The organism is Coriobacteriaceae bacterium (assembly GCA_025993015.1).
In the GTDB taxonomy this organism is placed as follows: domain Bacteria; phylum Actinomycetota; class Coriobacteriia; order Coriobacteriales; family Coriobacteriaceae; genus Collinsella.
In genome coordinates, this window is record DAJPFV010000001.1 from 2,129,208 (window position 1) to 2,186,878 (window position 57,671).

Consider the following 57,671-nt stretch of genomic DNA (forward strand, 5'->3'; position numbering starts at 1 on the left):
AGGTCAAGCGTGGCCCCGCGGCCAACATCGCCTTTGATGCCGACGGTAACGCTACCAAGGCCGCCCAGGGCTTCGCCCGCAAGTGCGGTGTGGCTGCCGAGGATCTGGTCCGTCGCGAGGACGCCGACGGCCGTGAGTACGTCTTTGCCGAGAAGAACATTCCTTCCGCCCCGGCCACCCCGATCCTGACGGCCCTGTGCGAGAAGACCATCGCCGGCCTGCAATGGCCCAACTACCGCTCTCAGCGCTGGGGCCACGAGCACGCCACGTTTGTACGTCCGGTCCGCTGGATCTGCTGCCTTTTGGGCGAGGACGTCGTGCCCGTGTCGTTTGCCGACGTGACGAGCGGCAACACCACGCGCGGCCATCGCGTCCTGGGCCCCGGTGACCATGTGGTCGCCAGCCCCGCTGTTTACGAGCAGGTGCTCGAGGACGCCGGCGTGCTCTCTGCCGAGCGCCGTCGCGAGGCCATCCTTGCCGGAATCGCCGAGGTCGAGGCTGCGCGCCCTGGCTGCCACGTCGATACGCCCAAGAAGGTCTTCGAGGAGGTCATCAACCTCTGCGAGTGGCCGACGGTGCTCGTCGGTACCTTCGATGAGGAGTTCCTCAAGGTCCCGCACGAGATCATCTGCGAGTCTATGCTCACCAACCAGCGCTACTTCCCGATTTATGACGGCGAGGGCAAGCTGACGCGTGAGTTCGTGATTGTCTCCAACAGCAAGCCCGAGAACGCCGAGCGCGTGATCGACGGCAACGAGCGCGTTGTGCGCGCCCGCCTGGATGACGCCAAGTTCTTCTACGAGGAGGATCTGAAGATCTCCCTCGACGAGTTCCGCGAGCGTCTGGCCAAGGTCGCCTTCCAGGAGAAGCTCGGCAGCGTGCTCGCCAAGTCCGAGCGTATTGAGCAGCTCGCGCTCGCTATTGCCCGCGAGGCTCACCTGGGTGCCCACCTGGCCGCCGATGCCGGCCGCGCCGCTCACCTGTGCAAGGCCGACCTGGTGTCCAACGCCGTCGTCGAGTTCACGAGCCAGCAGGGCGTGATGGGCGGTTACTACGCCATCGCGATGGGGGAGAACGACGAGGTCGCCCACGCCATTCGCGATCACTATCGTCCCCGCTTCGCCGGCGACGAGCTGCCCGAGGGTACCGCTGGCTGCATCGTGGCCTGCGCCGACAAGCTCGATACCATTGCCGGTATTTTTGCCATCGGCGAGCCCCCGACCGGCTCTTCCGACCCGTACGCGCTGCGTCGTGCCGCCATCGGCATCATCAACATCCTGCGCGACCGTCTGCCGATCGACCCCACGTCGCTCATCGACTTTGCGCTCGAGCTCTATAGCGAGCAGGGCATTGAGTTTGACGCCGCCGAGGTCGCCCAGCAGGTCCGTGACTTCTTCCACGGCCGTCTGGTGAGCATGGCTCGCGATGAGAAGATCCCGGCCGACACCGTTGCCGCCGTTTCCGCGGTGCACATCATTGCCCCGTCGGTCTTCTTCGCCCGCTGCGCCGCCCTCGACGAGGCCCGCAAGAACGACGCCGAGACCTTCGACAACCTGGCGACTGCCTACGCCCGCGCCGCGCATATCTCCAAGCCCGAGCTGGGCGTGGAGTACGACCGCGCCCTGATGGGCGAGGTCGAGCTTGCGCTTGCCGACGCCTCCGAGGCCGCTCAGACCGCCGTCGACGCCGCCCTTGCTGCCGAGGATTACCCTGCCGCGTTTGCCGCTCTGGCCGCCCTGCGCGCGCCCATCGATCGTTTCTTCGACGAGGTTATGGTCATGGACAAGGACGAGCAGCTCCGCGATAATCGCCTTAAGCTGCTCAACCGCTTCGAGGCCGTTTTCTCCGGCATCGCCAACATTGGTGAGCTTGCCCGCAAAAAGTAAGCTAGCCTGCGCATAAGCGCAAAAGGAGCCCCGCATGGATTGCCCGGTCACCGCTCGTCCCACCGTTATCGTTATCTCCGACTCGCTCGGTGATACCGCTTGTGAGGTGGTGCTTGCGGCCTCCGGGCAATTTGATGAAGGGGCTTTTCGTGTTTTACGTCTGTCTAAGGTGACCTCGGTGGAGCAGGTCAAGTCGTTTGTGGGCCCGCGAGTCGATGCCGACCATCGCGATATCGCCGTGTTCCATACCATCGTCGATCCGGCGCTTCGTGCTCGCGTGCTCGACTACTTGGGCATGCTGCACATTCGCTCGGTCGACCTGATCGGCCCGACGCTTGCCGTGCTGTCGTCGCTCATCGGTGTGCCTCCCAAGGGCGTTGCGGGTGTGATTCACAAGACCGACGATCGCTATTTCCATCGTATCGAGGCTATGGAGTATTTCGTTGAGCACGATGACGGGCGCGGCTGCGATGATCTGTCGGATGCCGATATCGTGCTGCTGGGTGTATCCCGCACGTCCAAGACGCCGCTGTCGATGTATTTGGCCTATCAGGGCTACAAGGTCGCCAACGTTCCGTTGGCACACGGTATGGAGCCGCCCAAGTCGATTTACGAGGTCGATCCGTTGCGGTTGTTCGGTCTGATTTCGACCGTCGATGTGATTTCCGAGATTCGCGATAGCCGCCTGGGCGACGACTATGCCCGCGCCGTCGCCGGCTCTTATGCCGAGCCCGAGAGCGTGCGCGGCGAGCTCGAGGAGGCTCGTGCCCTCATGAAACGTCTGGGTTGCTTTGTGGTGCGCACCGACGGCAAGGCGATCGAGGAGAGTGCTTCCGAAATCATCGCTCACCTCGAGGAGATTCAAGAGGCAAGAGCCCGCCGTGCCGCCCGCCGCGCCCAACAAAAGTAGCTAATTTGGGACGGGGCTTTTTTAGCTACCCCGGCTGAGGTCGCGAGCTCTTTGGCCGATTGCCTGCGGGGGCAGCTAAAAAAGCCCCGTCCCAAATTAGCTACTTATGATAAAGCGATTTAGCAGTATTTCTTGCATCTGACCTGCAATTACACTGTAGTGGTATCTTCATAAGGTAACCACCTTTACCTACCGTTTACCGCTAGTTTTAGCACGTTTACCAAACCGCGTATCCTCTGCTCAAGCCCGTTCAAATCCCGCCGTATAGTTCCCTCACGGCCCGCATCCGGCGGGTCGATTCGTCACCACGGTCGCGCGCGAGAGCGCGTGGAAGGGGAAGTATCGTGAGCGATTGCAAGAGGGTTTACCGTTTTGGAACCGATGCCCAGGGCACATGTGTCACCGAGGGCGATAAGTCCATGAACTTCGTGCTTGGCGGCAAAGGCGCTAACCTTGCCGAGATGAGTCGTATCGGCCTGCCGGTTCCCGGTGGCTTTACCATTACCTGCCAGACCTGCGTTGAGTACTCCGGTGCCGGCAACGTGTGGCCCGTGGGTGCGCTCGACGAGATCGTTGCTGCCGAGGCCGACCTCGAGGCCCGTTGCGGCAAGAAGCTCGGCGACGCTCGTGACCCGCTGCTCGTCTCGGTGCGCTCGGGCGCTCCGTTCTCCATGCCCGGCATGATGGACACGGTCCTCAACCTGGGCCTCAACGACGATTCCGTTCAGGGCCTTATCGCCCAGACGCAAAACCCGCGCTTTGCCTGGGATAGCTATCGTCGCTTTATCCAGATGTTCTCCAACGTCGTCATGGGTGTCGATGCCGACTTGTTCGAGAATGCCCTGACCCAGGCTCGCCTGGTCGCCGGCGTTCGCGTCGATTCTGAGCTTTCGGCCGAGGACCTGCAGGAGCTCGTCGAGACGTTCAAGGGCATTTTCTCCGACAACGTCGAGGCCGCTCTGTACCCCGAGCTCGAGGTCGCTGACGGCAAGCCCGTCTTCCCGCACGATCCGGAGCTCCAGCTGCGCCTTGCCATCCAGGCCGTCTTTGGCAGCTGGATGAACGAGCGCGCCTGCATCTACCGCAAGCAGCACGGCATTTCCGACGACCTTGGCACCGCCGTCAACGTTCAGGCTATGGCCTTTGGCAATAAGGGCGAGACCTCGGCGACCGGCGTCGCCTTTACGCGCAACCCGGCCGACGGCACCAAGGAGTTCTACGGTGACTTTCTGGTCAACGCCCAGGGCGAGGACGTCGTTGCCGGCATCCGCAACACCGAGCCCATCGCCGACCTCAAGACCACTCCGGGCCTCGAGTCCGCAGGTGAGGAGCTTGAACGTGTCTTCCTGACGCTCGAGGATCACTACCGCGACATGTGCGACATCGAGTTCACCATCGAGCAGGGTAAGCTCTGGATGCTCCAGACCCGCGTGGGCAAGCGTACCGCAACCGCCGCTCTGCGCATTGCTATTGAGATGGTCGAGGAAGGCCTCATTACCCGTGAGGAGGCCGTGAGCCGCATCGATCCCGCGCAGCTCGACCAGCTCCTGCACCCGCAGTTCGATTCCTCCAAGAAGTACGAGGCGCTCGCATGCGGCCTTAACGCCAGTCCCGGTGCCGCCGTGGGCGAGGTCGTGTTCTCGAGCGATGACGCCGTTGCGCGTTCTGCCGAGGGCCATAAGGTCATTCTGGTCCGCTGGGAGACCAACCCCGATGACCTGAAGAGTATGGTCGCCGCCGAGGGTATCTTGACGAGCCATGGTGGCAAGACGAGCCACGCCGCCGTTATTGCCCGTGGCATGGGTACCCCCTGCGTCTGCGGCGTCGAACGCTTCCATATCGACGCCGCCGAGAAGGTCGTGCGTATCGAGGGCAGCGATCGCGTGCTGCACGAGGGCGACATCATCTCCATCGACGGCACCCAGGGTATCGTTGTCGATGGCGCTGTCGATTTGGTCTCCGCCGAGCTCACCGGCGACCTGGACACCCTCCTGTCCTGGGCTGATGAGATCCGCCTGGACGAGACCGACGGTCACGCCAACCACGTGCGCGTCAACGCCGACAACCCCGAGGATGCCGAGCTCGCGCTTGAGTTTGGCGCCGAGGCCATCGGTCTGTGCCGTACCGAGCACATGTTCCTGGGCGATCGCAAGAACATTATCCAGAGCTTCATCCTGTCCGACGACGAGGCTGTGAAGCAGCAGGCCCTGGCCGATCTGCTCAAGGTTCAGACTGAGGACTTCCTGTCCATGTTCAAGACCATGTCTGGTCGTGAGGTGGTCGTTCGCCTGCTCGATCCGCCGCTTCATGAGTTCCTGGATAATCCTCGCGAGCTCGAGGTCGCCATCACCAAGAAGGAAGCCGCCGGTGCCAGCGAGGAAGAGCTTGCCGCCCTGCGTGCCCGCCTGCGCCGTATCGACGGCATGGTCGAGTCCAACCCGATGCTCGGCCTGCGCGGCGTGCGTCTGTCCGTCGTCTTCGGTGACCTGCCGCTCATGCAGGTCCGTGCCGTGGCAACGGCTGCCGCCCGCCTTATCAAGGAAGGCGTCGACCCGCGTCCCGAGATTATGGTCCCGCTCGTTTCCATTACGGCCGAGCACGTTCAGACCCGCGAGGTCATAGAGCGCGTGATCGCCGAGGTCTCCGCCGAGGAGGGCGTCGAGCTCAACATTCCAGTGGGCACGATGCTCGAGCTGCCGCGCGCCTGCATGGTCGCTGACGAGATTGCACAGCACGCCGACTTCTTCTGCTTTGGCACCAACGACCTCACGCAGACGACTTTCGGTTTCTCGCGTGACGACGCCGAGGCCAAGTTCATTCCGCTGTACATGCACAAGAAGATCTTGAAGGATAACCCCTTCGAGACCATCGACTCGGCGGTGCTGGAGCTCGTGCGCATGGCCGTCGAGAAGGGCCGTGCCACCAACCCCGGCATGCACTTTGGCGTGTGCGGTGAGCACGGCGGCGACCCTAAGTCCATCAAGGCCCTGTTTAACGCGGCCGACGTGGACTATGTGTCCTGCTCGCCCTATCGCGTGCCCCTCGCGCGCCTGGCTGCCGCTCAGGCCAAGCTCGAGGCGAAGCGCTCCGCGTAACGTTTTGGGTTTAGACGCCTAGCGTAGCCCCCTTCATGCCGCCCGTCTCATTCGTGAGGCGGGCGGTTATCATGTGCGGGTTTTGTCTTTTTGTCTGCGTAAAAAATTGTTCTTGCAGCAGAAACCCGCGCGTGTATACTCGAATACGTTTGTTCAACTACGTGCCGGCCAAGGTGGTACGGCACCTCTAGAAGAGTAAGGAATTGCACATGGATTACATCCGCGCAATCGAGCGTCAGCAGATCCGCGAGGACATTCCTCAGGTTCGCGTCGCCGACAACGTCAAGGTTCACTACCGCATTAAGGAAGGCGACCGCGAGCGCATCCAGGTCTTCCAGGGCGACGTCATCCGCATGGCCGGCGCCGGTGCCCGCGAGACCTTCACCGTCCGCAAGATGTCCTTCGGTGTCGGTGTTGAGCGTACCTTCCCGCTTCACAGCCCCAAGATCGCCAAGCTCGAGGTCGTTCGTCACGGTCGCGTCCGTCGCGCCAAGCTGTACTACCTCCGCGACAAGGTGGGCAAGGCTGCTCGCATCCCCGAGAAGCGCTAAGAAGATCGCAGCGTCTGTCCACTCGTTTGGACACAAGGGCCACCTTCGGGTGGCCCTTCTTTTTATCTGATTTGCATGCAAGGAGGGCCTGGTATGGCCAATATGACGAGCTCGGTTTCGGCATCGCAGGTTGCCGGAGAGCTGGCGAGCGCAACGTTTGAGGAGATCCCCGCCCTCGTGGAGCATTATCGCGAGGACCCGCGCCAGCAGGTGATCAAGGCTTGTGAACGCGCCCTCAAACGCCATGCCAAAGAGCTTGCCGAGCGCGAGCGCGTCAATGACATGTATGAGCTTATGCATGAGCTTGGCGGCGATGGGGTGGTCGTTGGTGTCGACGAGGTGGGTCGCGGATCGGTGGCCGGTCCTTTGACGGTATGCGCCGTCTGTCTTCCTATGGAGCCGCGCGTCTGGGGTATCAACGATTCCAAAAAGCTCACGCCCGCGCGCCGCGAGTTGCTCTCGGTGAAGATTGCCGAGGTGGCGACGGCGATCGGTTTTTGCCATATCGCGCCTGCGGATATCGACGATATGGGCATGGCCCGCGCCATCCGCGCTGCCGTTGCGGGCGCCGTGGCCGATACGGGGCTCGAGCCCGATTGCGTGCTTATGGACGGTAACCCCTTGGGCGCCGTTCCCAACGAGCGCGACGTGGTGAAGGGCGATGCCAAAATCGCCTGTATCGCCGCGGCGTCCATCATGGCCAAGGTCACGCGTGACGAGATGATGGTCGAGTACGACGCCGAGTATCCCGAGTACCATCTGGCCGAGTCGAAGGGCTATGCGAGCCCCGAGCACATCGAGGCCATTCGCAAACATGGACTTTGTCCGCTGCACCGCGTGAGCTTTTGCGGAAACTTTCTGCAGACTGAGCGCCTTTTCTAGGCCAATTGTGGAGACATGGACCTCTGGGGTTTTATAAACCTGCTGGTAGCGGGCCGTATGCAACACCATTGTTGCGTACGGCCCGTTTTTTGACGGCATTTGGTCAGCTTTTGGTTTGCTTCCGGTACTTACCCGCATGAAAGGTGCCCTCATCATCGGGGCAATGCAGTGTGCGGGAAAGGAGACCCCATGAGTGCCGCAAGCAAAAAGAGCAAGACGCAGCAGCTCAAGGAGCGTTGGGAAAACGGCGAGCTCGACTCCGGGGCGATGACGCCCGAGTTTATCAAGGGACTCAGTCCCCGCGAGCTAGGCATGCTGGGCGAGCTGATCACCATCGACTACTTTAACGAGCGCGGCTACACCTTGCTGGAGCAGGGCTATCGTTGCACCGAGGGCGAGGCCGATCTGGTGCTGCTCGATGAGCTCGACGATGTCGTGGTGATGGCCGAGGTCAAGACCAGACGCGTTTCGCTGGATTGCACCACGCGGGTCTTTCCCGAGGAGGCCGTGGACGCCCAAAAGCAACGCCGCTACCGCCGCATCGCAAGTTGCTATCTCATGGAGCATTATCCGCTCAAGGCGATTCGCTTCGATGCTGTGGGTGTCACCATCCGCGGCGGGCATATCGCCGAGATCGAGCATCAGTACAACGCGTTCGATTGGCAGGTGTCGTGATGGCGTTCGAGACGTTTGCCGTTCACGCGGCCTGCATCCGCGGCGTCGAGGCGATTCACGTCACGGTCGAGGTCTCGCTTGCCGGTGGCGTTCCGGGCATCCAGATGCTCGGCATTCCGAGTATGGAGGTGATGGAGTCACGCGGTCGTATTCGCTGCGCGATGCGCTCCGCCGGGTTCGAGATCCCGCGCTCGGGCATTACCGTTAACCTGGCACCCGGCGATATCCGCAAGACCGGTAGCGGCTTTGACCTGCCCATCGCCATCGCGGTTCTAGCGGCCGATGAGCAGATTCCCCGTGACAACCTCGATCGCTGCCTTATCGCAGGTGAGCTTGGTCTGGACGGTACGGTGCTTCCCGTCAAGGGCGAGGTGGCGTTTCAGCTATTGGCTCGCGACATGGGGCTGTCTTTTATCGCCGGCAGGTCCGACCAGCATGTGCCACTCGCGGGCGTAGATTGCGGCTTTATCGACCATCTGTCTCAGCTTGCTCACGGCATGGGCGATGCCGCACGACACTACTTGGATTCCGAGGGTGTCGAGGCGACCTTTGAGCCCGAGCTCGACTATGCAGACGTGCTGGGGCAGGAAGTCGCTAAACGCGGCATGGCGCTTGCGGCGGCAGGAGAACTCGGCTTGCTCATGATCGGGTCTCCGGGATCGGGCAAGACGATGCTCGCACGCCGTATGACCGGCATCCTGCCCGAGCTTTCCGTTGAGGATCAGCAGGAGGCACTGTGCATCCATTCGGTTTTGGGTGAGAACATTGATGGCTTGTTGGCGGGGCACCGCCCCTTCCGCAGTCCCCACCACAGTATTTCGACCGCAGGCCTTATCGGCGGCGGGCGCCCGGTGCACCCGGGTGAGATCAGCCTTGCTCATGGCGGCGTGCTCTTTTTGGACGAGCTTGCCGAGTTTCCCACTGGCGTGCTGCAGACGCTGCGTCAGCCCATCGAGCGCGGCTACGTGAGGATCGTACGCGTCGACGGGGCTTTTACCTTCCCGTCGCGCTTTCAGCTGCTGGCTGCGAGCAATCCCTGCCCCTGCGGCTTTTTGGGCGATCGCGAGGTGCCGTGTCGCTGCTCGGCGGCGATGGTCGAGCGCTATCGGTCTAAACTGCGCGGTCCTTTGGCCGACCGTATCGACATGATGATCGATGTGACCCGTCCCGACCCTCAAGTGATTATCGAGGGTGCGGAGGGCATGTCGTCGGCCGAGTTACGTGACTACGTTGTGCGCGGTCGCGCCTTTCGCGCTTGGCGCGAATCCCGCATGGACGATGCGGATGCCGAGGCCGAGGATGACGAGACTCGGTCCATTGACGGCGTCGTTTCGACCTTTGAGCTCGATGATGCGGCGGAGAAGTGTGTGCTCGGCCTGTCGAAGCGCACGCATCTCACAGGGCGTGGCATCGTGCGCCTTGTTCGCATTGCGCGCACGATCGCAGATGTCGCCGAGAGCGAGCAGGTGACGCAGGACCACGTGCTCGAGGCGGCGATGTACCAGGGAAGGAGGGACCAATGATGGCTGAGGGGACCTTCGAGCTGCATCCAGGTGACGCGTTGTATCCCGAGGCCGTTTTGGAGCTTTCTGATGTACCTCAGACGCTCTATGTGCGCGGCAACCCCGAGGCGCTTTCGACGCCCGCGCTCTCCATCATCGGTGCGCGAAAGGCCTCGCCGTATGGTCTTGCCGTGGCAGAGCTTGCGGCGAAGGTGGCGGTTGAGGCGGGAGTGACGGTAGTTTCGGGCGGTGCGGTCGGTTGTGACCAGGCCTCGGGTTGGGCTGCGGTCAACGCCGGCGGCAAACACGTCGTGGTGCTGGGGACGGGCGCCGACGTGGTCTATCCGCGCTCGAGCGCGGGGCTTATTACGCGCACGCTCGATACGGGCGGCGCGGTCGTGTCGATCTCTCCGTGGGGCATGGGTCCGCGCAAGTTTGCCTTTCCGCGTCGCAATCGCGTGATCGCGGCCCTGTCGCAAGCCCTCTTTGTTTCCGAGGCGGGTATGCCTTCCGGGACGTTTTCTACAGCCGAGGCTGCTATGGATTTGGGGCGCGAACTTCTTGCCGTGCCGGGGTCGATCCTATCGCCCGAGTCGCGTGGCACGAATTACCTCATTGCGAACGGTGCCTGCTGCATTGTCGACGAGGAGTCCATCGAGATGGCTATCTCTCGCATATACGGCACCCTGCGCTACTCGCGCCCCGATGCTCCCGGCATTGCCGACCTGAATCCAACACAGCAGACCGTGATGCATGCGCTCATCGCCTCTCCGCTCAAGGTCGACGACATCGCGGCGCTCGTCTCACTCGATGCTGTCGGCGTACTCAAACTCTTGGGTTCGCTTGAACTCGAGGGCCTTATCGAGCGCATGATGGATGGAAGGTATGCGCCCTCCAAGTTTGCCCTTCACGCCCAGACGCCCTTCGGTCACAATGGAAAACGTGTCAATTAGAAAGGTGTTTGCAGATGCAGTTCGATCAGGTGACGGTTATCGGTGGCGGTCTGGCGGGTTCGGAATGCGCGATCCAGCTGGCAGACCGCGGGTTTGCCGTAAAGCTGTGCGAGATGCGCCCCCAGGTGAGCTCCCCGGCTCACCATACCGATCACCTGGCAGAGCTCGTCTGCTCCAATTCGTTTAAGTCGACCCGTCCGGATTCCGCGGCTGGTTTGTTGAAGGCCGAGCTTGAGCGCATGGGTTCAGTCCTGCTCGACTGCGCCCATCGCGCTGCTGTTCCCGCTGGTGGCGCCCTGGCGGTCGACCGTGTTACATTCTCCGAGCTCGTCGAGGCTGAGGTTGCCGCCCGCCCCAATATCGAGGTCGTTCACGGCGAGGTCACCCAGATCCCCGAGGGCCACGTGGTCATTGCCGCGGGCCCGCTGTGTTCACCGGCGCTGAGCGAAGAGGTCATGAAGCTCGTCGGTGGCGACGCCCTTGCGTTCTTCGATGCCGCGGCGCCGATCGTCGATGCCTCCACGCTCGATATGGACGTGCTGTTTTCGCAGTCGCGCTACGAGGAGCAGGGGAGCGGCGACTATCTCAACGCTCCGCTCAACAAGGAGGAGTACGAGGCCTTTATCGAGGCGCTCACCACGGCCGACCGCGTGTTGCTCAAGGACTTTGAGGGCGGCGATCTGTTCCAGGCCTGCCAGCCCGCCGAGGAGGTCGCGCGCACCGGCAAGGACGCCATTCGCTTTGGCGCCATGAAGCCCGTCGGCCTCACCGACCCGCGTACCGGACGTCGCCCTTGGGCGGCGATTCAGCTGCGTGCCGAGAACAAGGAGAAGACCGCCTATAACCTGGTGGGCTTCCAGACCAACCTGACCTTTGGCGAGCAGAAGCGCGTCTTCCATATGGTGCCGGGCCTGGAGAACGCTGAGTTCTTCCGCTACGGTGTCATGCACCGCAATACCTTTGTCGACGCCCCGCACGTGCTCGATGGCACCTTTGCCGTGCCCGGTACCGGCGTGCGCCTGGCCGGTCAGATCACCGGCACCGAGGGGTACATGGAAGCCGTGGCGACCGGTCTGCTCGCGGCGCTCAACACCTATGCAGAGGCTATCGGCGCCGATTCCGTCGAGTTGCCCCGCGTGGGCGCCCTGGGTGCGCTCGTGGGCTATGCGACCGATCCTGCCACCGTGGGCTATCAGCCCATGCATGTCAACTTTGGCCTGGTGCCGCCGCTCGAGGACGGTAAGCGCCGCAGCAAGCGCGACCGCTATCAGGCCTATGCGGACCGTGCGCTCGAGGCCCTCGATGCCTACTTGGCCACGCGTTCCGACTTGTTTGGAGGCGACCGGTCATAGCCTTTGACCTGTACGACACCGTCGACTCTTTTATCGCCTATATCGCACGCGTTGAGGGGCTTTCTCCCAACACGGTGACGGCCTATGGCTCGAGACTGGAGCGCTTTGCTGCCTGGTGCGAGCGCGAGGATATTGATGCTTTCGCTGCCGACGTGCGCACCATTCGTCGCTATCTTGCTGAGCTTTCGCGTGAGCAGGTGGCTCCCCGAACGCTTGCGGCGCACCTGTCGGCTATCCGATCTCTCTATCGCTGGATGGCTGCCGAGGGGATTGTCGAGGGCGATGCGGTCTCGGCGATCGCGTCGCCCAAGCTGCCGCGTGACCTGCCGGGCGTCCTTACGACCCAGCAGGTCGAGGCGCTGCTCAAGACGCCTGATACCTCAACACCCGCGGGACTGCGCGATGCGGCGATGCTCGAGTTGCTCTATGCCTCGGGTGCCCGCATCTCAGAGCTTGCGGCGCTCAATGTGGAATCCATCTCATGGTCCGAGCGCACGCTGCGCCTGTGGGGCAAGGGGAGCAAGGAGCGTATCGTCCCTCTGTATCGTCGTGCGCTCGATGTGACGCGTCTCTATATTGAAGAGGGGAGGCCGGAGTTGCTCGCTCGGGCAAAGCGCCGCGACCTCGCTACCGGGCCGCATCCGCTGCTTATATCGGCGCGCGGCAATCGCATGAGCGCCGCGATGCTCCGGCGGCGGTTCCATGCGCTGGCGACGCTCGCCGGCATTCCGGCTGACATCGCCCCGCATGCGATGCGCCATACCTTTGCGACCGACTTGCTCGAGGGCGGTGCGGACCTGCGCTCGGTTCAAGAGCTGCTAGGTCATGCGAGCCTGTCCACGACGCAGATCTACACGCATCTCACACCCGATCGGCTTAAACGTGCCGTGGCTCAAGCCCATCCCCGCGGCGAATAGTGGCTGGGACGTCCCGCGCCGCACTCAGGTGTGTGGTTTTGATTGCGGGTTGGCAGGAAGAGGCATTCCTGCTATCATTTATCGGGTTGCTTCACGGCAACATGTTTTTATCACGCACGCGCGGCTACTTCATACCGTGGTGCCCGGGCTTTGGTAGCACATGTCCGGGTTGGTTTTGGAGGATGACCCCGCGCGGAGGCAAACCACAGGAGGTTTAACATGGCTACCAAGATTAATATCCGCACCCTGCTCGAGGCCGGCTGCCACTTCGGTCACCAGACCCGTCGCTGGAACCCCAAGATGAAGCCGTTCATCTTCGGTGAGCGCAACGGCATCTACATCCTCGACCTCAAGCAGACCATCCTCGACGCCGACCAGGCCTACACCTTCGTCAAGAACGTCGCCAAGGGTGGCAACGTGCTGTTCGTCGGCACCAAGAAGCAGGCTCAGGAGGCCGTCAAGAACGCCGCTGAGCGCGCCAACATGCCTTACATCAACCAGCGTTGGCTCGGCGGTATGCTGACCAACTTCGTCACCATCCGCTCCCGCATCAACCGCATGGAGGAGCTCGAGGCCATGGTCGAGGACGGCCGCATGGCAGTGCTCCCCAAGAAGGAGCAGGCTGTTCTGGGCAAGGAGCTCACCAAGCTCCAGACCAACCTCGGTGGCGCCCGCGACATGAAGGGTCTGCCCCAGGCTCTCTTCGTTATCGACACCAAGCGCGAGGAGAACGCTATCAAGGAGGCTCAGCGCCTGAACATCCCCGTCGTCGCTCTGATCGACACCAACTCCGATCCCGACGAGGTCGAGTACGGCATCCCCTGCAACGATGACGCTATCTCCGCTGTCACCCTTATGTGCGAGCTCATGGCTGACGCCTGCCTCGCTGGCTCCGGCAAGGAGCAGGTCTCCGAGGCCGAGATGGCCGCTGAGCCCAAGGCCGAGTAAATCAGTCTTAGTTAATTCTTTTTCATCTCTTTGAAAGGAACCACAATGGCCCAGATTACCGCCGCTATGGTCAAGCAGCTCCGCGAGATGACCGACTCCCCGATGATGGAGTGCAAGAAGGCTCTCGTCGAGGCTGACGGCGACATGGACGCCGCTGTCGACGTTCTGCGCAAGAATGGCCTCGCCAAGGCTGCCAAGAAGGCTGGCCGTGAGACCAACGAGGGCGCTGTCGCCGCGTTCGTCTCCGAGGACGGCAAGACCGGCGCGCTGCTCGAGCTCTCCTGCGAGACCGACTTCGTCGGCTCCAACGCCAAGTTCACTGGCTTTGCTTCCAAGGTCGCTGAGGTTGTCGCTACCACCGAGCCTGCTGACGTCGACGCTCTGCTCGAGAAGCCGATGGGCGAGGAGACCGTTTCCTCCGAGCTCACCGAGATGATTCACATCATGGGCGAGAACATGAAGATCTCCCGTTTCGCCGCCCGCAAGGCTGAGAACGGCGCTCTCGCTTCTTACATCCACATGGGTGGTAAGATCGGCGTTCTCGTTGAGTTCGCTTTCGAGAAGGCCGAGACCGCTCAGGCTGAGTCCTTCAAGACCTTTGCTCACGACGTTGCCCTTCAGGTTGCCGCCGTCGCCCCGATCTGCGCTACCCGCGATCAGGTTCCGGCTGAGACCGTCGAGCACGAGAAGCAGATCTACATGGCTCAGGCTGCCGAGTCCGGCAAGCCCGAGGCTATCCAGGAGAAGATGGCTGTTGGCCGTCTTGAGAAGTTCTACAAGCAGTCCGTGCTCACCGAGCAGGAGTTCATCAAGGACAGCTCCCTCACCATCAAGAAGTACGCTGAGCAGGTCTCCAAGGAGCTCGGTGACACCATTACCGTCGTTGCCTTTGACCGTCTGGTCCGTGGCGAGTAAATAAGCTCTTGTAGCTGGTAATGAGCAGGCTGTGGGTTTTACTCACAGCCTGCTTTTTCATGGCTCCCCGTTAAGCCTTTGATATTATGTTATGAGTCTAATTAAAGGAGGATCGCTTTGTCCGACAACCGATATAAACGCGTGCTTCTGAAGCTCTCCGGTGAAGCGCTGATGGGCGATGGCAACTACGGCATCGACCCCAAGGTTACCGATCATCTTGCCAAGCAGGTCAAGGAGCTGCTCGCCGTTGGTCATGAGGTCGGCGTCGTTGTCGGCGGCGGCAATATTTTCCGCGGCATGGCCGGCGCCGCCGGTGGTATGGACCGCGCCCAGGCCGATTACATGGGCATGCTCGCTACCGTTATGAACGCGCTTGCCCTGCAGGATGCCTTCGAGCACAACGATGTTCCCTGCCGCGTGATGAGCGCTATCCAGATGAATGAGATCTGCGAGCCCTATATTCGCCGTCGCGCCATCAACCACCTTTCCAAGGGCAACGTCGTTATCTTTGCCGCCGGATCGGGTAATCCGTACTTTACGACTGACACCGCCGCGGCCCTTCGCGCCTGCGAGATCGGTGCCGAGATTCTCATTAAAGCCACCAAGGTTGATGGCATCTACGACAAGGATCCCTTCAAGTGCGCCGACGCCGTCCGCTTTGACAAGATCACCTATCATGAGGTGCTCGTTCGCGGCCTGCAGGTTATGGATTCCACGGCTACGGCTCTTTGCCAGGACAACCGTATGCCCATTTTGGTCCTCAACATCGATGGCGAGGACACCGTCAAGCGCGCGCTCGCGGGTGAGCCCGTCGGCACGCTCGTCTATCAGGAGGATTAAGCATGGCAGAGAACATCACCGCCCACATGGACAAGTCACTCGAGTCCCTCAAGCATAACTTCTCCAAGGTCCGCACGGGCCGCGCTAACGCCAACATCCTGTCTGACATCACCGTTGACTACTACGGTGTTGCCACGCCCGTCACGCAGGTTGCCGCCGTTAAGACCCCCGAGGCCCACATGCTGCTTATCGAGCCGTGGGATAAGGCGCTCATCAATGCCATTGTCAAGGCCATTAGTGCCTCCGACCTGGGCATTACCCCCAACTCCGATGGTACTGTCGTGCGTCTGCCGTTCCCGGCTCCCACCGAGGAGCGTCGTCGCGAGCTCGTTAAGGAGTGCCGCGAGTACGCCGAGCAGGCTAAGGTCTCCATCCGCAACATCCGCCGCGACTTTAACAACAAGCTCGAGCGCGACGAGGAGCTCACCGAGGACGATGTCCGTCGCGAGCAGGCCAAGGTCCAGAAGCATACCGACGAGTATGTCGCCAAGGTCGAGGAGCTTCTGAAGGAAAAAGAAGCCGAGGTCATGGAGATCTAAGGTGCAATACGACGAGCATAAACTGGTCGAGTACTTTGCCGACGCCCCTGCGGGCGTCGGTTTTTCCGACCTTGACCTCAATAACATCCCGCACCATATTTCGTGCATCATGGACGGCAACGGCCGTTGGGCCACGGCGCGCGGTCTTGCCCGCACCGAAGGCCACAAGGCCGGCATCGTCTCGCTGCGTGAGATCATTACCGCCTGCGTGCGCCTGGGCGTCGACGTGCTTTCGGCCTATGCGTTTTCGACCGAAAACTGGAATCGCCCGCAGCACGAAGTCAACGTTCTGATGCACCTGTTTGCCAAGACGTTTATCGATGAGCTGCCGCTGCTTAAGCGCGAGAACGTTCGCGTTGTCTTTTTGGGCGATATTTCCGCGCTGCCCAAGAAGACCCGCGACGTCTTTGAGCGCGGCCTTGCCGAGTGCGCCGACCATACCGGTATGACGCTGGCGCTGGCCGTTAACTATGGTGCCCGTGCTGAGATCACCCGCGCTGTCCGCCAGATCGCACTTGATGCGGCTGCCGGCAAGATCGATCCCGCCGCGGTTGACGACAATATGGTGGCTTCGCACCTGTACACCGCTGGGCTGCCCGATCCGGAGCTTGTGATTCGCACCTCCGGCGAGCTTCGTCTTTCGAACTATCTGCTGTGGCAGGTTGCTTATTCCGAGTTCTATGTCACCGATACCTATTGGCCCGACTTTGATCGTTGGGGCCTTGTCGACGCCATTTTGGCCTACCAGGGTCGCGACCGTAGGTTTGGTGGACTGAGCATGACCGAGGAGGCTTAATCGTGTCCGAACGTCCCAAGGCATCCGCTCCCAAGGCGCCTACTTCCGCGACGCCCGCGCGTAAGGTTGCCACTGCAGGGGCGCCTGCAGCGAAGGGCAGCTCCGGTTCGTGGCTGGCGGGCTTTATCACCCGTGCCGCCGCCGGTATCGTCTATGCCGTTGTCTTTATCCTGTGCCTCGTTTTGGGTATTGTGCCCACGGCCATCTTCGTGTCCGTCATGAGCGGCCTGTGCTGCTACGAGTTCTTCCGCATGACGAGGCTCGACGGCAAGGTTGCCAACGAGCGCCTTGGAATCGCTGCCGCCGTGCTCTTTCCGCTCTCGGCTCTGGGCGATTCGCTGCTGTTGAACGCTCTGCTGTTCGCTTTGATGCTTGCGGTTGGTATCTGGTATGTCTGGTCTCCGCGCACTCGCATCTCTGACGTTGCCGTTACGCTCATGGGCCCTATCTACACTGGCTTTATGCTGTCGGCTATCGTGCTGCTGCGCGATGCCGTGCCCGGTTTTGCCGGCGCACTGCTTTCGGTGGGCGTTTGCGCGTCCCTTTGGGTCTCCGACTCGTTTGCCTATATCGTGGGCAGCCGTATCGGCAAGCATAAGATGGTTCCCAAGATCTCGCCCAAAAAGAGCTGGGAAGGCTTTGTCGGCGGCATTTTGGGCTCTGTCTTGATCTGGCTCATCCTGTGGGCAACGCACTTCTATAAGCTGAGCCTGCCCTATGCACTGCTGTGCGGCGTGGTCGTCTCCATCCTGGGCGTTATCGGCGACCTCATCGAGTCGCGTATCAAGCGCGGTGTGGGAGTTAAAGATTCCGGCAATCTCATACCGGGCCACGGCGGCATGCTCGACCGCAGCGATTCGCTCATCTTTGGCTGCATTACCGCGCAGCTGCTGCTGATGATCGGAGGCGTGCTGTAATGGCTTATCAGACCACCTACGGTCCCGATGGGCGTCTTCGTGTTGCCATTCTGGGCTGTACGGGTTCTATCGGCACTCAGGCGCTCGACGTGTGCCGTCAGCATGCCGATCGCCTGCAGGTGACGGCGCTGTCCGTAAACTCCAGCACCCCCGAGCTCGTTGCCGCTGCCCGTGAGTTCTCGGTTCCGGCGGTTGCCTTGGCGGACGCCTCCCATGGCGCCGACGCTGTACTGCAGGAACTGCCCGAGGGCACGGAGCTCGGCGTTGGCGCGCAGGCGGTTTGCGAGCTCGCGCGTCGCGACGATGTCGACTGCGTGCTCGTCGCTATTGTTGGTGCCGCCGGTCTCGAGGCGAGCCATGCGGCCTTGACCTCAAATAAGCGCCTTGCCCTTGCCAACAAGGAGTCCCTCGTCGTCGGTGGCGACTTGCTTATGCCGTTGGCGCAACCGGGCCAGCTTATTCCAGTCGACTCTGAGCACTCCGCCATCTACCAGTGCTATCTAGGCGAGAACCCGCGCGAGGCTCACTGCATTTGGCTTACCTGCTCGGGCGGCCCGTTCTTTGGCCGCACGCGTGACGAGCTCAATCGCGTGACGCGCGCCGATGCCCTGGCGCATCCTACGTGGGCTATGGGTGCCAAGATCACGATTGACTCCGCCACCCTCATGAACAAAGGTCTGGAGCGTATCGAGGCCATGCATCTGTTTGGCTGCGATCTCGATTTCATTAACGTGGTCGTGCAGCGCCAGTCCAAGATTCACTCCATGGTCGAGTTTGCCGACGGCTCTGTGATAGCGCATCTCGGTGCCTCCGACATGCGCATTCCCATCCAGTTTGCCTTCTCGTATCCCGAGCGTTGGGATACGCCGGCTCCGCGTATCGATTTCCGCGAGTTGGGGCAGCTTACCTTTGACGCGGCCGATATGGATACCTTCCGCTGCCTTGCACTGGCCGAACGTGCCGGCAAGACGGGCGGCACCATGCCGTGCGTGCTCAATGCCGCCAACGAGGTCGCCGTCGATGCCTTCCTACATGATGGCTGCAGCTTTACCGATATCGACCGCATTGTGGAATCCTGCATGGATGCTCACGATGCGCAGACGGTCGATTCGTTTGAACAGCTTCGCGACATCGATGCGTGGGCGCGTGAAAAGGCCGCGCAGGTGCTCGCCGCAACCCGTTCTTAACCCATAAGGATTGCTTTTTCGTTTTATGGATACTGTTCTGAGCGTTCTCTCATCGGTCTTTTGGGGCCTGCTGATGCTTTCCGTCCTCGTGTTTTTGCACGAGGGCGGCCACTTTTTGGCGGCGCGTGCCTGCGGTGTCCGCGTGACTGAGTTCTTTTTGGGCCTGCCGTGTCGCTTTGATATCCACCACACATCGCGTCGCATCGGCACCAAGTTTGGCGTGACGCCGCTGCTGCTGGGTGGCTATGCTGCCATCTGTGGCATGGATCCGACCGATGTCTCGTGTGCCGATCGCGTACTCGCGGCCATCTATCGCCATGGCCGTGTGACGGTGGCCGATCTTGCCGTCGAGCTCGAGCTGTCCGAGGAGGATGTTCTCGAGGCTTGTGCTTTGCTGTTGGGCTGGGGCTCCATCGCCCCCTGGTATGAAGAAGGGGAAAAGCCTTCGCCCAGTTACTATCCCACCAAGTACCAGACCCTGCCGCGCGATGCTGCAGGATATACCACCTTTGACGGTCGCAAGTTCGATCGAGAGCATGCGACTGCCGAGGGCGATGTATGGGAACTGCCGTGCGGCGAGGCCGAATTCCTTGCACGTGAGCGCTCGCACACCTATTTGGGCCAGGGCTTTGTTAAACGTGCCTTTATGCTGCTTGCGGGCATTATCGTCAATATCCTGACGGGCTTTTTGCTCCTTATGAGCATCTATTCCATCGCAGGTGTCACGGTGCCGGTGGATACCAATGTGATTGGCCAGGTTGACGAAGGCTCGATTGCCGCCGCGGCGGGAATCGAGGGCGGCGACGCGATCCTTTCGGTCGACGGAGTATCGTGCTCTACCTGGATGGACGTTTACGATGCCATTGGCAAGGCTGCCGGTAAGGACGATATCGCCATCGAGTACGAGCGTGACGGCAAGCGGCATTCGACCACGGTTGCACTCAAAGAGGACGAGCGCCTAGGTGTGTATGCCTCTACGCAGGTGGTCCGTTTAGACCCCATCACGTCGGCTCGTCTGTCCTTCTCCTATGTCGTGCAGACAGCGGAGGGTGTGATGCGTCTGCTCCAGCCGCAGCATACGATGGAGATTCTCGATCAGTCCTCTTCGATCGTGGGTATTAGCGTTATGTCCTCGCAGGCTGCTGCTGCCGGCCCTGCCACGTTCCTTTCGTTTGCCGCCCTCATTTCGTTCTCGCTTGGCTTTATGAACCTGCTGCCTATCCCACCGCTCGATGGCGGCAAGCTGGTCATCGAGATCATTCAAAAGATTGCTGGCCGCGAGCTTCCGCTCAAGGTCCAGACGATTGTGAGCTATGTGGGCATCGCGCTCTTTGCGCTGCTGTTTGTCTATATGCTTCGTTCCGACGTCCTTCGATTTATTCTGTAGGGGAGTGGTTGGATTGTCTTTATCCCATCCTTTGCCTCGCGAGCTGACGCGTCCCGTGCATGTGGGCTGCGTGCAGATCGGTGGCGGCGCGCCGGTGGTGGTCCAGTCCATGACTTGCACCGATACCGCTGATGCCCAGGCAACGCTTGCGCAAGTGCGTGCTTTGGCGCAGGCTGGCTGCGATATCGTGCGCGTGAGTGTGCCCACCGAGGCCGCGCTTGAGGGTTTCCGCACCATCTGTGCCGAGTCTCCAGTGCCGATTGTCGCCGATATCCACTTTAACCATAAGCTCGCCATTGGTGCCGTTGAGGCCGGTGCCGCTAAGCTGCGCATCAATCCCGGCAATATCGGCGATTGGGCCAAGGTTGACGCGGTGATCGATGCTGCGGGTGCCGCGGGCTGCGCGATTCGTATCGGCGTCAATGCCGGTTCGCTTGAGCAGGATATCGCCGAGCGTGACGACCTCACGCAGCCCGAAAAGCTCGTGATGTCGAGCGAGCGTTTTGTCAAACATTTTGAAGACCGCGGCTTTACGAACATTGTGCTTTCGGCCAAGGCCCATAGCGTGCAAACGACGCTCGATACCTATCGAGCCCTGTCGCGTGAGATTCCCCACGTTCCGCTTCACTTGGGCGTAACCGAGGCGGGTACCAAGCTGCAGGGCACCATTAAGAGCTCGGTGGGCCTTGGTATCCTGCTGTCTGAGGGTATTGGCGACACCATGCGCGTCTCGCTTACGGCCGATCCGGTTGAGGAGCCGCCGGTCGCCTGGGGAATTTTGCAATCGCTGGGCCTGCGTCGCCGTGGTCCCGAGATTGTCTCGTGCCCCACGTGCGCCCGCTGCCAGGTTAACCTGATCGCAATCGCTGAGGAAGTAACCGAGCGACTTAAGAACTATGCCGCGCCGCTTTCGATTGCCGTCATGGGATGTGCCGTTAATGGCCCCGGTGAGGCTTCTGATGCCGACCTGGGCGTTGCTTGCGGACGTGGTCAGGCCCTGCTCTTTTCGCATGGCCAGATCATTGGTAAAGTAGCTGAGGATCAAATTGTCGACGCGCTTATGGCCGAGGTCGACAAGCTTATTGAGGAGAAATAAATGACTCGAGCAATGTATATGTCTAAGCTCTATGCGCCGACGCTTAAAGAGGATCCGGCGGACGCTGAGCTCGCCAGCCACCGTCTGCTGCTCCGTGCCGGCATGATCCGTAAGGAGGCCGCCGGTCTATATTCCTACCTGCCGCTTGCTTGGCGCTCGATTCGCAAGATCGAGAACATCGTGCGCGACGAGATGGACGCCGCCGGCGCCCAGGAGCTTATGATGCCTATCATGGTCGATGCCGAGTTGTGGCGTGAGTCCGGCCGCATCGACGCCTATGGCAAGGAGCTTGTGCGCTTTGACGACCGTCACGGTCGCGAGTTCGTCCTGGGCCCCACGCACGAGGAGACCGTCACGGCCCTGGTGCGCAATGAGCTGCGCTCCTACAAGCAGCTACCCGTTAACCTCTACCACATCCAGGATAAGTTCCGCGACGAGTTCCGCCCCCGCTTTGGCCTGATGCGCGGTCGCGAGTTCATCATGAAGGACGCCTACAGCTTCTCCGCCACGCAGGAGAGCCTGCAGGAGGAGTATGACAAGATGAAGCAGGCCTACGCTAACATCTGCGAGCGCTGCTATATCAAGGCCCTGCCCGTTGTTGCCGACTCCGGTGAGATCGGTGGCGATACCTCCGTCGAGTACATGGCTTTGGCCGACGCCGGCGAGGCTTCGCTCGTCTACTGCGACGATTGCGGCTTTGCTGCCGATGACGAGGCGGCAAGCACCAAGGTCGTCGTGACCGAGGGTCCTGGTGACGGTACGCTCACCAAGGTTGAGACTCCGGGCATGGGCACCATTGAGGCAGTTGCTAAGTTCTTTGGGTTCCCCGAGAACGGCACTCGCAAGTCGCTGGCACTCATCGACGCCGAGGGCAAGCCTGTCGTGGCCATCGTTCCGGGCGATCATGAACTCAACGACTGCAAGGCCGAGCATGTTTTTGGCAAGGGCTATCGCATGATGACCGACGATGAGCTTCAGGCGAACGGCCTGCACAAGGGCTTTATCGGACCGGTCAACCTGCCCGAGGGCATCCGTCTGGTGTGCGACGAGAGCCTGCGCGAGTCCAAGCAGTGGGCCTGCGGTGCCAACGAAGTCGATTATCACTTTACCGGTGCCTGCCCCGAGCGCGACTTTACCGTCGACGAGTGGGCCGACCTGGTCACCGTCGTTGCCGGCGATCCCTGCCCGCACTGCGGCAAGCCGCTCTCTGCTGCTCGCGGCATCGAGGTTTCTCAGGTCTTCCAGCTGGGCACCAAGTATTCCGAGGCCATGGGTGCCACCTTTATGGACGAGGACGGCAAGGAGAAGCCGCTGATCATGGGCTGCTACGGCGTTGGTGTGTCCCGCTCGCTCGCTGCCGTCGTGGAGCAGCACAACGACGAGCACGGCATCGTCTGGCCGGTCTCCGTTGCCCCGTACGAGGTTGCGGTGATTCCGCTCGACCCCAAGAAGGAGGAGTGCGCTTCCGTCTGCGAGCAGATCGTTGATGGCCTGTGCGCCGAGGGTATCGAGGTCGTCGTCGACGATCGCGATGAGCGTCCCGGCTTTAAGTTTGCCGACAACGACCTTATGGGCTTCCCGTATCAGGTGGTGCTCGGCAAGCGTGGCCTTAAGAACGGCACCGTCGAGCTCAAGGACCGTGCCACGGGCGAGCGCGAGGACGTGGCGATCGACGAGGTCGTCACCAAGGTTGCCGAGCTTGTGAAGGCGGCACGCCGTTAATCGGCGATTTCGCTTGTAGTTCGATATACGGGACGGCCCCTGCATTTCTCCAGATCGGGGAGATGCAGGGGCCGTCCTTTTATCTTGTCGGCACGCTCAAGTGCTAAAAGGAAACCCCGCAGCCCATGCGAGCTGCGGGGTTTTCCTTTGTGCCTCCGATGCGAAATGAATCGCTCAGATATTACTGATAATCGACGACGTCGATCCAGTTCTTCAGGAACTCATCGTTCACGTTGCGCTTACGAGCGAGCTCGGAAGCGGCGACGATGCTCGTCCACTGACGCACGACCTGCATGGGCATGTCGGCGCGGTCGCAGTAGAGCTCCAGGTAGGCCTCGGCCTGGTCTTTGCTGTTGAGAGCAAAGAGCAGGTAGGTGGTGGCAACGTCGGCAGCAGGGGAGCCCTGGGTGGCGTGTGCCCAGTCGCACACATAGAGCTGGCCGTCGTCGCCGACGATGACGTTGGAGGGGTTGAAGTCGCCGTGGCAGACCTTGAACTCCTTGGTCATGCCGTCCAGACGCTCCTGAAGGTTGTAGCGCGTGGTGGCATTGAGCTGATCAAGGCTGTCGATCATGCGGGCGAACTTGTCGCGCTGACGGTTGAGCAGCGGGGAGGTGTAGCCGTGGATCTCGATCTGGAGGTCGACGAACATCTCGAGGTACTCACCAAAGCGCTGGGGCTCGGCAGTCATCTTCTCGGCAAGGGTGGTGCCCGGAACCTTCTCGGTCACGAGCGCCCAGCCGTTGGCGTTCTCGAGCTGGGAAACCTCGAGAGCCTTGGGGCTGCGGATGCCGCACTCATTGATGCGGGCAAGATTCAAAGCCTCGTTGAACACGTCGGAGACAGGCTTGGTCTCGTTAAAGACCTTGACGATCTTGTCGCCCAGGTCGTAAACGACCTTGTTGCCACGGCGGACGAGCTCGGTCTTGGAATCGGGTAGCAGCATGGTTGCATCCTTTCAACGATGCGATAGAAGCGACGGCGGGGGTGTGTGAAACACCCGTGCACCCCCGCCGTTAAAAACCGTGCTAAAACTAGCAGACGGCGTAGTCCTGGGGCTCGCGGCCGTAGTAGGCGTCCAGGTAGAGCTCCTTGATCTCGCTCATGAGCGGGTAGCGCGGGTTAGCGCCGGTGCACTGGTCGTTGAATGCCTGCTCGGTCATCTCGTCGAGGGTGTCGAGGAAGTACTGCTCGTCAACACCGTAGTCGGCGATGGTCTTCTTGACGCCGATGAAGTCCTTGAGCTCCTCGAGCTTCGTGATGAAGTTCTCGAAGACCTCCTTGTCGTCCTTGCCCTCGATGCCGCAGTACTTGGCCATCTCGGCGTAGTTGTGCAGCGCGTTGGGGTAAGGATACTGGGAGAACGTGCCCATCTTGACGGGAGCCTCGGCGGCGTTGTAGCGCATGACGCGGGTCAGGATGACGGCGTTAGCGATGCCGTGGGGCAGGTGATGGAAAGCGCCGAGCTTGTGAGCCATGGAGTGGTTGAGGCCCAGGAAGGCGTTGGCGAAGGCCATACCGGCCATGCAGGAGGCGTTGTGCATCTCCTCGCGGGCGTGCGGGTCCTTGGCGCCGTTCGTGAAGCTAGAGGGCAGGTTCTCGAAGACGAGCTTGGCAGCGCGCTCGGAGAGGCCCTTAGTGTAGTCGGAAGCCATGATGGAGACGTAGGACTCGATGGCGTGGGTCATGACGTCGATGCCGGAGGCAGCGGTCAGGCCGCGCGGGGCGGTCATGCAGTTGTCGGCGTCGACGATAGCCATGTTGGGGAGCAGCGCGTAGTCGGCGAGCGGCCACTTGATGCCGGTCTCCTTGTCGGTGATGATGGCGAACGGCGTGCACTCGGAGCCGGTACCCGAAGAGGTCGGGACGGCGACGAAGTAGGCCTTCTTGCCCATCTCGGGGAAGGTGAAGATACGCTTGCGGATGTCCATGAAGTCCATGGCCATGTCCTCAAACTTGCACTCGGGGTGCTCGTACATCATCCACATGATCTTGCCGGCGTCCATAGCGGAGCCACCGCCGACGGCGATGATGACGTCCGGCTCAAAGAGAGCCATCTGCTTGGCGCCGCGACGTGCGCACTGCAGCGACGGATCGGGCTCGACGTCGTAGAAGCAGTCGTGGGCGATGCCCATCTCGTCGAGCTTGGCCTCGATGGCGCGGGTGTTGCCATTCTTGAAGAGGAACTGGTCGGTGACGATGAAGGCGCGCTTCTTGCCCATGACGTTGCCCAGCTCGTCGAGGGCGACGGGCGTGGAACCCTTCTTGAAGTAGACCTTCTCGGGAGCGCGGAACCACAGCATGTTCTCACGGCGCTCGGCCACAGTCTTAACGTTGATCAAGTGCTTCACCCCAACGTTCTCGGAGACGGAGTTGCCGCCCCAGGAGCCGCAGCCCAGGGTCAGAGACGGCTTCATGCCAAAGTTGTACAGGTCACCGATGCCGCCGTGCGAGGACGGGGTGTTGATGACGATACGGCAGGCCTTCATGACGTGCTCGAACAGGCTGATCTTCTCGGCCTGGGCGGGGTGCACGTACAGAGAGGCGGTGTGGCCCGGGCCACCGGCGAGCACCAGGTGCTCGGCCTTGTCGACGGCCTCCTGGAAGTCCTTGGCGTGGTACATGGCCAGGACCGGGGAGAGCTTCTCGTGGGAGAACTCCTCCTTGGCGGGGTCGGTGGAGGTGACCTCGGCGATCAGGATCTTGGTCTTGGCGGGAACCTCGATGCCGGCGAGCTCGGCGATCTTGGCGGCAGCCATGCCGGGGATGCGGTGGTCGAGAGCGCCGTTCTTGAACATGGCGGCACGCAGGGCCTCCATCTCGGCACCCTGCTTGACGAAGTAGCAGCCGCGCTTCTGGAACTCGGCCTTGACCTGGTCATAGATGGTGTCGATGACGGTCACGGACTGCTCGGAAGCGCAGATCATGCCGTTGTCGAAGGTCTTGGAGTGGATGATGGAGTTGACGGCGAGCAGCACGTCGGCGGTGTCGTCGATGACGACCGGGGTGTTACCGGCGCCAACGCCCAGGGCGGGCTTGCCCGAGGAGTAAGCGGCCTTGACCATGCCCGGGCCACCGGTGGCGAGGATGATGTCGACGTCGCGCATGACCATGTTGGTCAGCTCGATGGAGGGGACATCGACCCAGCCGATGATGCCCTCGGGGGCGCCGGCCTTGACGGCGGCGTCAAGCACGAGCTTGGCGGCGGCGATGGTGCATTTTGCGGCTGCCGGGTGCGGGGAGATGATGATGGCGTTGCGGGTCTTCAGGCTGATCAGCGTCTTGAAGATCGCGGTGGAGGTGGGGTTGGTCGTCGGGATGACGGCGCCCACGATGCCGATGGGCTCGGCGATCTTGGTGATGCCGTAAGCCTCGTCGCGCTCCAGGACACCACAGGTCTTGGTGTTCTTGTAAGCGTTGTAGATGTACTCTGCGGCGTAGTGGTTCTTGATGACCTTGTCCTCAAGAACGCCGCGGCCGGTCTCCTCGATGGCCATCTTCGCCAACGGGATACGAGCCTTGTTGGCGGCCATGGCGGCCTCATAGAAGATCTTGTCGACCTGCTCCTGCGTGTACGTAGCAAAAAGCGCCTGGGCCTCTCGCATCTGAGCGAGCTTAGCCTCAAGCGCCTCTACGTTGTCCACAATTGCGGGAGTAGTGTTTTCCGGTGACTTTTTCACCATTTGTGTCTCCTTGCGATCGGAGATTTACCCTACAAGATGCATGATAGCAAGAAATAATTCGGTGAACGGTCAGATTCCCGTAAAAGACAAACTAAAACGCTTCAATCAAATGAACCGTTTCAACTAAAACTATGCCCAATGCATCGCCCCGCTCATTGGGGACAGACTTACATGAGTGGGGGGTGCGGACAATTTTTCGTACCACCTAGACTGCCAGCCCCAGGCGTCTCCTCCTGTTGTCAATGGTATCGTAGGCAATCCTGCCGTTCTCCCTGAACGCCCTCAGCCTGCCCTCGCTGTAGAACCTCATCCACGCGTCCAGGCGCTCCATGAACTCGGCGGCCGCGACGCCGCGCCAGTCCCGGCCGTAGAAGAACTCGTTCTTGAGCCTGCCGAAGAAGCCCTCCGCCGCGGCGTTGTCGGGCGAGCGGCCCTTCCTCGACATCGAGCGCACGACGCCGTGCTCGGCGCAGATTCGCTTCCAGCCGGGCCAGCGGTAGTGGCAGCCGCGGTCCGTGTGGCAGAACGGGTGCTCGCCCGGCCGGAGCGTCGCGCACGCCTTCAGCAGCGACGAGTCGGCGAGCAGGTGGTCCGGGTGCAGGCCGATCGACCAGGCCACGGGCTTGGAGTCGAACAGGTCGACGATCGGCGAGAGGTACACCTTGGGCGCGTCCGGCAGCCTGAACTCGGTGATGTCGGAGACCCACTTCTCGTTTGGGGCGGCGGCGCGGAAGTCGTGGGCGCCGGTCTCCTCGTCGAGCGGGATGTTGGCGGGCGCCTCGTCGGTCTCGCCGGCGTAGGAGCTGTACCTCCTGGGCCTCCTCCTGTAGGCGGGCAAGAGGCCTCGCCCCCTCATCACGTCGCGCACGATCTTCTCGGAGACGCGGACGCCCTCCCTGCGCAGCTCCTCGTGGACGAAGCGGTAGCCGCGGGCGCAGCCGCCCTCCTCGCGGAACACGCGCTCGACCTCGTCGCCGATCTCCTCGCGGACGCCGACGTCGTGCAGGTGGGTGCGCCAGTACTCATAGGAGCTCCTCGATATCCTCAAGGAAGCGGTGAGTTCGCTCAAGGGTCTCGCGGTATTCGCCCTCAGCCACTCGATCAGCTCGGATTTCTCCCTGTTCGTCGAAGAGCCAAGGGCGCGTCCTTTTAAAACTTCCTGCGTTCCCCTGAGGATGTCGTTCTCCAGCTGCAGGCGCTCTATCAGGGCGTCCTTGTCCTCCGGGTCGATGTCGGGGTACGTCGGCCCGTCGCCCACGACCCTCGGGAGCCGCGGTTTCCCGTTCCCGCGCTTCGCCATGCCCGTCCGCCTCCCGTCCGCCTCGGCGCCAGGCGCCCCGTCGTGGCGGCCGTTGACCCATCGCCACAGCGTCATCCTCGAGGGCATGCCGGGCATCCTCTCTATCTGGCGGTAAGTATATCCCCCGGCGTAGAGCGCGATCGCGTCTTCTTTCGTACCCATGCGGACTCCAATCTGGACCGGACTCGGTCCAACTTTTTGTCCGCACCCCCGTGCTTCCACTCATTGGGGACAGACATCGATTTGCCATTTTGCCGTTCTGGGCCTGTTTTTGCCGCTCATTGGATATAAATAGATCACAGGCTCAGCATTTCGCGTTCCTTCTCTCCTTTTAGGTGTTGCCTGTTCAGTTTTGAAAGGAGAGATTTATGCCTCGATGCGCCCGTGCCGTTTCGCTCACCGGCTATTACCACGTCTTTGACCGTGGCAACTCCAAACAGATTATTTTTGAAGATGACTCTGACCGCTATCGTTTCTTATCGGATATCTCGGACAGGTTTGCGCGCCATGACGTGGCAGTGTTGGCTTGGTGCCTTATGGACAACCACTTCCATTTGATGGTTGATGACCCATATGACAACCTTTCAAAGGCAATGCAGTGCGCACTGACGGCGTATGCTAAGTATTTCAATGGGAAAACGGGAAGAACGGGCCATCTGTTTGACAATCGCTATTCGCGTGTTGCGGTTGAGTCAGACACACAGGCGGTGCAGCTACTCGATTATATCCATCTCAATCCTGTGAAAGGTGCGATCGACTCTCTCGAAGCATACCGCTGGTCAAGCTTTAGGGCATACCAGCTGGGCTATGATCCCTTTGACATCTGTGATGCGGCCCCTATGCTCGATATTGTCGGAGGCTCCCGTTGCTATTGCGAGCATCTCAAGGAAGTTGCCGGGCGCATCTGGTCAGTTGAGGTTCTTCCACGCCGACGGATCCACGATGAGGATGCCCTTTCCGTTGCGCGCGAAGTCCTGCCGAGCATAGATCCTGCGCTGCTCAAGGCCCTGCCTCGTCCCGAACGCGATGCCTGCCTGCTGAGGCTCAGGCGGGCGCATCTCACGGTCAAGCAAATTTCCCGTATCACCGGCATCGGCGCCACGAGCGTGACCAAGGCAACTGCAGGCTGGAAGGATGCAGCGTGAGGCAGGGGCCGGAGCCAGTCGGTGTGCCGCTTGCGTGCGACATGTCTGTCCCCAATGCGTGAAAACATTCATGTAAGTCTGTCCCTAATGAGTGCAAAAAGGCGCCCTCCGTAGGGGAGGGCGCCTTTGGTAAGTTCTATATGAACGCGAGGTCTTTGACCCGGAGAGTCCGAGGTACTTGTTGGTAAGACCTTATTTAGGAGCGCGCAACCTTGCCAGACTTGAGGCAGGTGGAGCAAACGTTCATCTTGCGACGGTGACCATCGACGACGACGTAGACGCGCTGGATGTTGGGGCGGAACTTACGGTTGGTGACGCGGTGAGAGTGGCTGATGGAGCGACCGGCAACGGGGTGCTTACCGCAAACTTCGCAAACTTTGGACATAACTGACCCTCCTTGGGCGACAAACGAACATGTCGCGTTAACAAACAAGCCTGAACTATAGCACAGAAGCAGCTCCCTGTGCGTAATCTACACAGAGATATTCCTCTTTTGGCGATAGTGCTCACGCCACGGCCCTGGACGTAGATCCGATTTGCGTGCAGCAGAGGGGATTATGCCAGCTCGTGCGTGTGTTTTCAAGCTCGTCCCACAAATATATATAGGTTTATTGAGCATTGGGCTCCGTTTACGGATTGCTCTGTATTAATGCTCGCAATTAAGCTCGAGGTTGGCTACACTATCCCATGACCATTAAAGGGGTACGAGATACCCACATGGAATTACATAGCTGCCAAAGAGCAGCCCTTCCTGTGGGTGTCTGGTCCGCTTTAAGCGGTCGGGCATCTATTTTTTTTGACTGTGTCAGCAGTCAAGACATGTGAGGAAGGAGATCGATGGGCACGACTTCCCCCAAGGCGGTCATCATGGACGAGACCGCCGTCAATCGAGCGATGACCCGCATCGCGCACGAGATTCTCGAGCGCAACGAGGGCTGTGAAGACCTCGCTCTGGTCGGCATCGTCACGCGCGGCGACCTTCTGGCAAAGAAGCTCGCCGAGGAGATCAAGGAGATCGAGGGCGTCGACGTTCCGCTCGGCAGCCTCGACATCAGCTTCTACCGCGATGACTACGCGACCAATTTCGCTCCCGCGATCCACGCTACCAACATTCCCTTCAGCGTCGACGGCAAGCGCGTCGTGCTGGTGGACGACATCCTGTATACGGGCCGTACCATCCGCGCCGCTCTCGACGCCGTCATGGACCTGGGCCGTCCGAGCCGCATTGAGCTGGCAGTCCTCGTTGACCGCGGCCACCGCGAGCTCCCCATCTCGCCGGACTTTGTCGGCAAGAACGTTCCCTCGTCGCATGAGGAGAACGTGCACCTATATATGAAGGAAGTCGACGGCCACACCGCTGTCGAGATTAATGACGTCGCGCCGGGTTCCCACGTGGGCTCCGCGCCGCTGGGAGGTGAGTAGTACCGTGGCGTTCAACCATAAGCACCTGATCGACATTACCGAGTACTCCGAAGAGGATATCAAGCTCATCCTCGAGACCGCCAAGGCGTTCTCCGAGGTCAACGAGCGTGCCATCAAGAAGGTCCCCACGCTCAAGGGCAAGACCATCGTCAACATGTTCAACGAGCCCTCGACGCGCACCCGCAGCTCTTTCGAGCTCGCCGAGAAGCGTCTTTCGGCCGACAGTCTTAACTTTGGCGGCTCCTCGACCTCCACGGTCAAGGGCGAGAGCCTCGTCGACACCGTTGAGACCCTCAACGCTTATAAGATCGACTGCATTGTCGTGCGCGACAAGCACGCCGGCGCTCCCTACATCGTCACGCAGAACTCGCCCGCAAGCGTCATCTGCGCCGGTGACGGCAAGCACAACCATCCTACGCAGGCCCTGCTCGACCTGTACACCATCTGGGAGCACAAGGGTGACTTCCACGGTCTGAAGGTCGCCGTCGTCGGCGATATCGCCCACTCCCGCGTTTGCGGCTCGCTGATCCCCGCCCTTAAGATCATGGGCTGTGAGACCTACGCCGTCGCCCCCGGCACGCTGCTGCCGCCGTCGCCCGAGGTCCTGGGCTGCGACCACGTGACGAGCGACCTCGATTCCGTCCTGCCCGAGCTGGACGTCGTCTACATGCTGCGCGTGCAACAGGAGCGCCTCGAGGGTGCCCCGTTCCCGACCATTCGCGAGTACCACAAGCTCTTCGGCCTGACCAAGGACCGCGAGAAGCTCATGAAGCCCGACGCGATCATCTGCCACCCGGGCCCCATCAACCGCGGCGTCGAGTTCGACTCCTATATGGCCGACCACCCGCAACGCTCCGTCATCCTGGAGCAGGTCTACGCCGGTATCTGCGTGCGTATGGCTATCCTGTATCTGCTGCTTGGAGGTGCCGATAATGGCCTTGCTTCTTAAGAATGCCCACGTCGTCGACCCGTCCGTCGAGCTTGACGGTGTCGTTGACGTCCTGATTGACGGCGACAAGATCGCCGAGGTCGGCGAGAATCTCGCCGTCGAGGGGGCCGAGGTCCGCGACCTTTCCGGCAAGTACCTCGTCCCCGGCCTGGTGGACATGCACGTTCACCTTCGCGAGCCCGGCTACGAGGTCAAAGAGGACATCGAGAGCGGCACCCGCGCAGCTGCCAAGGGCGGCTTTACCGGCGTGTGCGCCATGCCCAACACCGATCCCGTCACCGATAACGGCACTGTCGTTGAGTTCGTCAAGTCCCGCGCTGCCGAGGTCGGCCACTGCCGCGTCTATCCGTCGGGCGCCATGACCCGCGGTCTTAAGGGCGAGGCCATGTCCGAGATGGGCGATATGGTCGCCCACGGCGCCGTCGCCTTCACCGATGACGGTCGCGGCGTGCAGGGCGCGGGCATGCTCCGTCGCTGCATGGACTACGGCAAGATGTTCGGCAAGGTCTTCATGAGCCACTGCCAGGACGAGGACCTGGTCGGCCATGGCCAGATCAACGAGGGCAAGGTCTCGACCCGTCTGGCCCTCGAGGGCTGGCCGGCCGCCGGCGAGGAGCTTCAGATCGCCCGCGACATCGAGATCGCCAAGCTGACCGGTGCCAAGCTGCACATCCAGCACATCTCCACCGCTCACGGTCTCGAGCTCGTGCGTGCCGGTAAGGCCGCCGGTGTCCAGGTGACCTGCGAGGCCACCCCGCACCACATGTTCCTGACCGAGAACGACTTGGACGAGACCTACAACACCTCGCTCAAGGTCAATCCGCCGCTGCGCACCGACGAGGACGCCGAGGCCATTCGTCAGGGCGTCATCGACGGTACCGTCGACGTGATCGTTACCGATCACGCTCCCCACACCCCGTGGGAGAAGGCCCGCGAGTTCGAGCTTGCGCCCTTTGGCATGATCGGTCTCGAGACCTCGCTGTCGCTCGTGCTCACCGAGCTGGTCAACACGGGCAAGATGAGCATGGGCCGTATGGTCGAGCTCATGGCCATCAAGCCGCGTGAGATCCTGGGCCTCGACCAGGTTCAGGTTAAGGCGGGCTCCGTTGCCGACCTGACTGTCTTCGACGCGTCCGCCACCTGGACGGTCGGCGAGGACGGCTACGAGTCGCGCGCCGAGAACTCCGGTTTCGCCGGCCGCACGCTTACCGGTCGTGCCACCGATGTGTTTGTCGGCGGTAAGCAGACGCTCGCCGACGGCTGCATCTGCTAGCATAGCCTTATCGCTTTTGTGCGCGGCGCCCTTGCGGTGCCGCGCTTTCTGTTCGCCTGAACCATGCAACCGCATGGGGGATTGGAGCGTCTATGCCCACACCTTCCACTGCACGCATGCACGACTTCGAGGTCGTCTCGAACCAGGAGATCGCCGATGGCATCTTCTCGCTCGTCATCTCGGCCCCCAAGCTTGCAAGTGCGCTCAAGCCCGGTCAGTTTGTGAACATCGCCGTGCCCGGCGATGCGTCCTCGCTGCTTCGTGTGCCCCTGAGCTTCTATCGCGCCGACGCCCAGGCCGGCACCGTCGAGCTGTGGTACGCCGTCGTGGGTGACGACACCCGTCGTCTGTCGCAGATGGCCCCCGGCTCCAAGTCCAACCTGTTGGGCCCTGGCGGCCGCGGCTGGCTTGTTCCCGAGGGCACCAGGAAGGCGCTGCTCGTGGCGGGCGGCATCGGCGTTCCGCCCGTGCTGTGCCTTGCCGGCATGCTTGCCGAGCAGGGCGTGGATGTCGACGTTTGCCTGGGCTTTGGCACCGCTTCCAAGGCCGTGGGTGTCGATGAGTTCCGCGCGCTGGGCGCCACGGTTAACGTGTGCACCGATGATGGCACGCTGGGCACGCACGGTTTTTGCACCGACCCGGCAGCCGAGCTGCTCGGCGAGGGCGGCTACGATTACGTCGCCAGCTGCGGTCCCGCCGTCATGATGAAGAAAGTCGCCGCCGCTGCCGCCGAGGCCGGTGCGTACTGCGAGGTGTCGCTCGAGCGCATGATGAGCTGTGGCTTTGGTGCCTGCAACACCTGCAATGTCGAGACGGTCGACGGTATGAAGGGTGCTTGCATGTGCGGCCCCGTGTTCGATGCTTCCAAGGTGGTGGTCTTCTAGTGGGTACCGTGAACATGGCCGTCGATTTCGGCGGCGTCAAGATGCAGAACCCCATCAACACCGCAGCCGGTACCTTTGGCTACGGTTGGCAGTTCCAGAACTTCTTTGATGTTTCCCAGCTGGGCGCCATCACCACCAAGGGTTGCGCTGCCGAGCCCTGGCCCGGCAACCCCGCGCCCCGCATGGCCGAGATTCCCGGCGGTATGATCAACTCCGTGGGCCTTCAGAACCCCGGCGTGGCCGCCTTTGCCCGCGAGTCCGGTCCGTGGCTCGAACAGCTGTCCAAGGACGGCTGCCAGGTCATCTGTCAGGTTGCCGGCCACTCCGTTGACGAGTTTGTCCGCGCACTCGAGATGTATGTTGAGCTGTGCCCTTGGGCTGCCGGCTACGAGATCAACGTGAGCTGCCCTAATATCGCCGCCGGCGGTGCCGCCATGGGCTCCACGCCCGAGGGCGCCTCTTCCGTTATGGCTGCCTGCCGCAAGGTGACCGATAAGCCGCTGTTCGTAAAGATGGCTCCGGTCAACGTCGCCGAGATCGCCAAGGCCCTCGAGACTGCCGGCGCCGACGGCCTTTCGGTCATCAACTCCATCCAGGGCATGGCCATCGACGTCCATACCCGCAAGTCCCGCGTGGCCAAGCCCAAGGGCGGCCTTTCGGGCCCGCTGTGCCACCACATCGCCGTTCGCATGGTCTGGGAGGTCGCCCAGGCCGTCGATATCCCCATCAACGGCGTCGGCGGTGTCATGACGGGCGAAGATGCGGCCGAGTTTATCCTGGCTGGCGCCACCTGCGTGTCGGTCGGCATGGCCAACTTCGTCGATCCGTGCGCTTCGCTCAAGATTGCGCACGAGCTCGAGGCCTGGGCCGAGTCCCAGGGCGTGAAGGACATCAACGAACTGGTAGGTGCTTTCGAATGCTAGAGACCGATGCCCGCGACCGTGTGATCGTCGCCCTCGACTGCGACCGTGAGCGCGCACTCGAGCTCGCCCACGAGCTTTCTGGTCATGCCGCTTGGCTCAAAGTTGGCATGACGCTCTATTACGCTGAGGGCCCCGAGATCGTCAAGACCTTTAAGGACCTGGGCTTTAAGGTCTTCCTTGACCTTAAGTTCCATGATATTCCGCATCAGGTTCGCGGTGCCGCCCGTTCGGCCTCGCTTGCCGGTGCCGACCTGCTTTCGGTTCACGGCTTGGGTTCGGGCGCCATGCTCGCTGCCTGCCGCGAGGGTGCCGAGGAGGCGCGCGAGGACCGCGCCAAGCTCGTCGCCATCACCGTGCTCACGAGTATGAATCAGGATGCCTTGAGCGAGATCGGCGTCGAGTCGCCCGTGGCCGAGGAGGCCGCCCGCCTGGCAAAGCTCGCTCAGGCCAACGGCATCGATGGCGTCGTGTGCTCGCCGATGGAGGCTCACGACATGCGTGAGCTGCTGGGTCCTGATGCCCTGATCGTTACTCCGGGTGTGCGTCCGGTGGGTGCCGCCCTTGGTGACCAGTCCCGCGTGGCGACGCCTTCCCAGGCTATCGAGCGCGGTGCGAGCCACATTGTGGTGGGCCGTCCCATCACCGGCGCCGACGATCCGGTTGTCGCCTTTGACGCCATCGTCACCGAGCTGGTCGAAAACGTCGCGTAAAAGATTCCCCTAAGTCACCACTTTTGGGTCTCATTAGCACAAAATAGCCCCTGTGCCTGCGTAAACTTTCCCATCCTTTGTGTGGAATCGCAGGTCAGGGGCTTAACTTTGGGCGCAGTATATTGCACTTTTTGCGGGTATCGTCTAACCTATGGAGCCGCGATTGGGCATTTTGTACGTTTTACGTGCTAAAATGCCAATTATTGAATCAGATATAACCCAACTATTTGGAGGTACGAATGGCACTCCCTCAGCTTACCGACGAGCAGCGCAAGCAGGCTCTTGAGAAGGCTGCCGCCGCACGTCATGCCCGCGCTGAGCTTCGCGAGCAGATCAAGAAGGGCGAGAAGTCCCTCGAGTCCGTGCTCAACTCCGATGACCCCATCGCTTCCCGCATGAAGGTTTCCACCCTCATCGAGTCCCTCCCCGGCTATGGCAAGGCTAAGGCCGCCAAGATCATGGAGGAGCTCGGCATCTCCGCTACCCGTCGCGTCCAGGGCCTCGGCGTCCGTCAGCGCGAGCAGCTCCTCGAGCAGCTGACCAAATAAGTGAGCGCTCAGGATTCAAAGCTCTTTGTGATTTCTGGACCGTCAGGCGCAGGCAAGGGCACGCTCGTCACTCGTGTGCGCGAGCGTCGCTCCAACCTGGGCCTGACGGTTTCGGCTACCACGCGAGCACCACGCAAAGGTGAGGTCGACGGCGTCAACTACTTTTTCCTGACGCGCGAGGAATTCGACCGCCGCGTGGCAAACGGTGAGTTTGTTGAGTGGGCCGAGGTCCACGGCAACTGCTACGGCACGCTGGTGAGCGAGGTTCAGTCCAAGCTCGCCTCGGGCGCGTCTCTGATCTTGGAGATCGATGTCCAGGGTGCCCTGCAGGTGAAGGAGCGTTTCCCCGAGGCCGTGCTGATCTTTATCAAGCCGCCTTCGCTCGAGGTGCTTCGCGAGCGTCTAGTCGGTCGCGGTACCGAGACGCCCGAGACGATTGAGCTGCGTATGGCAAACGCCGCCGATGAGCTTGCCCTTGCTGACCGCTACGACGACGTCGTGGTGAATGACGATCTCGACCGCGCGACCGATGAGCTCGTTCGCGTTCTCGATATGCATGAAAGGATCTGAGGTCCGTGTCCGTTGTAAAGCCTTGTATTGACGATCTTCTGGAGAAGACCGATCACAACCGCTTCCTGCTCGCTTCGCTTGCCTCCAAGCGCGCCTGCGACATCAATAGCATGCTGCGTGGCCAGCACAACCGCGTGCTTGCCGTCCAGGATGTTGATGACATCACCATCGGGCTTTCCGGTGCCGATACCATCTCGATGGCTATGGACGAGATTGTCGACGGCGACATCTCTTACGACGAGGCCCGTTACGAGAAGGCGCTCGGCCACAAGGTTGCTGAAGCCTAAATGGCGGCTCGCGTCTGCCTGGTCCACTATCACGAGGTTGGACTGAAGGGCAAGAACCGCGCACATTTTGAGCATATCCTCATGGATAACATTAAGGCGGCTTTGGCCGCCTTTTCCGTGAACGCCGTGTCTCGAATTTCCGGTTATATCCTCGTGACCTTTAACGAGCATCAGGCCGATGATGCGGCGCGTGTCATTCGCACCGTTCCCGGCGTTGCTCGTGTGTCTTTGGCGTATCACACCAACCGCGACCCGCAGGAGTACTGCGCCGCCGCCGTCAAGGCGCTGCGCGAGTTTGGTTCCTTCGATTCGTTTAAGGTGCACGCTAAGCGCTCCAATACCGACTATGAGCTCACCTCGATTGACATCAATCGTCAGGTGGGCGAGGTGTTGTGTGAGGCCTTCCCCGATAAAAAGGTTCAAATGCACGACCCCGATGCAATGGTGCACGTACTGGTGGTCCAGGGTAGCGTTTACGTGTACGCACACTCCGAGCGCGGCGTGGGCGGTCTGCCGGTGGGCTCTGCCGGCAAGGTCGTGACGCTGCTGTCCTCGGGTATCGATTCTCCGGTGGCGACCTGGATGCTCGCGCGCCGCGGCGCGGTGTGCGTGCCGGTACATTTCTCCGGTCGTCCGCAGACGCCCGATACGAGTGAGTATTTGGTGCAGGACATCATCCGTGCGCTTGAGCCGGGTGTCCAGATCGGCCGCCTGTACGTGGTGCCGTTTGGCGACTGCCAGCGTGAGATTTCGGTCACCTGTCCCAGCAACCTGCGCGTGATCATGTATCGCCGCATTATGTATTCGGTTGCTGAGCGCATTGCACACATCGAGGGTGCCAAGGCCATCGTTACGGGCGAATCGCTTGGACAGGTTGCCTCCCAAACGCTTGAGAACATCATGGCCGTCAACGAGGCCGTGAAGATCCCCGTGTTCCGTCCTCTCATCGGTTCGGACAAGCAGGAGATCATCGCGCGCGCCGAGGAGATCGGTACGTTCGATATCTCGACTGAGGCCGCTCCCGACTGCTGCACGCTGTTTATGCCGCGCCGTCCCGAGACGCACGCTAAACTCGATGCCGTGCATGAGGCCTGGGAACTGTTTGATCACGAGGAGATGATTGAGCGCCTGCTCAAGCAGACCGAGTACATCGACTTCGAGAGCAACACATATAAGGCCCCTAAGACCTTAAAACGCAAACATTCGGAGCTTGCTCCGCGTGAGATTTACCAAGATCACGAGTAATTTTGTGCATAGACCGACGATGCGCCTGTATCGTCGGTCTTTTGCTATCTGGGCATTTTGCGACTAAGTGTTCATTTGTCGACGTGTGCCTGAATAAATGGACATTATTTCGCAAGGTTTTGGTCAGCTTTTGGTTTGACCGCAAAAACCGGTTTTGGGGCGTGGCTGTTGTGGAGCTCCTTTCCTGACACGATGGTGTTGGGAGGTTTTGCTATGGCGCAGCGCGAACAACACGAACGAGTCAAAAAGATGGACCGCTGGGCGGGCAAACTGCTCGGTCATAAGGCAGTGGTGATGGCGATACTGGTCGTCATTGCGATGGCGAGTGGACTGGCGATGGCGAACCTTGGCGGCGGTGCCGGCGGCGTGTCGTTTGAGCGCACTGACGGTTCAGGCTCGTTGGTGGAGCCGGGATCCGGCGATGCCTCGAGCGGAAAGACATCCGGAGGCTCTTCGCCTAAGGCGTCTGCCGCGGTAGAGGTCTATGTCGATGTTGACGGCGCCGTTGTGTCGCCCGGTGTATATCGTCTCAAGGACGGCGCGCGGGTGGCTCAGGCGATTGATGCCGCCGGCGGGCTGGCGCCCGAAGCAGACGTTACGGGACTCAATCGGGCATCTAGGGTCGTCGATGGACAGAAGATTCACGTTCCAACGGTAGGGGAGCAGCAGGCGTCCATTGCGGAAGCCGGTGTTGATGGTGGGGCTTCCGCATCGTCGGGCGTTAGTGGCGCAACAGGTCTAGTAAACATCAATACGGCAAGCGCAGAAGAGCTGCAGACGCTTTCGGGCATCGGCCCCTCCATGGCACAGTCGATTATCGATGAGCGGACAAAGAACGGTGCTTTTGCCTCGGTTGACGATCTGATGCGTGTGTCGGGAATCGGCGAGAAGAAGCTTGCCAAAATCAAAGATTGCATCTGCGTATGAGTGCGACGGAGCGCGAGCGTGTGATGCCTCCGCGGCCCCTGCTTCCGTGGACGATGGCCTTGTGTGCCGGCATGTGCATGAGCTGCGCCTTGGTGCTCAACGTGGCCGCTGATGCGCTGCTGAGGGAGCGGGCGCCGGCGGTCGGGCTGCTATGGGCCATTCCCGTTGCGGCGGCGGTATTCGTTGTGCTGGCTCAATCTTGTGCGCGGCTTGCCCCTTTGAAGCGATGGTTGTGTGCCGCGTCCGTCGGTCTCGTGGCGGGAGCGGTCGTCTCGGCGTGGTGGGCTGTGGGTGCGCTAAGCGCCTCGAAGGCGCTCGACGGTCGAGCGGCAAGCGGCCTCGAGTTTGTCGTGCAGGGTGATCCATCCATAAACGACGACGTGTATTCCTATACCTGCGAGGCACGCGCGGACGGTAAGAACTTGGCAACGGTTCGCCTATCGTGTGATCGTGAGCTCAAGGTCGGGGCGCACGTGCGTGTTATCGGTCGCGTTTCGCGTTTTGAGAACGATGCATATGGACGATCGCGCGTGCTCCGAGGCGAGGTACGCAATGTTAAAGCCGTTCGGATTGTGTCGGTCGATGAGGGCCCACCGGGGCCGTTGCTTCGACTGCGAAATGGGCTGCTTGCGTCCATCACGCCTGCGACCGACCCGGCGCGTGCGCTCATAGCCGGTGTCGTCTGCGGTCGTTCGGCCGAGCTGCGCGCCCAGCCGGCGGGCGACTGGTTTTCGGTGACGGGAACGGCGCATCTTATCGCCGTCTCGGGCAGCCATTTGGCTATCGTGGGGTTTGTAATCGAAGGTGTATTGCAAAAGACTCGGTGCTCACGTGGCCTTCAGCGGGCGATATTGGCGATAGCGCTTGTGGGTTACGCTGCCTTTACGGGCGCCTCTCCCTCGGCCGTGCGCGCGTGCTGCATGGTGTTCGCGACGCTTGTCGTAAACGGCGCGGGGCGTCGCCGGCATGGCGCATCGGCACTCTTCGCAACCATGTCCATCTTTGTGCTACTGCGGCCGTCGGTGCTGTTCGAGATGGGTTTTCAGCTTTCATGCGCCAGTGTCTTTGCCATCCTGTGCTTTTGCCCCTATGCGACCTACGCTTTGGGTGAGCTGGGTGTGCCATCGGGCGTTGCCAGCATGCTTTCCGTCACGCTGTGCTCGCAACTGGCGACACTTCCTATTACCATTCCTGCCTTCGGTACGTTCTCGCTCATTGCTCCGCTGGCAAATGCGGTCATCGGTCCGGTGGTGAGCGTACTGCTTGCTGTGTCGATCGTGCTAGTTCCCTTTTCGCTCGTGGGACCGTTGCGGACTTGGGCGCTCGTTGTACCCATGATTGCCGCCCGTTGCGCGCTGTTCTTCGAGCAGCTGTTTGCTGCCATGCCGGGTGCATCCGTGAGCGTGCCGCCCGATAGCGTGTGGATTTACCCAGTGCCGTGTCTGCTGGCGGTTCTGCTGGTCTGGTGGCCGCGTCCCCGTGCACGTCCTATGGCGGTGGGGCTTACATGCCTGATGCTCTTGGCTGCGATTCCGTACGTCTATTGGGATCGATGCGCTCCGCCTTCGGTGACGGTGCTCGATGTGGGCCAGGCCGATGCGATTCTTATCCGCCAAGGCGGCGCAGTAGCTCTCGTCGACTGCGGGCTCGACGAGCGTGTGGTTGCGGCGTTGGTTCGCAATAACGTGCACCATATCGATGCCGTCTTTGTGACGCATTGGGATGAGGACCACTGGGGTGGTTTGCCTGCCGTGCTCGAACAGTTTTCGGTCGGAACGATTGCCGTGGCGGCGGATGCGCTGGAGGATGCTCCTGCCGAGGTATTGAACCGACCTGGCGTGGAGTATCGGCAGGTGCGCCGTGGGGATACGGTCGACATCGGCTCATTTTGCGCTCGCGTGATGTGGCCATTCGAGTTCGTGGATGGCGAGGGAAATGAGGACTCGCTTGTCCTGCTGCTCTCTTATGTTCAGGAAGGCAAGGGCCTGCGAATACTTCTCACCGGTGATGCCGAGCTCGACCAAGAGCGGGAATTCGTGCAGGAGGTGGGGGATATCGATGTCCTTAAACTTGGGCATCACGGCTCCAAGGTTTCAGTCGATGGCGAGTTGCTGGACGTCCTGAAGCCCGAGCTTTCCCTCGCAAGCGCCGGTGAGGGGAATCGATACGGCCATCCGTCCGATGCCTGCATCGATGCCGTTAAGGAAGCGGGTGGTGTGTTCGCGTGTACCATCGAACACGGCGACATTACCGTCACACCGACTGCGAATGGCTTTGCGATGCGATGCCAGCGACCGTGACGACGTCGTTGGCGTGTGGTGGGCCCCTGGGCTAGAATGGCACGGAACGAATACGAAGGCCTGCGGGAGGGGAGCGCAATGTCCGAAACCGGTTTGCTGCCGGCATATCTGATCGTCGGTACCGACGGAGTTAAGCGCGACCACGCCGTCTCGCGTATGAAAGCGCGTCTGGAAAAATCGGGTATGGTCGAGTTCAACCTCGACGAGCGAGACATGACCAAGGACCCCGATATCGAGTCCATTATCGGATCGCTTAACACCTTTCCGATGGGCGGCGAGTTTCGTCTGGTAATCCTCGATGGCTGCTCAAAGCTCGCCAAGGCGGTCTCGGAGCCGCTCGTTGGGTATCTGGCGAGTCCCAGCCCAACAACGGTCTGCCTCATCATCGCCGACTCACTTGCCAAGAATACGCGCCTGTATAAGGCAATCGCCAAGATCGACAAGAAGGCTATCGTCGATTGCTCGGGTACCAAGCGCTGGGAACTGCCGCGCCGTGTTCAGCAGATGGCGACGCAGCGCGGTAAGTCGATTTCGACGGCGGCCGCCGAGGAGCTCGTCTCGCGTTCGGGCGAAAACACGCGCATGCTCGATAACGACTTGGCTAAGCTTGCCCAGATGGTCGAGTCGCCCCAGATTGAACTTGCCGATGTTGAGCGCTGGATTGTACGTACGGCCGAGATCCAACCCTGGGACTTCCTCAACGCCGTCTCGGCTCGCGATATGCGGCGTTCGCTCGAGCTCTTTAAGCTCCTGCCCTCCAAGAGCTACGTGTGGACTTACACATTGCTGTGCGGTCGCATTCGCGAGCTTATCGTCGCCAAGGCGCTCGACGCGCGTGGGCAGGGTCGCGAGCTGGCCGCAACGCTCAAGCTCCAGTCCTGGCAGGTCAAGAATCACCTTACCTGGGCGCGTCGTTTTTCGATGACCGAGCTCGTCGCAGCGCTCGAGGGTGCGGTCGATGTGGAGCTCGCGCTCAAGGGTTCGGCCGATTCTCAGACGGCGCTTTTGCTCTGGATTACGAACATCTTGAGAAAATCGTGATGATACCTGCCTATTTGACAAATTCGTTCTATCCCTTTGAGGGGGAGCGTGCTATAGTAGGCGCTTGCATGACCTCACCGTGTCTCAGAGGTGTCATACATTTTTTGCAAGGAACTCGAAAGGAACTCCAGAAGTGGCAAACATCAAGTCTCAGAAGAAGCGTATCCGCACCAATGAGGCAGCTCGCATGCGTAACAAGGCTGTCAAGTCCGAGCTCAAGACGCTGACCAAGCACGTCCAGTCCGCCGTCGCCGAGGGCGACGCCGAGAAGGCCCAGGCTGCCCTCAAGACCGTCACCAAGCGTCTCGACATGGCTGCCGCCAAGCATGTCATCCACAAGAACCAGGCTTCCAACCGCAAGTCCGGTCTTGCCAAGCTCGTGAACAGCATCAACGCCTAAGTTGTAAATTTCACACCACACAGATTACGCGCATAAATGGAGCCTGTTTTATGGAACAGGCTCCATTTTTTGTACCGCTCGGGTAAGATAGTCCGCATGAATACTTCAATTGACATTTCCCACATCCGCAACTTCTCGATCGTTGCGCACATCGACCATGGCAAGTCCACGATCAGTGACCGCATCCTCGAGCTCACCCATACTGTCGACGAGCGCGACATGGAGTCGCAGCTGCTCGACACGATGGAAATCGAGCGCGAGCGCGGCATCACGATCAAGTCCAATGCCGTCCGCGTCTCTTATGACGCCGACGACGGCGAGACGTATCAGTTCAACCTGATCGATACGCCGGGCCACGTGGACTTTACCTACGAGGTCTCGCGTTCGCTGGCAGCCTGCGAGGGCGCGGTGCTGGTCGTCGACGCCACTCAGGGCGTCGAGGCGCAGACCGTCTCCAACGCGACGCTCGCCATGAATGCCAACCTGGACATCGTGCCTGCCATCAACAAGATCGACCTGCCCTCGGCCCATCCCGATGAGGTTAAGACCGAGATCGAGGATGACCTGGCGATCCCTGCCGATGATGCTGTGTGCGTCTCGGGCAAGACCGGCGAGGGCATTCACGATCTGCTGGAGTCCATTGTCTTTTTGATTTCGCCGCCTAAGGGCGATGCAAACGCTCCGCTCAAAGCGCTCATTTTGGATTCGTACTTTGACGAGTATCGCGGTGTGGTGGCTACGGTGCGCGTCTTCGATGGTTCCATCAAAAAGGGCGATACCCTGCTTATGATGCAAGCCAAGGGCGACTTTTTGGTCGACGGCGTGGGCGTCAAGCGTCCTGCCGAGACCCCGGTCGACGCGCTGACGGTCGGCGAGGTCGGATATGTGGTCACGGGCCTGAAGGACCCCGAGGCCGTGCGCGTGGGCGATACCCTCACGTGGGCCTCGAACCCCTGCCCCGAGCCGCTTCCGGGCTACCGCGAGGCCAAGCCCATGGTCTACACGGGTCTGTTCCCGATCGACAACAAGGACTACGAGAATCTGCGCGACGCCCTCGATAAGCTGCACGTCAACGACCCGTCGTTGGTGTGGGAGCCCGAGACCTCGGTGGCGCTCGGCTTTGGCTTCCGCGTGGGCTTCCTGGGCCTGCTGCACATGGAAGTCGTCAAGGAACGCCTGGAGCGCGAGTTCAACCTGGACCTCATTGCCACGAGTCCCTCGGTCGACTATCACGTCTACAAGACCGACGGCGAAATGATCGATGTCCGCAGTCCGCAGGACCTTCCCGAGGCCACACGCATCGATCGTATCGAGGAACCCTACCTCAAGGCAAAGATCATCTGCCCGCCTGAGTACACGGGTGCCGTCATGCAGCTCGCCATCGAGCACCGCGGCGTCACAACCGACATGATCCACCTGACGAGCAAATCGGTCGAGATGCGCTTCGATATGCCGCTCGCCGAGCTCATCTTGGACTTCTTCGATCAGCTCAAGAGCCGCACCAAGGGCTATGCCTCGCTCGACTACGAGTTCAACGAGTACCGTCCCTCCGAGCTCGTGAAGCTCGATATTTTGCTTTCGGGCGACGAGGTGGACGCGCTTTCGTTTATCGTCCATAAGGACAAGGCATATGGCCTGGCCCGTGGCCTGTGCGACAAGCTCAAGGAGATCATCCCGCGTCAGCTGTTCGAGGTGCCCATCCAGGGGGCTATCGGCAACAAGATCATCGCCCGTTCCACCGTCAAGGCGCGTCGCAAGGACGTTCTTGCTAAGTGCTACGGCGGCGATATCTCGCGTAAGCGCAAGCTGCTCGAGAAGCAGAAAGAGGGCAAGAAGCGTATGAAGGCCATCGGATCGGTCGAGGTCCCGCAGGAGGCGTTTATGGCGATCCTCAAGGTGGACGAGTAGGTCCATGGCGCTTTCTGAATACAGCAAGCGGCTGCTGGGTGCCTATGCCGAGCAGCCGTTCCTTATGGCTCCCATGGCGGGCGTGACCGACCCCGCCTATCGCATCATGTGTCGCCGCCGCGGTGCCAACCTTGCCTACAGCGAGATGGTGAGCGTGGCGGGTCTTGCCTATGCCAGCAACAAGACCTGGCGCCTGGTGCTACCGGCCGACGAGGAGCAGCAGATTTGCGTGCAGCTCTTTGGCTCCAAGCCCGAGCAGTTTGCGAGCGCCGTCGCCGCCGTCGAGGAGCGCGTTGGCGATCGCCTGTCATTGATTGATATCAACATGGCTTGTCCGGCGCGCAAGGTCGTTACCAAGGGCGAGGGCTCGGCGCTTATGCGCACGCCCGATCTGGCCGAGAAGATCGTCGAGGCGGCGGTGGGCGCGGCACATGTGCCCGTGACTGTAAAGATCCGCAAGGGCTTTTATGCCGAGGACCGCAATGCCGCGACATTTGCCCAGATGCTTGAGAGTGCAGGGGCTGCCGCAGTCGCCGTGCATGGTCGTTGCGCCACGCAGCTCTACACGGGCCAGGCCGATTGGTCGGTCGTCGATGAGGTTGCCGACGCTGTCGAGATTCCCGTGATTGGTTCGGGCGATGTGTTCTCGGCCGAGGACGCTGCTGAGCATCTGCACGGCTCGGGTGCCAGCGCGGTGTTTATCGCGCGCGGCATCTACGGCAATCCGTGGGTGTTCGGCGATGCCCGAGCCCTTGCACTCGATGGCACGCCGGTTCCTTCTCGCTCCTCGGTCGAGCGCCTGGAGGCTCTGCGCGAGCACCTGACGTTGACGCACGAGCTTCTGCCGCTCATGTCGCGTGCCCGCACGTACGCAAGCTGGTACTTAAAGGGCATGCCCCATGCCGCCGCCTGGCGCGCTCAGGTGGTGCGTTGCTCTACGTACGAGGAGTTTATGGCGCTGGTCGATGATATCGAGCGCGACGTGGTGGCCTGCGAGGCCGCGCTTGCCGCCGGCGAGTCGGTGCCTGCTCATCCGCTGGAGGCCTAACGGTGGCCGTTACCGCGCTGTACGTGCACGTGCCGTTTTGCGCTCAAAAGTGCCGGTACTGCGACTTTGACTCGCGCAGCTTTGCTGCGTGTGATTTGGATGCCGCGCTTGATTCCTATTTTGAGCAGTTGTATGCGCGCCTCGATTCCTTTGGCGACGCCGGGGCGCTTGCGCAGGTCCGCACGGTCTATACTGGCGGCGGCACGCCATCGCTGGCAGGGGAGCGCCTGGTGGAACTTGCCCGGCGTATCTCCATGTGGTGCAAACCCGTTGAATTTACTTGCGAAGCCAATCCTGAGTCCCTGACCGCTGAGCTCGCCACCGCGCTTGCCGAGGCGGGTGTCACGCGCATCTCTCTGGGCGTGCAAACCCTCGACAATACCGAGCTGGCTGCTATTGGCCGCATTCACGATGCCAATCGGGCACTTGCGGCTATCGCGACGGTGAAGGACGCTGGCCTCGATGCGTCGTGCGACCTGATGTGCGGCCTTCCCGGGCAGACGGCCGCAAGCTGGCGGAGCACGCTCGATGGCGTGCTGGCGGCGGCGCCGCATCATGTATCGGTGTACCCGCTCACGCTCGAGGAGGGCACACCACTCTATCGCATGGCATGCCGTGACGAGTCGCTTGAGCCCGATGAGGATTTCCAGGCCGCATGCATGGACGTTGCGCGCCAGCGGCTGAGTTCGGCCGGCTACCATCCGTATGAGGTGGCGAGCTACGCGCTCGATGGGCATGAATGTGCCCATAATATCGCCTACTGGACTGGTCGGGGCTACCTGGGCCTGGGTCGTTCTGCCGCGGGCATGCTCGACGACGAGGATTTCGACCGCTTGGCTGGACTGTTTCCCGGCGTGGCTCCCCGTGGTGACTTTCACCGCGTGCGTTTGGTACAACGCGACGATGCCGCGACGATGTTTGATGCCGAGTATCTGTCGCGGCGCGAGGCGGCGGCCGAGGACCTGATGCTCGCTTGTCGCATGACGCGCGGTTTTGATTCCGACCTGTTGGTTCGCGCGTCTCGTGTCATCCCTGCCGATGAACTGGCAGCGGCTTGTGATCGCGCTCTTGAGCTTGGGCTTGCCACTTGGGTGCCCGAGCACGGTGATACCCATGCGAGGCCTATCGCCTCTGTCGATGTCATCGCTGGCCGCACCTGTGCCCGTCTGGCGCCGACCCATCTGGGCTGGCTCGATGGAAATGTTCTGTTCGAGCTGTTTTGGGATCTAGCTTAGGCCGCTCGGGTAGAATTACCGCAATATATACGCTGCTGTGAGCAGGAGGTTGCCGCGCATGGCGACGATGAACGAAAAAGATTACTACGAGATTTTGGGTGTCTCCAAGGACGCCACCTCGCGTGATATACAGAAAGCCTTCCAGCAAAAGGCCCGCAAGCTCCATCCGGACGTCAACAAAGAACCGGATGCCGAGGAAAAGTTCAAAGAGGTTTCCGAGGCCTATGCTGTGCTTTCGGACGAGCAGAAGCGTGCGCGCTACGACGCCATGCGCTCGGGCAATCCCTTTGCCGGCGCTCCCACGGCTTCGCCCTATGGCGGCGGTTACGCCGGCAGCGCGGGCTACGGCAATCCCTTTGAGGGCGGCTTTCCCTTTGGTGGCGCCTGGGGTCAGCCGCGTCGCGGGCAGGCTGCCTATAATCCCGAGAACGGCGCCAACGTGGTCGTCGATATTAAGCTCGACGCCAAGGAGGCCAAGGGCGGTGCCCGCAAGACCGTCCGCTATACGCGCTTCGATACCTGTGGTCACTGCGGCGGTTCGGGCTCTGTTTCGTCCGAGCATGCACATACCTGTCCGAGCTGCGGCGGTCGCGGCCACATCGATGTCGACCTGTCCTTTCTGTTTGGTGCCGGCACGTTCCAGTCTGTCTGCCCTGAGTGCGGTGGCTCCGGTAAGGTCGTCGCCGACCCCTGTCCCGATTGCGGCGGCAGCGGGCGAACCCGTGTGGCCTCCGAGCAGACGATTGAGTTTCCCACCGGCACGCACGATGGCGACGAGGTCCGTATTGGCGGCATGGGTCACGCCGGCACCAACGGCGCCTCTGGCGGTGATCTGGTCGGTCGGGCCCATGTTGAAGCCGAGCGCTTGGAAGGCAAAGCTCGTACCGGTTTTTACCTGATGGGCATCGTAGCGCCGTTTTTGGTACTTTCGGCCATCTCGGGTGTGTTCTCGGCCTTTGCCGTGATGTGCTTTATTCCGTTTACCATGGGCCTGTTCATGGTGCTTTCGGACGGTGTGCTTCATCGCAGCCTGCTGTGGTGGAAGCGCGGTGCGATGCAGTTTGCCAACGGTTTTGCCAATGGCTTCATGTTCGCGCTCGTGTCGGTTTGGTTCGCAAGCTGCTCGCAACGGGCCATGCTTTCGCCGTACCAAATGCAATAACATCAAACCCTCTGTTTGCGGTCGGCCCTGCTTGGGTATAGGACGCACTGTGACAATAATGAAAGTCGGAAGGATTCGGTCGTGTCGGAAAATAGGGATTACTACGAGGTGCTTGGCGTCGACAGGGATGCCGACGCGCGGACGATTAAGCGTGCGTTTCTAAAGAAGGCCCGTACCGTACATCCGGATGTTTCGGACGACCCCGAGGCCGAGGCCAAGTTCAAGGAGCTCAACGAGGCCTATTCCGTTCTTTCCGATGAGCAGAAGCGTGCTAACTACGACCGTTACGGCACTGCCGACGGCCCTGGTGGTTCGGGCTACGTCGATATCAACGATATCTTTGGTGGCATGGGCATGGACGACTTGTTCTCGTCGTTCTTTGGCGGCGGTGCCGGCGGTGGCGCCCGCAGCCGTCGTGAGCGTCGTCGCGGACGAGACATGGCCATCTCGCTTTCGGTGACGCTCGAGGAGGCGGCGCTCGGCTGCAAAAAGACAATCAGCTATGACCGCCTTGCTCCTTGCGAGGACTGCAATGGCACCGGTAGGGCAGAGGGCGCACAGGAAAAGCAGTGCGGCCGCTGCCACGGTACGGGCTACGTCACGACGGTTCAGCGTTCGTTCCTGGGTCAGGTTCAGTCTTCCTCGCCTTGCCCCGACTGCCATGGCGAGGGCACGATTATCGATCATCCCTGCGAGACCTGCGACGGTCAAGGCCGCACGCCTTCGCACGAAAAGATCGACATCGATATTCCCGCCGGCGTTTCGACCGGTCGCCAGCTGCGCGTGAGCGGCTTTGGCGAGGCCGGCCTTCGCGGCGAGCCTTCGGGCGACCTGATTGTCAACGTGCGCGTTGCCGACCATGAGCGCTTTAAGCGCAACGGGGACGACCTGTACCTGGTGAGCGATATCTCGATTGCGCAGGCTGCGCTCGGCTGCGAGATCGAGGTCGAGGGCATTATGCCCGACGAGGTCGTTAAGGTGACGGTTCCCGCCGGCGCCCAGTACGGCGACACCGTGAGCGTCAATAATTACGGCATGCCGCGCATTGGCGGTGGCGGTTCGCGTGGCCGCCTGATCGTGCAACTGCGCGTGGTCGTTCCCACCAATCTTTCCAATAAGCAGCGCGAGCTGCTCCGTGCTTTTGCCGATGAGATGGGCGATGACGTCGCTTCCGGTAAGAAGTCGGTGACCGACCGTATCAAGAGTGCCCTCGACGATATCCTCGATTAAGGAGCCCGCGTGCTCGCACCCCATATTTCCGTCGTCAACCTCGGCTGCCGTGTCAACCGGGTTGAGTCTGACCGTATCACTGCCGATCTTATGCGCTTGGGCTTTGCTATTGTGGAGCCCCAGGATGCCGATCTGATCGTCATTAACACTTGTGCCGTTACGGGCGAGGCCGAGGCCAAGACCCGTAAGGCCGTCCGTCATGCGCTGGCCCATCCAAACGAGCCCTATGTGGTCGTGACCGGATGCGTGGTCAATTTGCATCCCGAGGAGCTGTCGGAGCTTTCGGATCGCGTGATTGCCGAGCCGTCCAAGATAGATGTCGCCGAACGTGTCTGCGAGGTGCTGGGTGTTGAGTCCGATAGCGTTCCCGCCTGCAGCGATGGCGAGGTGGTCGATGCGCTCGGTCGCTCTCGCCTGGGCGTGAAGATTCAGGATGGCTGCAACCATCGCTGCACCTATTGCATTGTGTGGAAGGCGCGCGGCCCCGAGCGCTCCGTGCCCGTCGAGTCCGTGCTCGAGCAAGTTCGCGAGGCCCAGGAGGCCGGCGTGCCCGAGGTGGTGCTGACCGGTGTGAACCTGGGTGCCTACGATGGCAAGAGCGCGACCGACGAGCACGTCGAAATCGATGAGCTGCTCGAGGCCATCATGGAGCGCACGTCTATTCCGCATGTGCGCATTTCCTCGGTCGAGCCCATGGATATCTCCGAGCGCCTGCTTAAGGTTATGGCGCGCTTTCCGCAGCGTATCGCCCCGTTTTTGCACCTGCCCGTGCAGTCCGGCTGCACGGCGACCCTGCATCGCATGGGCCGTCCCTATAGTGCGGAGGCCTTTGAGGACACGGTGCGTATGATTCGCGCCAATCTGCCGCAGGCGTCACTTTCTTGCGACGTTATTGTCGGCTTCCCTGGCGAGACGGACGAGGAGTTCGAGGAGTCGCTGGCGCTGTGCCGCCGTGTGGGTTTCTCGCGTATGCACGTGTTCCGCTACAGCAAGCGTCCCGGTACCCTTGCTGCCGACATGCCCGACCAGGTTCCGCCCGAGGTTATGGCCGAGCGCAGCCGCCGTATGCGGGCCGCTGCACAGGAGCTCGCTATTGCCGACGCTCGCCGTCGCGTGGGCACGGTCGAGCGTGCCGTGCTCGAGTATGGCGACAACCTGACGCTCGGCTCGTTCCATCATGCCCGTCTTGACGATACCTGTGGACTTACAGCCCCGTGCCTGCTCGATGTTGCTATCATCGGAGTCGATGATTCCGGCTTGGTCCATGCACGCAGGGAGGTTCATGGAAGCCTCGAAGATTAGACTTACCGTTCCCGAGGGGATTGATCCCTCGCGCGTTTTGGGCGCCGGCGACGGCGTCCTTCGTGCGCTCGAGAGTTTGGTTCGCGCTCATGTGGTCGCCCGTGGCGATAGCATCTCCGTGAGCGGCGACCCGGACGAGGTCGAACTCGTGGTGCGCTTTTTCGAGCACGCTTTTTGCGAGGCGGCCGCCGGGCGCACGCTGTCTGCCGACGATGTCTCTCGCTGCCTGGCCGTCTTGCGCGACGGTGAGCACGAGGCTACGTCGCTTCGCGATGACGTGCTGCTTTCGTATCGCGGCCGCGTCATTCGCCCCAAGACGCTCGGCCAAAAGCGCTATGTGGATGCCATCCGCACGCATACCATCACGTTTGGCCTGGGTCCTGCCGGCACCGGTAAGACCTATCTGGCCATGGCGCTCGCCGTTGCCGCGCTCAAGCGTCACGAGGTGGGCCGTCTGATCTTGACGCGTCCGGTTGTCGAGGCGGGGGAGAATCTGGGCTTTTTGCCCGGCACCCTCGAGGAAAAGATCGATCCCTACATGCGTCCGCTTTACGACGCCCTTTTTGACATGATGGATCGCGAGCGCACCGATGAGCTTATGGAGCGCGGCGTGATCGAGATCGCCCCGCTTGCCTACATGCGCGGCCGCACGCTGAGTGATGCCTTCGTGGTGCTCGACGAGGCACAAAATACCACGCCCGAGCAGATGAAGATGTTCCTGACGCGCCTGGGCTTCAACTCCAAGTTCGTGATTACCGGCGACCTGAGCCAGCGTGACCTGGTGGGTCGTCGCGGCGGTCTTGCCGACGTTGAGCAGATTTTGGGCCGTGTCGACGATGTCGCATTTTCTCACCTCGAGCGTGCCGACGTGGTGCGCCATGCCTTGGTGGGGCGTATCGTCGAGGCATACGATGCTTATGATGATGTGCGCGAGAAACGCGTACGTGACCGAAAGGAGTCCCGTTGAGTGTATTGATCAGCAACGATGCCGAGCTCGATACGCTGCTCGACGCGCAGGAGGTAGAGCACATCTGCGAGGTCGTGCTTGCCGCCGAGGGCGTTGAACGTGAAGTCGAGATTTCCCTTTCGTATGTCGACGAGGACGAGATGCACGAGCTCAACCACGAGTGGCGCGGTATCGACCGCACCACCGATGTGCTCTCGTTTGAGTGCGATTCGGCCTTTGACGATGACATTCCCGCCGATGAGACGCTCGAGCTCGGCGATATTATCTTGGCCCCGCAGGTTATTGCCCGTCAGGCCCCCGGTTTTGGCAATAGCCCTGCTGACGAGTGCCGTCTGATGCTCGTACACGGCATGCTGCACCTGCTGGGCTATGACCACATCGAGGACGACGAGGCCGAGGTCATGGAGGCCCGCGAGGACGCCATCCTGCGCGATCTGGCGCTCGAGCGCGGCGAGGACCCCAAGCTAGTCCATGTCGGCCCCATCACCAACCACGCCCACGACTAGGAGCCGTCTATGATTCCCGGATCGAACAAGGACCATCCGTCCTTCTTAAAGTCGTTTTCCTACGCCATGGAGGGCTTCGTCACCGCCGTCAAGACCGAGCGCAACATTAAGGTCATGCTCGTTGCGGGCGTGTGCACCGTCATTGCCGGCTGCGTCGTGGGGCTCGACATTGCCGAGTGGGCCACGATTATCATCTGTTGCGGCCTGGTGATTTACGGCGAGCTGTGCAACACCGCTATGGAGGCTATCGTCGACCTAGCGACCCAGGAGCTCCATCCGCTGGCCAAGCGTGCGAAGGACATCGCCGCCGCCTCTGTATACATTCTTTCCATCACCGCCGCGATTGTGGGCGTGCTGGTATTTGCCCACGCGCTCGGCTTTATTTAGAAAGGGATTCCCATGTCCGACAATATGCAGTCTGCCGATGAAGTTTTGGATGACGAGGTCCTGGACGAGGCTGAAGGTGCCGATTCGTTTGACGAGGCCGAGGAGTTCGACCCGTTTGAGGGCATGAGCGATGAGGAGCTCGACGCCCTGTGCGACGAGGACGACAACCTCGCGGGCTTTGGCGACGTGGAGCCCGGTTTCCGCAGCGGCTTCGTGGCCCTTGTCGGCCGCCCCAACGCCGGCAAGTCCACGCTGCTCAACGCCTGCTATGGCAAAAAGGTCGCCATCACCTCGCCGGTGGCCCAGACGACCCGCCGTCGCATGCGCGCCGTCGTCAATCGTCCTGGCTACCAGCTGGTTTTTGTCGATACCCCGGGTATCCATAAGCCTAAGGACGGTCTGGGGTCCGAGCTCAACAAGAGCGCGCTGTTCGAGCTGAACGATGTCGATGTCGTCGCGTTTTTGATTGATGCCACCAAGCCGATCGGCAGGGGAGACGCCTGGGTTGCCGAGCGCGTCAAGAATGCCCGTTCCAAGAAGGTTCTGGTGCTCACCAAGGCCGATGAAGCCGACCCTGCACAGGTTATGGAGCAGCTTAAGGCCGCCCACGAGCTCATGGAATATGACGATGAGATCGTGACGTCGTCGGTCAAGAACTTCAACGTCGATGCCTTCATCGAGACCGTTGCGCACTTTTTGCCCGAGGGTCCGCGTTGGTTCCCCGAGGACATGGGTACCGACGCTTCCGATGAGACGCTCGTTGCCGAGTTTGTGCGCGAGAAGGTCTTGCGCCGCACCCGTGATGAGATTCCGCACTCCGTTGGCGTGATCTGCGATGCGCTCGAGCAGACCAAGAAGGTGCTGCGCGTGCACGCCACCATTTACGTTGAGCGTGAGGGCCAAAAGGGCATCATCATCGGCAAGGGCGGCGAGATGATCAAGCATATCGGTATCGACGCCCGTCGCGATCTTGAGCGCATCTTTGGCACGCAGGTCTTTTTGGAGCTGGACGTGAAGGTCAAGGCCGGCTGGCGTGACGACGAGGCCCAGATTCGCCGCTTTGGCTACAACGCCGAGGACTAAGGACGCGCGGCGCGCATGGCAGGCTCCCGGACATATCGCACCAAGGTGCTCGTCCTCGACAAGACGAAGCTCAAAGAGACCGACCTGATCCTGACGATGCTTGACGAGCGGGGACGGCAGGTTCGTGCAGTGGCAAAGGGCGCCCGCAAACCCGGTGGGCGCCTGGCTGCGCGCTGCGAGCTGTTCTGTACCGTCGATATGCTGCTCGCACATGGACGGTCACTCGACGTGGTTTCTCAGGCCGAGCTTATGGAGGCGCCGCTCGGCGCTGCGCCCGATTACGAGACGACCTGCGCCGCAAGCGCGATCGCCGAGGTCGCGCGCGTGTGCTCGTTCGAGGACGCCGAGGACCCGTTTACCTTTGCCATAACGCAGCGAGCGCTTGCGCTGGTGGGCAGCGGGCTTGACACGGCACATATGGACCTACTTGTGGCGGCATATGTCTTTAAGCTGCTATCGCACGTTGGCTATCGTCCCGATTTTTCGGCCTGCGTGCTGTGCGGAGACCCCATGCTGTCGTATTTTTCGCCCCAGGCGGGCGGTCTCATGTGCGGGTCGTGCGCGTCGAGCGTTCCGGGTGCCGAGCTGGTGTCGGCCGGTGAGGTCGCGTGGCTGCGCGCCCTCATGTCCATGACCTTCGATGCGCTCATGGCCGAGAAAATTGACCCGCATACGGCGGCGTTCTTGCTCGGGCTTTCGCATGTGTGGGCGGCGACGCACACCGACCAGCGCCTCCGTGCGATGGAATTCATGTTGGGTCGGTGATGATGCGCAGGCGCGGGCTGCTTGTGGTAACATAACGACCTGTTGGTACCTCGACCTTGGTTGCTCGCTCCACCGGCGGCTTCCCAGTCCGAGGCGAATCGAGTCGCCCGTGGGCGACGTAAAACGAAAGGTGAAACAATGACTGTTTCCAAAGAGCGCAAGGCGGAGCTGACTGCCCAGTTCGGTAACACCCCGGTCGACACCGGCAACCCCAAGGTTCAGGTCGCCATTCTGTCCGAGCGCATCAAGGAGCTGACCGAGCACATGAAGTCCCACCAGAAGGACTTCCACACCCGTCGTGGCCTGCTCATGCTCGTCGGCCGTCGTCGTCGTCTTCTCTCCTACATCAAGAAGAACGACATCGTCGAGTACCGTGAGCTCATCAAGGCTCTGGGCATCCGCGACAACATCCAGTAGGATTTGTACATGCTAAGAGCGTCCTGCGCAGCGGGGCGCTCTTTTTGTGTAAGGGCGTGAACAATCACGCTCTGAAGCGTGGCGGGGGCAGGGGGCCCGCGTCACATGAGAAGCCCGCAGGCAAGGGGCCTGTGGGGTAAAGGAGAACAATGACACTCGTATCCAAGACCTTTGAGCTGTACGGCAAGACCTACACCTTTGAGTCCGGCGAGCTTGCCAAGCAGGCTACCGGCGCGTGCCTGGTTAAGCAGGGCGACACCACGATGCTCGACACCGTGGTCGTCTCCAAGGAGCGCAAGAACTACGACTTCTTCCCGCTGACCGTCGACTTCAACGAGAAGATGTACGCAGCTGGCCGCATCCCGGGTGGCTACCTCAAGCGTGAGGGCCGTCCCAGTGAGAAGGCCACGCTCACGGCCCGCATGATCGATCGCCCGATTCGCCCGAGCTTCCCGGATGGCTTCCGCAACGAGGTGCACATCGTCGCCACCTCGCTCGTCGCCGACCAGGTCAACCCCTTCGATGTCATCAACGTCATGGGTGCATCCCTGGCCATGACGCTCGGCGGCGTGCCCTTCGAGGGCCCGCTTGCCTGCGTGCGCATCGGCCGCAACGTGGAGACCGGCGAGTTTATCGTCAACCCCACCTATGAGGAGCGCGAGAACTCCGATCTGGACTTGGAGCTGGGCGGATCCGCCGACTTCATCTCGATGGTCGAGGCCGGCGCCGAGGAGATCTCCGAGGACGACATGCTCGCCGCCATGAAGTTTGGCCAGGAGGCCCTTGCCGCTTTCTGCCAGGCTCAGGACGAGTTTGTCGCCGAGTGGGAGCAGGTCAACGGCCCCATCGTCAAGAAGGAGTACCCGCTCGACCAGCCCGTCGAGGAGGTCCAGGAGCGCATCTTCGCCCACTACGACGAGATGGCAGCCGCCCTTCGTGACGCCGACAAACTCTCTCGTATCGGTAAGGTCGAGGCTCTGAAGGAGTCCATCCGCGCCGAGTTCACCGAGGAGGAGCAGGCCGCTTGGGAGCGCGAGATCCCCGTGGCGCTCAAGAAGCTCGAGAAGAAGGCCATGCGCACCATGGTCGTCGAGACCGGCGAGCGCGTCGACGGCCGTGCCGCCGATGAGATCCGCCCCATCATGGTGAAGGACAACTACCTGCCGCTCGTTCACGGCTCCGGCCTGTTCCAGCGTGGCCAGACCCAGGTGCTTTCCGTCCTGTCGCTCGGCATGCTCAACGAGGGCCAGCGTCTGGATACCATCGAGCCCACCGAGGGCAAGCGCTACATGCACCACTATAACTTCCCGCCGTTCTGCACCGGCGAGACCGGCCGTATGGGCAGCCCCAAGCGCCGCGAGATCGGCCACGGCAACCTTGCCGAGCGCGCCCTGCTTCCGGTGCTCCCCGACGAGAACGAGTTCCCCTACGCCATCCGCGTCGTCTCCGAGGTCATGGAGTCCAACGGCTCCTCTTCGATGGCTTCGACCTGCGGCTCCACGCTCGCCCTTATGGACGGCGGCGTGCCCATTAAGCGCCCGGTCTCCGGTATCGCCATGGGCCTGATCCAGGAGGAGGGCAAGACCGTGGTCCTGTCCGACATCCAGGGTCTCGAGGACTTCCTGGGCGACATGGACTTTAAGGTCACCGGCACCACCGAGGGCATCACCGCCCTGCAGATGGACAACAAGGCCACCGGCCTTACCTTTGACATCCTGGCCCGCGCCCTGCAGCAGGCCAAGGAGGGTCGTGCGTACATCCTGCAGAAGATGCTCGATGTGATCCCCGAGCCGCGCCACACCACGCGCAGCACCGCCCCGCGCATCGTCTCCATCCAGGTCCCGACCGACAAGATCCGCGACGTCATCGGTTCCGGCGGCAAGGTCATCCGCGGCATCCAGGACGAGACCGGCGCTTCGGTCGACATCCAGGAGGACGGCACCGTCTTTGTCGGCGGCACCGGCGAGTCCGTCGACCAGGCCGTCGAGCGCATCAAGCTCATCATCAAGGTTCCCGAGCCGGGCGAGGAGTACACCGGTCGCGTTGTCTCCATCCAGCCGTTCGGCGCCTTCGTGAACCTGCTGCCCGGTAAGGACGGCCTGCTGCACATCTCCCGCGTCGCCAAGGGCCGCGTGGAGAAGGTCGAGGACGTCCTCAATGTGGGCGACGAGGTCAAGGTCGTCGTCATCGAAGTCGATGACCGCGGCAAGATTTCGCTCGATCGTCTGGATAAGCCCGAGGCCCCGGCTCGCGCCGAGGGTGCCTCAGAGGGCGACGGCGAGCACTTCCAGCGCCGTGAGCGTCCGCGTCGCGAGCGCTCCGAGCGCAGCGACCGTCCGCGCCGTCCCGGCGACAACGGAGGCCGCAAGCCCCGCCGTCACCACGACGCCGAGTAATAGCTACACATAAGCAGCTCAACAAGGGCGACTCCGTACAGGGGTCGCCCTTTTGCTTGCGCCCGGGAGGGCCGCATATGAAGTTTCCTGCTCTACAGTCCTGCGCAAGACGGAAAGCACATTAAGTGCTTTCCTTTGCGTGCGGAACTCGCGATAAACTTCATATACGGCCCTCCCGGGTGTAAGCAAAAGGGCTGGTTAATGCCGCTCGCTATTTAGTTAGACGGTCTATTCAGTAGTCAGATTTCAGATCTGTAGATAGCCGCAGCAGCATCTTCCAGATAAAACCGACCAAAATAAACCTGTCTTGTTTTGGCAGGTTTCCCGTGGGGCGGGCACTGATGAAGTTTATCGCGAGTTCCGCACGAACAGGAGGCCACTTAATGTGGCCTCCGTCGTGAGCAGGACTGTAGAGCAGGAAACTTCATCAGTGCCCGCCCCACGGGAAACCGACGGGATAGACGGGTTCAGATGGGGCTTTGATGCATGGGTGGTCTGTTGGTGGGCAAATGGGTATCATACTGTGGTTACTGCGTCGACTCTGTGATGCATGTTTGTACGTTCCCGGCGGTCGGTTTGCCAGAAGCG

General features: G+C 61.3%; 52 protein-coding genes (1 of these 52 only partly in view). 48 read left to right on the top strand and 4 right to left on the bottom strand.

Annotation, left to right across the window (positions count from 1 at the left end; genetic code table 11):
• From glyS to OIL77_09380, 20 genes are all read left to right on the top strand, one after another.
• Positions 1 to 1,886, top strand: partial view of a glycine--tRNA ligase subunit beta gene (gene glyS, locus OIL77_09285; GenBank protein HJI45592.1) — the 3' portion only. Its footprint begins 211 nt before the window's first position; 1,886 of the gene's 2,097 nt are visible here — the last part of the coding sequence; its start codon lies off the left edge, out of view; the stop codon is at positions 1,884 to 1,886.
• A gap of 34 nt (positions 1,887 to 1,920) precedes the next feature.
• The gene (locus tag OIL77_09290) at positions 1,921 to 2,796 is read left to right on the top strand and encodes a kinase/pyrophosphorylase (protein ID HJI45593.1); all 876 of its coding nucleotides are present in this window, start codon (positions 1,921 to 1,923) and stop codon (positions 2,794 to 2,796) included.
• A 344-nt stretch (positions 2,797 to 3,140) separates the two neighbouring features.
• Positions 3,141 to 5,891 carry a pyruvate, phosphate dikinase gene (gene ppdK / locus OIL77_09295; GenBank protein ID HJI45594.1) on the top strand — a complete coding sequence of 917 codons (2,751 nt, stop codon included), beginning with the start codon at positions 3,141 to 3,143 and terminating at the stop codon, positions 5,889 to 5,891.
• Positions 5,892 to 6,100: 209 nt separating this feature from the next.
• Positions 6,101 to 6,442, top strand: coding sequence for a 50S ribosomal protein L19 (gene rplS / locus OIL77_09300; GenBank protein ID HJI45595.1), 342 nt, complete (start codon positions 6,101 to 6,103; stop codon positions 6,440 to 6,442).
• Positions 6,443 to 6,535: 93 nt separating this feature from the next.
• Positions 6,536 to 7,324: a ribonuclease HII gene (locus OIL77_09305; GenBank protein HJI45596.1), complete on the top strand. Its 789-nt coding sequence runs from the start codon at positions 6,536 to 6,538 to the stop codon at positions 7,322 to 7,324.
• A 189-nt stretch (positions 7,325 to 7,513) separates the two neighbouring features.
• Positions 7,514 to 7,999 (top strand): YraN family protein, encoded by a 486-nt coding sequence (locus tag OIL77_09310; GenBank protein ID HJI45597.1) that lies wholly within the window; start codon positions 7,514 to 7,516, stop codon positions 7,997 to 7,999.
• Positions 7,999 to 9,522, top strand: a complete 1,524-nt coding sequence (locus OIL77_09315) for a YifB family Mg chelatase-like AAA ATPase (protein HJI45598.1) — start codon at positions 7,999 to 8,001, stop codon at positions 9,520 to 9,522. The genes OIL77_09310 and OIL77_09315 overlap by 1 nt, the downstream gene beginning before the upstream one ends.
• On the top strand, positions 9,522 to 10,454 hold the full coding sequence (locus OIL77_09320) for a DNA-protecting protein DprA (GenBank protein HJI45599.1): 933 nt from the start codon (positions 9,522 to 9,524) through the stop codon (positions 10,452 to 10,454). The genes OIL77_09315 and OIL77_09320 overlap by 1 nt, the downstream gene beginning before the upstream one ends.
• A 14-nt stretch (positions 10,455 to 10,468) precedes the next feature.
• Positions 10,469 to 11,806: a methylenetetrahydrofolate--tRNA-(uracil(54)-C(5))-methyltransferase (FADH(2)-oxidizing) TrmFO gene (gene trmFO, locus OIL77_09325; GenBank protein HJI45600.1), complete on the top strand. Its 1,338-nt coding sequence runs from the start codon at positions 10,469 to 10,471 to the stop codon at positions 11,804 to 11,806.
• Positions 11,803 to 12,723, top strand: coding sequence for a tyrosine recombinase (locus OIL77_09330; GenBank protein ID HJI45601.1), 921 nt, complete (start codon positions 11,803 to 11,805; stop codon positions 12,721 to 12,723). The genes trmFO and OIL77_09330 overlap by 4 nt, the downstream gene beginning before the upstream one ends.
• Before the next feature lie 219 nt (positions 12,724 to 12,942).
• Positions 12,943 to 13,671, top strand: a complete 729-nt coding sequence (rpsB, locus tag OIL77_09335) for a 30S ribosomal protein S2 (protein ID HJI45602.1) — start codon at positions 12,943 to 12,945, stop codon at positions 13,669 to 13,671.
• Between the two features lie 45 nt (positions 13,672 to 13,716).
• The gene (gene tsf, locus OIL77_09340; protein ID HJI45603.1) at positions 13,717 to 14,586 is read left to right on the top strand and encodes a translation elongation factor Ts; all 870 of its coding nucleotides are present in this window, start codon (positions 13,717 to 13,719) and stop codon (positions 14,584 to 14,586) included.
• A gap of 117 nt (positions 14,587 to 14,703) precedes the next feature.
• Positions 14,704 to 15,426: a UMP kinase gene (gene pyrH / locus OIL77_09345; protein HJI45604.1), complete on the top strand. Its 723-nt coding sequence runs from the start codon at positions 14,704 to 14,706 to the stop codon at positions 15,424 to 15,426.
• 2 nt (positions 15,427 to 15,428) lie between these two features.
• Positions 15,429 to 15,965: a ribosome recycling factor gene (gene frr / locus OIL77_09350; protein ID HJI45605.1), complete on the top strand. Its 537-nt coding sequence runs from the start codon at positions 15,429 to 15,431 to the stop codon at positions 15,963 to 15,965.
• 1 nt (position 15,966) lies between these two features.
• On the top strand, positions 15,967 to 16,761 hold the full coding sequence (locus OIL77_09355; protein ID HJI45606.1) for an isoprenyl transferase: 795 nt from the start codon (positions 15,967 to 15,969) through the stop codon (positions 16,759 to 16,761).
• A gap of 2 nt (positions 16,762 to 16,763) precedes the next feature.
• A complete protein-coding gene (locus OIL77_09360; GenBank protein HJI45607.1) occupies positions 16,764 to 17,678 on the top strand; it encodes a phosphatidate cytidylyltransferase in 915 nt (304 codons plus the stop codon).
• Entirely contained in the window at positions 17,678 to 18,865 is a 1,188-nt protein-coding gene (gene dxr / locus OIL77_09365) for a 1-deoxy-D-xylulose-5-phosphate reductoisomerase (protein HJI45608.1), read from the top strand. Before OIL77_09360 ends, dxr begins: the two co-directional genes overlap by 1 nt.
• A gap of 25 nt (positions 18,866 to 18,890) precedes the next feature.
• Positions 18,891 to 20,252 (top strand): site-2 protease family protein, encoded by a 1,362-nt coding sequence (locus OIL77_09370; protein ID HJI45609.1) that lies wholly within the window; start codon positions 18,891 to 18,893, stop codon positions 20,250 to 20,252.
• Between the two features lie 31 nt (positions 20,253 to 20,283).
• Positions 20,284 to 21,348: a flavodoxin-dependent (E)-4-hydroxy-3-methylbut-2-enyl-diphosphate synthase gene (gene ispG, locus OIL77_09375; GenBank protein ID HJI45610.1), complete on the top strand. Its 1,065-nt coding sequence runs from the start codon at positions 20,284 to 20,286 to the stop codon at positions 21,346 to 21,348.
• The gene (locus tag OIL77_09380; GenBank protein HJI45611.1) at positions 21,349 to 23,070 is read left to right on the top strand and encodes a proline--tRNA ligase; all 1,722 of its coding nucleotides are present in this window, start codon (positions 21,349 to 21,351) and stop codon (positions 23,068 to 23,070) included.
• A 181-nt stretch (positions 23,071 to 23,251) separates the two neighbouring features.
• On the opposite strand, the gene OIL77_09385 is transcribed toward OIL77_09380, so the two are convergent.
• The 3 genes from OIL77_09385 to OIL77_09395 form a co-directional block, all read right to left on the bottom strand.
• Positions 23,252 to 24,016 (bottom strand): aminoglycoside phosphotransferase family protein, encoded by a 765-nt coding sequence (locus OIL77_09385; protein ID HJI45612.1) that lies wholly within the window; start codon positions 24,014 to 24,016, stop codon positions 23,252 to 23,254.
• Between the two features lie 88 nt (positions 24,017 to 24,104).
• Complete coding sequence (adhE, locus tag OIL77_09390) at positions 24,105 to 26,753, bottom strand: bifunctional acetaldehyde-CoA/alcohol dehydrogenase (GenBank protein HJI45613.1); 2,649 nt, start codon at positions 26,751 to 26,753, stop codon at positions 24,105 to 24,107.
• A gap of 205 nt (positions 26,754 to 26,958) precedes the next feature.
• Positions 26,959 to 28,215 (bottom strand): IS3 family transposase, encoded by a 1,257-nt coding sequence (locus OIL77_09395; GenBank protein ID HJI45614.1) that lies wholly within the window; start codon positions 28,213 to 28,215, stop codon positions 26,959 to 26,961.
• 206 nt (positions 28,216 to 28,421) lie between these two features.
• Between OIL77_09395 and OIL77_09400 the strand changes: the two genes are divergently transcribed.
• On the top strand, positions 28,422 to 29,198 hold the full coding sequence (locus tag OIL77_09400) for a transposase (GenBank protein ID HJI45615.1): 777 nt from the start codon (positions 28,422 to 28,424) through the stop codon (positions 29,196 to 29,198).
• A gap of 196 nt (positions 29,199 to 29,394) precedes the next feature.
• Here OIL77_09400 and rpmB read toward each other — a convergent pair whose 3' ends face one another.
• Positions 29,395 to 29,583: a 50S ribosomal protein L28 gene (gene rpmB / locus OIL77_09405; protein ID HJI45616.1), complete on the bottom strand. Its 189-nt coding sequence runs from the start codon at positions 29,581 to 29,583 to the stop codon at positions 29,395 to 29,397.
• A gap of 452 nt (positions 29,584 to 30,035) precedes the next feature.
• On the opposite strand from rpmB, the gene pyrR reads away from it, so the two are divergent.
• The 27 genes from pyrR (at position 30,036) to OIL77_09540 (ending at position 57,083) form a co-directional block, all read left to right on the top strand.
• On the top strand, positions 30,036 to 30,620 hold the full coding sequence (pyrR, locus tag OIL77_09410; protein HJI45617.1) for a bifunctional pyr operon transcriptional regulator/uracil phosphoribosyltransferase PyrR: 585 nt from the start codon (positions 30,036 to 30,038) through the stop codon (positions 30,618 to 30,620).
• A 4-nt stretch (positions 30,621 to 30,624) separates the two neighbouring features.
• Positions 30,625 to 31,569: an aspartate carbamoyltransferase catalytic subunit gene (locus OIL77_09415; GenBank protein ID HJI45618.1), complete on the top strand. Its 945-nt coding sequence runs from the start codon at positions 30,625 to 30,627 to the stop codon at positions 31,567 to 31,569.
• Complete coding sequence (locus OIL77_09420; protein HJI45619.1) at positions 31,553 to 32,842, top strand: dihydroorotase; 1,290 nt, start codon at positions 31,553 to 31,555, stop codon at positions 32,840 to 32,842. The genes OIL77_09415 and OIL77_09420 overlap by 17 nt, the downstream gene beginning before the upstream one ends.
• 116 nt (positions 32,843 to 32,958) lie before the next feature.
• Positions 32,959 to 33,726, top strand: a complete 768-nt coding sequence (locus tag OIL77_09425; GenBank protein HJI45620.1) for a dihydroorotate dehydrogenase electron transfer subunit — start codon at positions 32,959 to 32,961, stop codon at positions 33,724 to 33,726.
• A gap of 14 nt (positions 33,727 to 33,740) precedes the next feature.
• The gene (locus OIL77_09430; GenBank protein HJI45621.1) at positions 33,741 to 34,649 is read left to right on the top strand and encodes a dihydroorotate dehydrogenase; all 909 of its coding nucleotides are present in this window, start codon (positions 33,741 to 33,743) and stop codon (positions 34,647 to 34,649) included.
• Entirely contained in the window at positions 34,643 to 35,359 is a 717-nt protein-coding gene (gene pyrF, locus OIL77_09435; protein ID HJI45622.1) for an orotidine-5'-phosphate decarboxylase, read from the top strand. Before OIL77_09430 ends, pyrF begins: the two co-directional genes overlap by 7 nt.
• Before the next feature lie 239 nt (positions 35,360 to 35,598).
• The gene (locus OIL77_09440) at positions 35,599 to 35,907 is read left to right on the top strand and encodes an integration host factor (GenBank protein ID HJI45623.1); all 309 of its coding nucleotides are present in this window, start codon (positions 35,599 to 35,601) and stop codon (positions 35,905 to 35,907) included.
• Positions 35,908 to 36,477: a guanylate kinase gene (gene gmk, locus OIL77_09445; GenBank protein ID HJI45624.1), complete on the top strand. Its 570-nt coding sequence runs from the start codon at positions 35,908 to 35,910 to the stop codon at positions 36,475 to 36,477.
• Positions 36,478 to 36,482: 5 nt separating this feature from the next.
• Positions 36,483 to 36,764 (top strand): DNA-directed RNA polymerase subunit omega, encoded by a 282-nt coding sequence (locus tag OIL77_09450; GenBank protein HJI45625.1) that lies wholly within the window; start codon positions 36,483 to 36,485, stop codon positions 36,762 to 36,764.
• On the top strand, positions 36,765 to 38,009 hold the full coding sequence (thiI, locus tag OIL77_09455; protein HJI45626.1) for a tRNA 4-thiouridine(8) synthase ThiI: 1,245 nt from the start codon (positions 36,765 to 36,767) through the stop codon (positions 38,007 to 38,009).
• 213 nt (positions 38,010 to 38,222) lie between these two features.
• Complete coding sequence (locus tag OIL77_09460) at positions 38,223 to 38,936, top strand: helix-hairpin-helix domain-containing protein (GenBank protein ID HJI45627.1); 714 nt, start codon at positions 38,223 to 38,225, stop codon at positions 38,934 to 38,936.
• Complete coding sequence (locus tag OIL77_09465; GenBank protein HJI45628.1) at positions 38,933 to 41,236, top strand: DNA internalization-related competence protein ComEC/Rec2; 2,304 nt, start codon at positions 38,933 to 38,935, stop codon at positions 41,234 to 41,236. Before OIL77_09460 ends, OIL77_09465 begins: the two co-directional genes overlap by 4 nt.
• A gap of 78 nt (positions 41,237 to 41,314) precedes the next feature.
• Complete coding sequence (gene holA / locus OIL77_09470; GenBank protein ID HJI45629.1) at positions 41,315 to 42,277, top strand: DNA polymerase III subunit delta; 963 nt, start codon at positions 41,315 to 41,317, stop codon at positions 42,275 to 42,277.
• Between the two features lie 133 nt (positions 42,278 to 42,410).
• Positions 42,411 to 42,677: a 30S ribosomal protein S20 gene (rpsT, locus tag OIL77_09475; protein ID HJI45630.1), complete on the top strand. Its 267-nt coding sequence runs from the start codon at positions 42,411 to 42,413 to the stop codon at positions 42,675 to 42,677.
• Between the two features lie 96 nt (positions 42,678 to 42,773).
• On the top strand, positions 42,774 to 44,585 hold the full coding sequence (gene lepA / locus OIL77_09480) for a translation elongation factor 4 (protein HJI45631.1): 1,812 nt from the start codon (positions 42,774 to 42,776) through the stop codon (positions 44,583 to 44,585).
• A gap of 4 nt (positions 44,586 to 44,589) precedes the next feature.
• Positions 44,590 to 45,633 carry a tRNA dihydrouridine synthase DusB gene (gene dusB / locus OIL77_09485; protein ID HJI45632.1) on the top strand — a complete coding sequence of 348 codons (1,044 nt, stop codon included), beginning with the start codon at positions 44,590 to 44,592 and terminating at the stop codon, positions 45,631 to 45,633.
• A gap of 2 nt (positions 45,634 to 45,635) precedes the next feature.
• Positions 45,636 to 46,868, top strand: coding sequence for a radical SAM family heme chaperone HemW (gene hemW, locus OIL77_09490; GenBank protein ID HJI45633.1), 1,233 nt, complete (start codon positions 45,636 to 45,638; stop codon positions 46,866 to 46,868).
• Positions 46,869 to 46,926: 58 nt separating this feature from the next.
• Positions 46,927 to 48,030, top strand: coding sequence for a DnaJ domain-containing protein (locus OIL77_09495; protein HJI45634.1), 1,104 nt, complete (start codon positions 46,927 to 46,929; stop codon positions 48,028 to 48,030).
• Between the two features lie 81 nt (positions 48,031 to 48,111).
• Entirely contained in the window at positions 48,112 to 49,260 is a 1,149-nt protein-coding gene (dnaJ, locus tag OIL77_09500; protein ID HJI45635.1) for a molecular chaperone DnaJ, read from the top strand.
• 9 nt (positions 49,261 to 49,269) lie between these two features.
• A complete protein-coding gene (locus OIL77_09505; GenBank protein HJI45636.1) occupies positions 49,270 to 50,562 on the top strand; it encodes a MiaB/RimO family radical SAM methylthiotransferase in 1,293 nt (430 codons plus the stop codon).
• Positions 50,543 to 51,529 carry a PhoH family protein gene (locus tag OIL77_09510; protein HJI45637.1) on the top strand — a complete coding sequence of 329 codons (987 nt, stop codon included), beginning with the start codon at positions 50,543 to 50,545 and terminating at the stop codon, positions 51,527 to 51,529. The genes OIL77_09505 and OIL77_09510 overlap by 20 nt, the downstream gene beginning before the upstream one ends.
• Entirely contained in the window at positions 51,526 to 52,035 is a 510-nt protein-coding gene (gene ybeY / locus OIL77_09515; protein ID HJI45638.1) for an rRNA maturation RNase YbeY, read from the top strand. The genes OIL77_09510 and ybeY overlap by 4 nt, the downstream gene beginning before the upstream one ends.
• Positions 52,036 to 52,044: 9 nt before the next feature.
• Positions 52,045 to 52,422, top strand: coding sequence for a diacylglycerol kinase family protein (locus tag OIL77_09520; GenBank protein HJI45639.1), 378 nt, complete (start codon positions 52,045 to 52,047; stop codon positions 52,420 to 52,422).
• A 12-nt stretch (positions 52,423 to 52,434) separates the two neighbouring features.
• The gene (gene era, locus OIL77_09525) at positions 52,435 to 53,505 is read left to right on the top strand and encodes a GTPase Era (GenBank protein HJI45640.1); all 1,071 of its coding nucleotides are present in this window, start codon (positions 52,435 to 52,437) and stop codon (positions 53,503 to 53,505) included.
• A 15-nt stretch (positions 53,506 to 53,520) separates the two neighbouring features.
• Positions 53,521 to 54,270: a DNA repair protein RecO gene (gene recO, locus OIL77_09530; GenBank protein HJI45641.1), complete on the top strand. Its 750-nt coding sequence runs from the start codon at positions 53,521 to 53,523 to the stop codon at positions 54,268 to 54,270.
• A gap of 138 nt (positions 54,271 to 54,408) precedes the next feature.
• Positions 54,409 to 54,687, top strand: a complete 279-nt coding sequence (gene rpsO / locus OIL77_09535; GenBank protein ID HJI45642.1) for a 30S ribosomal protein S15 — start codon at positions 54,409 to 54,411, stop codon at positions 54,685 to 54,687.
• Between the two features lie 149 nt (positions 54,688 to 54,836).
• The gene (locus OIL77_09540; protein HJI45643.1) at positions 54,837 to 57,083 is read left to right on the top strand and encodes a polyribonucleotide nucleotidyltransferase; all 2,247 of its coding nucleotides are present in this window, start codon (positions 54,837 to 54,839) and stop codon (positions 57,081 to 57,083) included.
• Positions 57,084 to 57,671: the final 588 nt, after the last annotated feature.

Bases quoted from the DNA above. Each gene is read 5' to 3' on its own strand.
- rpsO (HJI45642.1), top strand. From the start codon at position 54,409: ATGACTGTTTCCAAAGAGCGCAAGGCGGAGCTGACTGCCCAGTTCGGT.
- OIL77_09440 (HJI45623.1), top strand. From the start codon at position 35,599: ATGGCACTCCCTCAGCTTACCGACGAGCAGCGCAAGCAGGCTCTTGAG.
- rplS (HJI45595.1), top strand. From the start codon at position 6,101: ATGGATTACATCCGCGCAATCGAGCGTCAGCAGATCCGCGAGGACATT.
- thiI (HJI45626.1), top strand. From the start codon at position 36,765: ATGGCGGCTCGCGTCTGCCTGGTCCACTATCACGAGGTTGGACTGAAG.
- OIL77_09370 (HJI45609.1), top strand. From the start codon at position 18,891: ATGGATACTGTTCTGAGCGTTCTCTCATCGGTCTTTTGGGGCCTGCTG.
- OIL77_09305 (HJI45596.1), top strand. From the start codon at position 6,536: ATGGCCAATATGACGAGCTCGGTTTCGGCATCGCAGGTTGCCGGAGAG.
- OIL77_09495 (HJI45634.1), top strand. From the start codon at position 46,927: ATGGCGACGATGAACGAAAAAGATTACTACGAGATTTTGGGTGTCTCC.
- OIL77_09320 (HJI45599.1), top strand. From the start codon at position 9,522: ATGGCTGAGGGGACCTTCGAGCTGCATCCAGGTGACGCGTTGTATCCC.
- dxr (HJI45608.1), top strand. From the start codon at position 17,678: ATGGCTTATCAGACCACCTACGGTCCCGATGGGCGTCTTCGTGTTGCC.
- OIL77_09520 (HJI45639.1), top strand. From the start codon at position 52,045: ATGATTCCCGGATCGAACAAGGACCATCCGTCCTTCTTAAAGTCGTTT.
- OIL77_09395 (HJI45614.1), bottom strand. From the start codon at position 28,215: ATGGGTACGAAAGAAGACGCGATCGCGCTCTACGCCGGGGGATATACT.
- OIL77_09310 (HJI45597.1), top strand. From the start codon at position 7,514: ATGAGTGCCGCAAGCAAAAAGAGCAAGACGCAGCAGCTCAAGGAGCGT.
- OIL77_09510 (HJI45637.1), top strand. From the start codon at position 50,543: ATGGAAGCCTCGAAGATTAGACTTACCGTTCCCGAGGGGATTGATCCC.
- OIL77_09290 (HJI45593.1), top strand. From the start codon at position 1,921: ATGGATTGCCCGGTCACCGCTCGTCCCACCGTTATCGTTATCTCCGAC.
- OIL77_09420 (HJI45619.1), top strand. From the start codon at position 31,553: ATGGCCTTGCTTCTTAAGAATGCCCACGTCGTCGACCCGTCCGTCGAG.
- OIL77_09385 (HJI45612.1), bottom strand. From the start codon at position 24,016: ATGCTGCTACCCGATTCCAAGACCGAGCTCGTCCGCCGTGGCAACAAG.
- pyrF (HJI45622.1), top strand. From the start codon at position 34,643: ATGCTAGAGACCGATGCCCGCGACCGTGTGATCGTCGCCCTCGACTGC.
- OIL77_09460 (HJI45627.1), top strand. From the start codon at position 38,223: ATGGCGCAGCGCGAACAACACGAACGAGTCAAAAAGATGGACCGCTGG.
- frr (HJI45605.1), top strand. From the start codon at position 15,429: ATGGCAGAGAACATCACCGCCCACATGGACAAGTCACTCGAGTCCCTC.
- holA (HJI45629.1), top strand. From the start codon at position 41,315: ATGTCCGAAACCGGTTTGCTGCCGGCATATCTGATCGTCGGTACCGAC.
- trmFO (HJI45600.1), top strand. From the start codon at position 10,469: ATGCAGTTCGATCAGGTGACGGTTATCGGTGGCGGTCTGGCGGGTTCG.
- lepA (HJI45631.1), top strand. From the start codon at position 42,774: ATGAATACTTCAATTGACATTTCCCACATCCGCAACTTCTCGATCGTT.
- OIL77_09465 (HJI45628.1), top strand. From the start codon at position 38,933: ATGAGTGCGACGGAGCGCGAGCGTGTGATGCCTCCGCGGCCCCTGCTT.
- rpmB (HJI45616.1), bottom strand. From the start codon at position 29,583: ATGTCCAAAGTTTGCGAAGTTTGCGGTAAGCACCCCGTTGCCGGTCGC.
- dusB (HJI45632.1), top strand. From the start codon at position 44,590: ATGGCGCTTTCTGAATACAGCAAGCGGCTGCTGGGTGCCTATGCCGAG.
- pyrR (HJI45617.1), top strand. From the start codon at position 30,036: ATGGGCACGACTTCCCCCAAGGCGGTCATCATGGACGAGACCGCCGTC.
- OIL77_09425 (HJI45620.1), top strand. From the start codon at position 32,959: ATGCACGACTTCGAGGTCGTCTCGAACCAGGAGATCGCCGATGGCATC.
- rpsB (HJI45602.1), top strand. From the start codon at position 12,943: ATGGCTACCAAGATTAATATCCGCACCCTGCTCGAGGCCGGCTGCCAC.
- OIL77_09540 (HJI45643.1), top strand. From the start codon at position 54,837: ATGACACTCGTATCCAAGACCTTTGAGCTGTACGGCAAGACCTACACC.
- era (HJI45640.1), top strand. From the start codon at position 52,435: ATGTCCGACAATATGCAGTCTGCCGATGAAGTTTTGGATGACGAGGTC.
- OIL77_09315 (HJI45598.1), top strand. From the start codon at position 7,999: ATGGCGTTCGAGACGTTTGCCGTTCACGCGGCCTGCATCCGCGGCGTC.
- OIL77_09400 (HJI45615.1), top strand. From the start codon at position 28,422: ATGCCTCGATGCGCCCGTGCCGTTTCGCTCACCGGCTATTACCACGTC.
- OIL77_09380 (HJI45611.1), top strand. From the start codon at position 21,349: ATGACTCGAGCAATGTATATGTCTAAGCTCTATGCGCCGACGCTTAAA.
- tsf (HJI45603.1), top strand. From the start codon at position 13,717: ATGGCCCAGATTACCGCCGCTATGGTCAAGCAGCTCCGCGAGATGACC.
- recO (HJI45641.1), top strand. From the start codon at position 53,521: ATGGCAGGCTCCCGGACATATCGCACCAAGGTGCTCGTCCTCGACAAG.
- OIL77_09430 (HJI45621.1), top strand. From the start codon at position 33,741: ATGGCCGTCGATTTCGGCGGCGTCAAGATGCAGAACCCCATCAACACC.
- adhE (HJI45613.1), bottom strand. From the start codon at position 26,753: ATGGTGAAAAAGTCACCGGAAAACACTACTCCCGCAATTGTGGACAAC.